56 protein-coding genes (2 of these 56 only partly in view) are annotated in these 56110 nt (G+C 69.0%); 31 read left to right on the top strand and 25 right to left on the bottom strand.

The window, feature by feature from the left end:
* Positions 1-914, bottom strand: partial view of a hypothetical protein gene (locus ABZ552_RS15035; RefSeq protein WP_281873664.1) — the 5' portion only. The gene continues 250 nt to the left of window position 1, outside the view; only the first 914 of its 1164 coding nucleotides appear in the window; its start codon is at positions 912-914; its stop codon lies off the left edge, out of view.
* Between the two features lie 84 nt (positions 915-998).
* Between ABZ552_RS15035 and ABZ552_RS15030 the strand changes: the two genes are divergently transcribed.
* The 4 genes from ABZ552_RS15030 (at position 999) to ABZ552_RS15015 (ending at position 5459) form a co-directional block, all read left to right on the top strand.
* The gene (locus ABZ552_RS15030; RefSeq protein ID WP_281873665.1) at positions 999-1898 is read left to right on the top strand and encodes a helix-turn-helix domain-containing protein; all 900 of its coding nucleotides are present in this window, start codon (positions 999-1001) and stop codon (positions 1896-1898) included.
* A gap of 9 nt (positions 1899-1907) precedes the next feature.
* Positions 1908-2840, top strand: coding sequence for a sulfate adenylyltransferase subunit CysD (gene cysD, locus ABZ552_RS15025; RefSeq protein WP_281873667.1), 933 nt, complete (start codon positions 1908-1910; stop codon positions 2838-2840).
* Positions 2840-4675 carry an adenylyl-sulfate kinase gene (gene cysC / locus ABZ552_RS15020; protein ID WP_357437619.1) on the top strand — a complete coding sequence of 612 codons (1836 nt, stop codon included), beginning with the start codon at positions 2840-2842 and terminating at the stop codon, positions 4673-4675. The genes cysD and cysC overlap by 1 nt, the downstream gene beginning before the upstream one ends.
* Positions 4676-4961: 286 nt before the next feature.
* Positions 4962-5459 (top strand): helix-turn-helix domain-containing protein, encoded by a 498-nt coding sequence (locus tag ABZ552_RS15015; RefSeq protein ID WP_281873671.1) that lies wholly within the window; start codon positions 4962-4964, stop codon positions 5457-5459.
* Between the two features lie 17 nt (positions 5460-5476).
* On the opposite strand, the gene ABZ552_RS15010 is transcribed toward ABZ552_RS15015, so the two are convergent.
* The 6 genes from ABZ552_RS15010 to ABZ552_RS14985 all read right to left on the bottom strand — a co-directional run bounded on the left by ABZ552_RS15010 (position 5477) and on the right by ABZ552_RS14985 (position 9852).
* A complete protein-coding gene (locus ABZ552_RS15010; protein ID WP_357437616.1) occupies positions 5477-6466 on the bottom strand; it encodes an NAD(P)/FAD-dependent oxidoreductase in 990 nt (329 codons plus the stop codon).
* Between the two features lie 4 nt (positions 6467-6470).
* Entirely contained in the window at positions 6471-7607 is a 1137-nt protein-coding gene (locus tag ABZ552_RS15005) for a hypothetical protein (RefSeq protein ID WP_281873675.1), read from the bottom strand.
* Positions 7604-8158: a hypothetical protein gene (locus tag ABZ552_RS15000; protein WP_281918799.1), complete on the bottom strand. Its 555-nt coding sequence runs from the start codon at positions 8156-8158 to the stop codon at positions 7604-7606. Before ABZ552_RS15000 ends, ABZ552_RS15005 begins: the two co-directional genes overlap by 4 nt.
* A 495-nt stretch (positions 8159-8653) precedes the next feature.
* Positions 8654-8944, bottom strand: a complete 291-nt coding sequence (locus tag ABZ552_RS14995; protein ID WP_357437611.1) for a hypothetical protein — start codon at positions 8942-8944, stop codon at positions 8654-8656.
* A 198-nt stretch (positions 8945-9142) separates the two neighbouring features.
* Positions 9143-9511, bottom strand: coding sequence for a hypothetical protein (locus tag ABZ552_RS14990; protein WP_357437608.1), 369 nt, complete (start codon positions 9509-9511; stop codon positions 9143-9145).
* A complete protein-coding gene (locus ABZ552_RS14985; RefSeq protein ID WP_281873683.1) occupies positions 9511-9852 on the bottom strand; it encodes a hypothetical protein in 342 nt (113 codons plus the stop codon). The genes ABZ552_RS14990 and ABZ552_RS14985 overlap by 1 nt, the downstream gene beginning before the upstream one ends.
* A gap of 199 nt (positions 9853-10051) precedes the next feature.
* Between ABZ552_RS14985 and ABZ552_RS14980 the strand changes: the two genes are divergently transcribed.
* Entirely contained in the window at positions 10052-11263 is a 1212-nt protein-coding gene (locus ABZ552_RS14980) for a helix-turn-helix transcriptional regulator (RefSeq protein ID WP_357437605.1), read from the top strand.
* A 128-nt stretch (positions 11264-11391) separates the two neighbouring features.
* Here the strand turns inward: ABZ552_RS14980 and ABZ552_RS14975 are convergent, their stop codons facing one another.
* Positions 11392-12360 carry a hypothetical protein gene (locus ABZ552_RS14975; protein ID WP_357437602.1) on the bottom strand — a complete coding sequence of 323 codons (969 nt, stop codon included), beginning with the start codon at positions 12358-12360 and terminating at the stop codon, positions 11392-11394.
* Positions 12361-12448: 88 nt separating this feature from the next.
* A complete protein-coding gene (locus ABZ552_RS14970; protein ID WP_357437599.1) occupies positions 12449-13606 on the bottom strand; it encodes an epoxide hydrolase family protein in 1158 nt (385 codons plus the stop codon).
* A 231-nt stretch (positions 13607-13837) separates the two neighbouring features.
* On the opposite strand from ABZ552_RS14970, the gene ABZ552_RS14965 reads away from it, so the two are divergent.
* From ABZ552_RS14965 to ABZ552_RS14920, 10 genes are all read left to right on the top strand, one after another.
* Positions 13838-16813: an AAA family ATPase gene (locus ABZ552_RS14965; protein ID WP_357437596.1), complete on the top strand. Its 2976-nt coding sequence runs from the start codon at positions 13838-13840 to the stop codon at positions 16811-16813.
* 172 nt (positions 16814-16985) lie between these two features.
* On the top strand, positions 16986-18779 hold the full coding sequence (locus tag ABZ552_RS14960) for an acyl-CoA dehydrogenase (protein ID WP_281873688.1): 1794 nt from the start codon (positions 16986-16988) through the stop codon (positions 18777-18779).
* A 46-nt stretch (positions 18780-18825) separates the two neighbouring features.
* On the top strand, positions 18826-19437 hold the full coding sequence (locus ABZ552_RS14955; RefSeq protein ID WP_281873689.1) for a QsdR family transcriptional regulator: 612 nt from the start codon (positions 18826-18828) through the stop codon (positions 19435-19437).
* Between the two features lie 396 nt (positions 19438-19833).
* Entirely contained in the window at positions 19834-20619 is a 786-nt protein-coding gene (locus ABZ552_RS14950; RefSeq protein ID WP_281873690.1) for a GntR family transcriptional regulator, read from the top strand.
* A complete protein-coding gene (locus ABZ552_RS14945) occupies positions 20620-20847 on the top strand; it encodes a ferredoxin family protein (RefSeq protein ID WP_039797742.1) in 228 nt (75 codons plus the stop codon).
* 12 nt (positions 20848-20859) lie between these two features.
* On the top strand, positions 20860-22287 hold the full coding sequence (locus ABZ552_RS14940; RefSeq protein ID WP_281918806.1) for an ABC transporter substrate-binding protein: 1428 nt from the start codon (positions 20860-20862) through the stop codon (positions 22285-22287).
* Positions 22284-23141 carry an ABC transporter permease gene (locus ABZ552_RS14935; RefSeq protein ID WP_281873692.1) on the top strand — a complete coding sequence of 286 codons (858 nt, stop codon included), beginning with the start codon at positions 22284-22286 and terminating at the stop codon, positions 23139-23141. Before ABZ552_RS14940 ends, ABZ552_RS14935 begins: the two co-directional genes overlap by 4 nt.
* Positions 23138-23878 carry an ABC transporter ATP-binding protein gene (locus ABZ552_RS14930; RefSeq protein ID WP_357437590.1) on the top strand — a complete coding sequence of 247 codons (741 nt, stop codon included), beginning with the start codon at positions 23138-23140 and terminating at the stop codon, positions 23876-23878. The genes ABZ552_RS14935 and ABZ552_RS14930 overlap by 4 nt, the downstream gene beginning before the upstream one ends.
* Positions 23875-26583, top strand: a complete 2709-nt coding sequence (locus ABZ552_RS14925; RefSeq protein ID WP_357437587.1) for a fumarate reductase/succinate dehydrogenase flavoprotein subunit — start codon at positions 23875-23877, stop codon at positions 26581-26583. Before ABZ552_RS14930 ends, ABZ552_RS14925 begins: the two co-directional genes overlap by 4 nt.
* 151 nt (positions 26584-26734) lie before the next feature.
* Complete coding sequence (locus ABZ552_RS14920; RefSeq protein WP_281881024.1) at positions 26735-27868, top strand: MarP family serine protease; 1134 nt, start codon at positions 26735-26737, stop codon at positions 27866-27868.
* 6 nt (positions 27869-27874) lie between these two features.
* On the opposite strand, the gene ABZ552_RS14915 is transcribed toward ABZ552_RS14920, so the two are convergent.
* Genes ABZ552_RS14915 through ABZ552_RS14905 form a run of 3 tightly spaced genes read right to left on the bottom strand, consistent with a single transcriptional unit; the run spans position 27875 to position 30784 of the window.
* Positions 27875-28459, bottom strand: coding sequence for an NAD(P)H-binding protein (locus ABZ552_RS14915; protein ID WP_281873695.1), 585 nt, complete (start codon positions 28457-28459; stop codon positions 27875-27877).
* A 46-nt stretch (positions 28460-28505) separates the two neighbouring features.
* On the bottom strand, positions 28506-29033 hold the full coding sequence (locus tag ABZ552_RS14910; protein WP_357437584.1) for a GNAT family N-acetyltransferase: 528 nt from the start codon (positions 29031-29033) through the stop codon (positions 28506-28508).
* A gap of 53 nt (positions 29034-29086) precedes the next feature.
* Complete coding sequence (locus ABZ552_RS14905) at positions 29087-30784, bottom strand: GMC family oxidoreductase (RefSeq protein ID WP_357437581.1); 1698 nt, start codon at positions 30782-30784, stop codon at positions 29087-29089.
* A 183-nt stretch (positions 30785-30967) separates the two neighbouring features.
* On the opposite strand from ABZ552_RS14905, the gene ABZ552_RS14900 reads away from it, so the two are divergent.
* The 7 genes from ABZ552_RS14900 to ABZ552_RS14870 all read left to right on the top strand — a co-directional run bounded on the left by ABZ552_RS14900 (position 30968) and on the right by ABZ552_RS14870 (position 36841).
* Entirely contained in the window at positions 30968-31597 is a 630-nt protein-coding gene (locus tag ABZ552_RS14900) for a glyoxalase (protein ID WP_357437578.1), read from the top strand.
* A gap of 187 nt (positions 31598-31784) precedes the next feature.
* Positions 31785-32423: an SgcJ/EcaC family oxidoreductase gene (locus ABZ552_RS14895; protein WP_281873699.1), complete on the top strand. Its 639-nt coding sequence runs from the start codon at positions 31785-31787 to the stop codon at positions 32421-32423.
* On the top strand, positions 32420-33154 hold the full coding sequence (locus tag ABZ552_RS14890; RefSeq protein WP_357437575.1) for an SDR family NAD(P)-dependent oxidoreductase: 735 nt from the start codon (positions 32420-32422) through the stop codon (positions 33152-33154). Before ABZ552_RS14895 ends, ABZ552_RS14890 begins: the two co-directional genes overlap by 4 nt.
* A complete protein-coding gene (locus ABZ552_RS14885) occupies positions 33151-33591 on the top strand; it encodes an SgcJ/EcaC family oxidoreductase (protein WP_281873701.1) in 441 nt (146 codons plus the stop codon). Before ABZ552_RS14890 ends, ABZ552_RS14885 begins: the two co-directional genes overlap by 4 nt.
* A 487-nt stretch (positions 33592-34078) precedes the next feature.
* Positions 34079-35068 carry an alpha/beta hydrolase family protein gene (locus tag ABZ552_RS14880; protein ID WP_357437571.1) on the top strand — a complete coding sequence of 330 codons (990 nt, stop codon included), beginning with the start codon at positions 34079-34081 and terminating at the stop codon, positions 35066-35068.
* Between the two features lie 206 nt (positions 35069-35274).
* Entirely contained in the window at positions 35275-36030 is a 756-nt protein-coding gene (locus ABZ552_RS14875; RefSeq protein ID WP_281873704.1) for a ZIP family zinc transporter, read from the top strand.
* Positions 36031-36130: 100 nt separating this feature from the next.
* Positions 36131-36841 (top strand): SDR family NAD(P)-dependent oxidoreductase, encoded by a 711-nt coding sequence (locus tag ABZ552_RS14870; protein WP_281918814.1) that lies wholly within the window; start codon positions 36131-36133, stop codon positions 36839-36841.
* A 46-nt stretch (positions 36842-36887) separates the two neighbouring features.
* Here ABZ552_RS14870 and ABZ552_RS14865 read toward each other — a convergent pair whose 3' ends face one another.
* Positions 36888-37799 (bottom strand): AMP-binding protein, encoded by a 912-nt coding sequence (locus tag ABZ552_RS14865; RefSeq protein ID WP_357437567.1) that lies wholly within the window; start codon positions 37797-37799, stop codon positions 36888-36890.
* Between the two features lie 169 nt (positions 37800-37968).
* Here ABZ552_RS14865 and ABZ552_RS14860 point away from each other — a divergent pair, with 169 nt between their 5' ends.
* The 3 genes from ABZ552_RS14860 to lipB all read left to right on the top strand — a co-directional run bounded on the left by ABZ552_RS14860 (position 37969) and on the right by lipB (position 40753).
* The gene (locus ABZ552_RS14860) at positions 37969-39255 is read left to right on the top strand and encodes a helix-turn-helix domain-containing protein (RefSeq protein WP_357437565.1); all 1287 of its coding nucleotides are present in this window, start codon (positions 37969-37971) and stop codon (positions 39253-39255) included.
* 296 nt (positions 39256-39551) lie between these two features.
* Complete coding sequence (locus ABZ552_RS14855; RefSeq protein WP_281918816.1) at positions 39552-40040, top strand: hypothetical protein; 489 nt, start codon at positions 39552-39554, stop codon at positions 40038-40040.
* A gap of 77 nt (positions 40041-40117) precedes the next feature.
* A complete protein-coding gene (lipB, locus tag ABZ552_RS14850; protein WP_281873708.1) occupies positions 40118-40753 on the top strand; it encodes a lipoyl(octanoyl) transferase LipB in 636 nt (211 codons plus the stop codon).
* A 51-nt stretch (positions 40754-40804) separates the two neighbouring features.
* On the opposite strand, the gene ABZ552_RS14845 is transcribed toward lipB, so the two are convergent.
* On the bottom strand, positions 40805-41419 hold the full coding sequence (locus ABZ552_RS14845; RefSeq protein ID WP_281873709.1) for a TetR/AcrR family transcriptional regulator: 615 nt from the start codon (positions 41417-41419) through the stop codon (positions 40805-40807).
* Between the two features lie 5 nt (positions 41420-41424).
* Positions 41425-42267 (bottom strand): class I SAM-dependent methyltransferase, encoded by an 843-nt coding sequence (locus tag ABZ552_RS14840; protein WP_281873710.1) that lies wholly within the window; start codon positions 42265-42267, stop codon positions 41425-41427.
* Between the two features lie 473 nt (positions 42268-42740).
* Between ABZ552_RS14840 and ABZ552_RS14835 the strand changes: the two genes are divergently transcribed.
* From ABZ552_RS14835 to ABZ552_RS14825, 3 genes are all read left to right on the top strand, one after another.
* Positions 42741-42935: a hypothetical protein gene (locus ABZ552_RS14835; protein ID WP_281873711.1), complete on the top strand. Its 195-nt coding sequence runs from the start codon at positions 42741-42743 to the stop codon at positions 42933-42935.
* 223 nt (positions 42936-43158) lie between these two features.
* Positions 43159-44124: a DUF5996 family protein gene (locus ABZ552_RS14830; protein WP_357437558.1), complete on the top strand. Its 966-nt coding sequence runs from the start codon at positions 43159-43161 to the stop codon at positions 44122-44124.
* Between the two features lie 322 nt (positions 44125-44446).
* Positions 44447-44689, top strand: a complete 243-nt coding sequence (locus ABZ552_RS14825; RefSeq protein WP_281918820.1) for a hypothetical protein — start codon at positions 44447-44449, stop codon at positions 44687-44689.
* Between the two features lie 76 nt (positions 44690-44765).
* Here the strand turns inward: ABZ552_RS14825 and ABZ552_RS14820 are convergent, their stop codons facing one another.
* Both ABZ552_RS14820 and ABZ552_RS14815 read right to left on the bottom strand, forming a co-directional pair.
* Positions 44766-45317, bottom strand: coding sequence for a dihydrofolate reductase family protein (locus ABZ552_RS14820; RefSeq protein WP_281873713.1), 552 nt, complete (start codon positions 45315-45317; stop codon positions 44766-44768).
* Positions 45318-45856: 539 nt separating this feature from the next.
* Positions 45857-46135, bottom strand: a complete 279-nt coding sequence (locus ABZ552_RS14815; RefSeq protein WP_043736702.1) for a hypothetical protein — start codon at positions 46133-46135, stop codon at positions 45857-45859.
* A 362-nt stretch (positions 46136-46497) separates the two neighbouring features.
* Between ABZ552_RS14815 and ABZ552_RS14810 the strand changes: the two genes are divergently transcribed.
* Positions 46498-46653, top strand: coding sequence for a hypothetical protein (locus ABZ552_RS14810; protein ID WP_281873714.1), 156 nt, complete (start codon positions 46498-46500; stop codon positions 46651-46653).
* A gap of 63 nt (positions 46654-46716) precedes the next feature.
* Here the strand turns inward: ABZ552_RS14810 and ABZ552_RS14805 are convergent, their stop codons facing one another.
* From ABZ552_RS14805 to ABZ552_RS14770, 8 genes are read right to left on the bottom strand one after another with little or no spacing between them, the layout of a single operon-like run.
* Positions 46717-47658, bottom strand: coding sequence for an ABC transporter substrate-binding protein (locus ABZ552_RS14805; protein ID WP_357437554.1), 942 nt, complete (start codon positions 47656-47658; stop codon positions 46717-46719).
* Positions 47659-47690: 32 nt separating this feature from the next.
* Positions 47691-48398: a class II aldolase/adducin family protein gene (locus tag ABZ552_RS14800; protein ID WP_159839983.1), complete on the bottom strand. Its 708-nt coding sequence runs from the start codon at positions 48396-48398 to the stop codon at positions 47691-47693.
* Positions 48399-48411: 13 nt separating this feature from the next.
* On the bottom strand, positions 48412-49581 hold the full coding sequence (locus ABZ552_RS14795) for an LLM class flavin-dependent oxidoreductase (RefSeq protein WP_281873717.1): 1170 nt from the start codon (positions 49579-49581) through the stop codon (positions 48412-48414).
* Positions 49578-50678 (bottom strand): LLM class flavin-dependent oxidoreductase, encoded by a 1101-nt coding sequence (locus tag ABZ552_RS14790; protein WP_357437550.1) that lies wholly within the window; start codon positions 50676-50678, stop codon positions 49578-49580. Before ABZ552_RS14790 ends, ABZ552_RS14795 begins: the two co-directional genes overlap by 4 nt.
* Positions 50675-51700 carry an ABC transporter substrate-binding protein gene (locus ABZ552_RS14785; protein WP_357437547.1) on the bottom strand — a complete coding sequence of 342 codons (1026 nt, stop codon included), beginning with the start codon at positions 51698-51700 and terminating at the stop codon, positions 50675-50677. The genes ABZ552_RS14790 and ABZ552_RS14785 overlap by 4 nt, the downstream gene beginning before the upstream one ends.
* Positions 51697-52476 carry an ATP-binding cassette domain-containing protein gene (locus ABZ552_RS14780; protein WP_281873720.1) on the bottom strand — a complete coding sequence of 260 codons (780 nt, stop codon included), beginning with the start codon at positions 52474-52476 and terminating at the stop codon, positions 51697-51699. The genes ABZ552_RS14785 and ABZ552_RS14780 overlap by 4 nt, the downstream gene beginning before the upstream one ends.
* Positions 52473-53306 (bottom strand): ABC transporter permease, encoded by an 834-nt coding sequence (locus ABZ552_RS14775; RefSeq protein WP_281918825.1) that lies wholly within the window; start codon positions 53304-53306, stop codon positions 52473-52475. Before ABZ552_RS14775 ends, ABZ552_RS14780 begins: the two co-directional genes overlap by 4 nt.
* Position 53307: 1 nt before the next feature.
* A complete protein-coding gene (locus ABZ552_RS14770) occupies positions 53308-54342 on the bottom strand; it encodes an NrtA/SsuA/CpmA family ABC transporter substrate-binding protein (RefSeq protein WP_281873722.1) in 1035 nt (344 codons plus the stop codon).
* 243 nt (positions 54343-54585) lie between these two features.
* On the opposite strand from ABZ552_RS14770, the gene ABZ552_RS14765 reads away from it, so the two are divergent.
* Both ABZ552_RS14765 and ABZ552_RS14760 read left to right on the top strand, forming a co-directional pair.
* Positions 54586-55335 carry an IclR family transcriptional regulator gene (locus ABZ552_RS14765; protein ID WP_281873723.1) on the top strand — a complete coding sequence of 250 codons (750 nt, stop codon included), beginning with the start codon at positions 54586-54588 and terminating at the stop codon, positions 55333-55335.
* 149 nt (positions 55336-55484) lie between these two features.
* Positions 55485-56110: the 5' portion of an SAM-dependent methyltransferase gene (locus ABZ552_RS14760; protein ID WP_281873724.1), read on the top strand. 202 nt of this gene lie beyond the right edge of the window; 626 of the gene's 828 nt are visible here — the first part of the coding sequence; it begins with the start codon at positions 55485-55487; its stop codon lies off the right edge, out of view.

Raw genomic sequence — 56110 nt, 5'->3', positions numbered from 1 at the left:
ACCACCAGCCGGATCATCCCGTCCGGGTCCACGTGCGCCTGGTCGGCCGTGAGGCTGGTCTGGTGGTTGATGTAGTCCAGCGACAGGTACCACATGCTGCCGAGCTGGAAGCCCTGGTAAGGCGCGTCCGACTTGGGCACCGTGATGATCATGGCCTGGTCGTCGTCCAGGTCGTAGTGACCCACCGAGGAGAACTGGGTGCTGAGCCCGCCCGGTGTCTGCCTCGGCTCGGTCAGCGTGTTCACCGGCAGATTGAGATAGAACCACTCCGGGAAGGCGAGGAAGGTCTGCAACCGCGACACCAGCATCTTGCCCGCCACGCCGTACCGCTTGGCCAGCAGGTCCTTGGTCGGCGGCGGCGGCGCGTCGCCGATCCGGTCCACGCGCTGGATGCGGATCGTGCCCGCCTTCTCGGTCGCCCAATCGCTGTGCACTTCGCGCACCACGAGCATCGCCGCGTCGCCGCCGAGGTGGACGTAGCCGGGGCCCGCCTCGCCCGGTCCGAAGCGGATCTCATAGGTGCCGTCCGGCCGGATATCGAGCTCGCGGTCGTCGAAGGCGGTGAGGCTGTCGGGCACGTCCACCGGCGAGTAATTGCCGTTGAGCACCTGGAAGCTCAGGTCGCGGGTGGTGCCGCGGGTGCCGGTCACCACGTATTCCGCGTCCGGCCGCAGATAGGAGTGGTAGTAGAGGGTGTCGGGGTTGTCCAGGCCCATCTTGGTGTACGGCCCGGTGGACATGACGAAGAACGGGAAGTCCCGCTCATAGGCCCAGGCCATCTGCAACGACGCGCGGATGCTGCCCGCCAGATAGTCGTAGCCCTCGACGAGGTCCTGTTCGGTGCGGATGTGCGCGGCTCCGGTGATGATCTGCTCGGCGGCGGCGATGGCGTCCGCGAACGGCTGTGTCAGCAAGAGGCTCTCTCCGGTGTTCCAAATATGTACCACTCTGGTACATTTCGATAGGACAAAGATTAGAACGTGTTCTAGGAGTGGTCAATGGTCGGCCGTCGGTCCGCGCCCACCGCACGCGTGGTGCAGGTCCTGGATTTCTTCGTCGAACAGCGCGGGAAACGCTTCGGGCTCTCCGAGCTCGCCCGCGAACTCGACCTGGCCAAACCCACCTGCCTGGGCATCCTCACCGAGCTGACCGCGGGCGGTTACCTGATGCGCGACGCCCAGACCCGCACCTACGGACTCGGACCGGCGCTGATCGCGGCGGGCCGGGTGGCACAGGACAGCTTCGCCATCTCCGCGCTCGCCCGCGTCGAGCTGGAGAAACTCTCCGCGCGCTACCACACGACCTGCACCGCGTCGGCGGTGGTCGGCGAGCAGATCATGGTGCTGGAGAGCACCGGGCCCGGCCTGGTGAAGGTGGGGGCGGCCTACCACTTCGCACCTCCGGTCGGCTTGATGTACGTGCTCTGGGACACCGACGCGGCTTTCGACGCCTGGCTGGCCAAGCCGCCGGCGGTGCCGCTGCGACAGGACGAGGCGCGCCTGCGCCAGGTCGTCGCCGAATGCCGCGAGCGCGGATTCCTGGTGGAGAGCATGACCACGGCCGGGCGGCGGCTGTACTCACTGCTGGCCGGTGTCGCCGACCGCGATTTACCTCCCGAGCTGCGCGAACTGGTCGCCGAACTGGTGACAAGCCTGGGCGAGCGGGTGTACCTCGGCGCGGATCTGCGGCCCCGCAAAGAGCACGCCGTGAGCCTGCTCGCCGCACCGACCTACGACGGCGACGGCAGGCAGAACATGGTGCTCACGATGTACGTCGGCCGCTCCATCACCGGGGCCGAGATCGCCCGCCGCGGGGGCGCGCTGGTGGCCGCCGCCGATGCCGTGACGGCGAACTCGGGCGGACGCAGACCATTGACCGACGACCGAAACGTGTTCTAGTTTTGCGGTGTGAGCCAGTACGCGAAGTCGACGGCGAGCACCTACGAGCTGCCCCATCTGGACGCGCTCGAGGCCGAGTCGGCGCACATATTCCGTGAAGTGGCAGCGACATTCGAGCGCCCGGTGTTGCTGTTCTCCGGCGGCAAGGATTCGGTGGTGATGCTGCACTTGGCGGCCAAGGCCTTCTGGCCCGCGCCGCTACCGTTCCCCGTGCTGCACATCGACACCGGGCACAATTTCGACGAGGTGATCGCCTACCGCGACGAGACGGTGGCGCGCCTGGGGTTGCGCCTGGTGGTCGGGCGGGTGCAGGACGACATCGATGCCGGACGCGCGGTCGAGGAGACCGGGCCGCGCGCCTCCCGCAACCGGTTGCAGACCACGACGCTGCTGCGCTCGATCCAAGAGGGATCCTTCGACGCGGTCTTCGGCGGTGCCCGCCGCGACGAGGAGAAGGCCCGCGCCAAGGAGCGAGTGTTCAGCTTCCGCGACGAGTACGGCCAGTGGGATCCGCGCAGACAGCGCCCCGAGCTGTGGAACCTGTACAACGGCAGGCACCGGGCCGGCGAGCACATCCGGGTGTTCCCGCTGTCGAACTGGACCGAGCTGGACATCTGGAGCTACATCGCCGCCGAAGACATCGAACTGCCGCCGCTGTATTACGCACACCGCAGGCCGGTGGTGCAGCGCGATGGAATGCTGCTGGCACACACGCGTTTTCTCCAGCTGCTCGACGGCGAGGAGCCGTACGAGGCCACGGTGCGTTTCCGCACGGTGGGCGACGCGACCTGCACCGGCTGCGTGGAGTCCACCGCGGCCACGCCCGCGGAGGTGGTCGCCGAGGTCGCCGCGGCGCGGGTCACCGAGCGCGGCGCCACCCGAGCCGACGACCGCATCTCCGAGGCGGGGATGGAAGACCGCAAACGCGAAGGCTACTTCTGATGACGACCACACTGTTACGCCTGGCCACCGCGGGCAGCGTCGACGACGGCAAATCCACGCTGATCGGCAGGCTGCTGTTCGACTCCAAGACGCTGTTCACCGATCAGCTCGCCGCGGTGGAGCGGACCAGCCGCGACCGCGGCGACGACTATCCCAACTTGGCACTGCTCACCGACGGCCTGCGCGCCGAACGCGAACAGGGCATCACCATCGACGTGGCGCATCGCTATTTCGCCACGCCCAAAAGGAAATTCATCATCGCCGACACCCCGGGGCACGTGCAATACACCCGGAACATGGTGACCGGCGCGTCCACCGCCGACCTGGCGCTGATCCTGGTGGACGCCCGCAAAGGGGTGGTGGAGCAGACCCGCAGGCACGCGTTCCTGGCCAGTTTGCTCGGCATCCCACACCTGGTGTTGTGCGTGAACAAGATGGACCTGGCGGACTGGTCGCAGGACCGGTTCGAAGAGATCCGCGAGGAATTCGCGCGTTTCGCCTCCAAACTGGACGTCTCCGATCTGACCTTCGTGCCCGTGTCGGCGCTGCACGGTGACAACATCGTGCACCGGGGCGCGAGCATGCCGTGGTACGAGGGCACTCCCCTGCTGCACCATCTCGAGGAGGTGCACATCGCCTCGGACCGCAACCTGATCGACTCACGCTTCCCGGTGCAGTACGTCACGCGCAGCCACGCGCAGGATTTCCGCGGGTACGCGGGCACGGTGGCGGGCGGCGTCTTCAAGCCGGGTGACGAAGTGGCGGTGCTGCCGTCCGGCTTCACCACCACGGTCGAGGCGATCTGGGGTCCTGGCGGCGCGCCCGTCGCGGAAGCTTTCCCACCGCAGGCGGTCACCATCCAGCTCGCCGACGAACTGGACATCTCCCGCGGCGATCTGATCTGCCGCCCGAACAACCGCCCGACCGCGGGGCGCGATCTCGACGCGATGGTGTGCTGGTTCGCCGAGGACACCCAGCTCACGCCCGGCGCGACCTACACCATCCGGCACACCACCCGCGCGGCCACCGCAGAGGTGCGCTCCCTGGACTACCGGCTGGACGTCAACACGCTGCACCGCGACGAGCACGCGGAGTCGTTGTCGCTCAACGAGATCGGCCGCGTCCAGATGCGCACCCGCCAACCCTTGCTGTTCGACCCGTACCGCCGCAACCGCGCCACCGGCAGCTTCATCCTCGTCGACGACACGACGAACAACACCGTCGCCGCGGGCATGATCACCGGCCCCAGCCTGCCGTCCTCCCGGGTGGTCTGGCACTCCACCGCCGTCGAGCGCGACGAGCGCGCCACCCGCGGCCTCACGGTCTGGCTGACGGGGTTGTCCGGCTCCGGGAAATCCACCGTCGCTGTCGAATTGGAGCGCAGGTTGGTCGCCGCGGGCCGTCCGGCTTTCCTGCTCGACGGGGACAACCTGCGCCACGGCCTCAACTCGGATCTCGGGTTCAGCGCGGCCGACCGCGAAGAGAACGTCCGCCGCGTCGGCGAAGTGGCGAAATTGTTCGCCGAAGCCGGTGTGGTGGCGGTCGTTTCGCTGATCAGCCCCTACCGCGCCGACCGCGATCGCGTTCGCGCCGCCCACGAGGCGGCGGGCATCCCCTTCCTGGAGGTTTTCGTGGACACGCCACTGGCGGTCTGCGAGGCCCGCGACCCCAAGGGCATGTACGCCAAAGCCCGCGCGGGCGAGATCCGCGGTTTCACCGGCATCGACGACCCGTACGAAGCGCCGACCGAAGCCGAGATCGTGCTACGGCCCGACCACGGGGATCCGGCGTCGATGGCAGCGACGATCATCGCGCGGTTGAGCCGAATGGACTGAGCCCCGCACCTCGAAGGGCAGACGGCGCTCGTCCGTCTGCCCTTCGACTTCCCCGAATCGGTCGCGCCCGTTCGAGCCCGGCTTCGTGGATCGGCTATCCCCTCCACAGTCGATACACCGAAGCCGGTTCGTGGCGACATCGCCGTAGTCGGTTCGGATACGAGCGTAGAGCGATAGGATCTGATTGTAAAGCGCTAGATACCTAGCCCATGCGCTCTGATCCTGTACCGCCGGATACCATGTTTCCACGGTGTGGGGCTGAATCGGGAGGTTGGTGGCACAGGTCGTGTCTGGGGACGGAGAGGACGTCACCGAGGAGCCGACGGAGGACGCCGGTCCCATCGCGCGGCACCTCAATCGGGTGATCGCCGCTGCCCAGCAGCGGGATGCACGGGGCTACTCCAATAAGGACATCGCCGAACGCTCGACCGCGCTCGGCTATCCACTCAGCCCGGCTCAGGTCTCGCATATCCGGCTCGGACGCGTCCGCAATCCCAGTTTCCGCACCATCGAGGGCATTTCCGTGGCGCTGGGCGTGGACGTGCGCGAGTTCCTCGACGGCGCCGCCGCACAGCAAGCCGACATCGACTCACGGCTGGCCGCGCAGCTTTCCGAGGCGGGCGTCGAGGCGATCGGCTTCCGCCTGTCCGAACTCAGCACACTGAACGAACTGGGCAGGTCGACCTTCGGGGCCATAGTCGGCAACATCCTGCGCGATCTCCAGCAGCACGAACTCTATCGCCGACCGGCCGCTACGGGGGAAGACGAGGGGACCTCCGGCTGAGCGATCGGCTGTCGCCATCAGAGCCGCAGATCCGCCGCCGAGATCCGCGGCGCAGCGCCAGGCCGGAAGGTCGCTTGCGCTATCGGGCGGCGCACTTCGGTATACGAATCCAGCGCAGCGGCAATGGAGTTCGCACTGCGCAGGGTCTTCGCCAAGACGATCGCGTCCTCGATGGCAGAAGTCGCCCCTCGTCCCGCCGCCGGTGAAACAGCGTGCGCAGCGTCGCCGATCAGCACGGTGTCCGCGTTGTGCCAGCTTCCCTCGGGTTCGAGTTCGTACAGTGCGATCGGCGCGCTCACTTCGGAGCGCTCCAGCACTTCCACGACCGGCGTGACCCGCAGCGCCTCGAGGAACACGTCGGGATCGATCGTCGTGGCCGCGGACGCGACGTTTCGTCTGCTGAACCAGAACGATCCGTCGCGATCGTCCCCCACGTACCCCACCACTCCTTCCGGATGCGACCAGAAGTGCAGCACGTTCGTCGGCAGCCCACGCACCGGAGCCGGGAAGTGCCCGTACCGGATCACCTGGCCGGTGTAGGTGGGCTCGCGGCAATCACCGAGCATGCGCCGGGTAGCCGAACGAGCGCCGTCCGCGCCGACCAGCAGATCACCCGTGCGCTCACCGGGCTCGGCCCGAGTTCCGTACGCGCAAGGAATATCCGCTCGGTCCAGGCCTTCGCGCAACACGGCCAAGAGATCCCTGCGCCACACATGGGTACTGGACCAGCGATGACCGGGCTCGGTACGGGCGAAGGAACTCGTCCGTCCGGTGACCGTGTCGACGGTGCTGACGCTGACCACCGGGAATCCGGCCGCCCTGACCTGCTCCCCCAGTCCGATCTGGTCCAGCGCGGTCGACGCCGCGGGGCCGAGCGTGACCCATCCGCCCACATCGGCCGTGCGCGTCGCGCTCTCGTAGACCTGCACCGTCGCACCGACTTTCGCCATCGCGAGCGCGGCGCATGCCCCTCCGATACCGCAACCCACGACTTCGGCTCGAAACATCAGCTCACACCTTCGCGGCGGGGCGGAACCATCGACGACGCACCCGAATCATGTCTTCCCCCAGGCTGGCCGCCAAGGCCACGAGCAGTTTACGGTCGGCGTCGAACGTATCAGCTTTGTCCACGGCCGCGCGGTGCGGCTCGCCGTACAGCACCGGCCGCTCGCGATTGGCCGTGGCGACGCGCTGGAGTTCGCGCGCGTACCCCGAAAGGGTCGCGGTGGATGTCGGGTCGACTTGGGGACTGAGCAGCATCAGGGCATCGCGAATGTCGACCATCATCGCTTGACGCCGTTCGAGGACGGCCGCCAGTGGTTGCCGGAGACGGAAACCGGGGTTCGGCCGTTCCGGAAGGAACCGGGTGATCACACCGACCGCGAAACGCCACAGCCGCCAGAGCAGCAGAACGTCACGCAGCGCCCCGAGGCCGACGACCACGGCTCGGATCCGCATCACCAAGCCATACCACGACACACCCAGAAGGAAGATGAACTGCCCCAGATAGACCTCCCATCGACCGAGCACGACGAGCGCTCGCGGTGGCTTCGCCGATGCGGCGTAATACCCGAGCTGAATCGTGAACGCCACGGTCGCGGCGAGCATCAACACCGCGCCTATCACTGCCAGCATGATCCCGTGCGCGGGCGTCCCCGACAGCAGGCGCAGGTATGCGACACAGTAGAAAACGATCAACACCCCGATCGGCACGGTGATCACTTTCTCCCCGAGCGAGAAACCGATCACGGCAGGGTCGGTGAACCCATAGGGCTTCGCGTCCGGGCCTGCGGCGACAGCACACACCGCCAGCACGGCGATGGAGGCGAGCAGCGGAACGGCGATGGCGATCAGGATCTTCTTCGTCTGCGCGGTGTGCCGCGCGGCCAGTACGAAGAACGCCACGATGCAGACCTTGCCGCCCACCAGCAGCACGGTGCCGATGAACTCGTATTCCATCGCGGTCAGCAACCACGGGTCCGAGCGATCCTGGACGTACTCTCCGAAGGAGTATCCCGACGCGAGGAAGAAGAACGCCCCGACCACCGCGAGCAGAGCGACGTCCTTGTTGCGGCGGTACTGATTCGCCTTCCAGATCATGGCCACGGTGAATGCCGCGATGAGCCACCCGTGCGGTATGTAGATCACAGCCAGCCCATTCTCTCCTGCAGCGGCAGGGACAGATCTTCGGTCCGCTGCAGCGGACGCAGGGCGCGTTGCCGATCGAGTACCCGGCCCACCTGGTACGCCCACCGCGCGAGCAGGTTCGCCGTGTACTCCGCTTCCCATTCCCGCTCCGGGGACATCGCCGAATGTCTATGCACGCTTCCGGTCTCGTAGTGCCCGGCGATGATGTGCCCGAACTCGTGCCCGATGCCGTGGTCCTGATGCCAGGCGGGTGTCGCCTTCTGGTACGCGATGACGTACGTGTCGGGCGGCGCGGAGAGTTTCAGCGTCATCGCGAAGAAGCAATCGACCGGCAGCAGCCTTTCTTGCAGAAGCACCGTCGCGCCGGTGAATTCGCAGTAGCGCTCGATCAGCTGGCGCATGGTCAGCAGTTCACGCACCTGCATGCGCTGGAGCAGCAGCCGGGTGCGATGTTCGATCTCGCGCACCATCGCGGGGTTCGGGACGAAGCGCGATCCCGCGTCCTGTCCGTTTCCGGCCATCGCCGCCGTATCGGCAGTCGCGCGTCTCACGCGCCCGCGCCACACGGGAATCATCAGACGTCACACTCCGCAGCCCCCACCGCCCGACCTTCGGCAACCGGTGCGTCGAACGGTACGAATACGATGCCGAGCGCCGCGCCTGATCGACCGATGTCGTCCCAGAGCCCCCGTGCCCGGCGGTTCGGCGTTCAAAGTACCACCACCGCGACCGGACAGCATCAAACCCGAATCGTCTGTGGCAACGTCGCATTGGCGGTGGATCGGTCGTCATCGCACGGCTCGGCGCGAGACTGTTTCGCTCGGCCGGACGGGACTAGCCCGTGTTCTCCCCGCACGGCGGGCCAAGAGCGGCGCGGACCGTGTCACGTAACCAGCGCTGAGCCGGGTCGGCGTCGAGACGGGCGTGCCAGTGCAGGCGCACGTCGACGTCCGGCAGGGCGACGGGCAAGGGAAACCAGCGAATACCCAGGGTGGGGCCGTACTGCTCGGCCAGGCGCTGCGGGACGAGTCCGGCGTAACGGCCGGTCAGTGGACGATGTCCGCGCTCGCGACGACGTATCGGGTGCGGTCGGTGTTGTGGGCCTCCGTCCCGAGGTCGATCACCGTCGCGTCACCGAGTTGTTCGATGAGGGTCACACCGATCTCCACCGGCGCCGGATAGGCCGAATCCGGACCGAGGTCGTCAGGTGCGCCGAAGATCGGCAGCTTGTCGATCAAGCTGTGCGTCACGCCGTCGATGTCGGTGAATTCCACCTCGATGATGCCCGGCTGGTAGTCCGACACCCATCGGACGGCTTTCCCCCAAATAGTCGCCATTACGTCAATATGCCAGCCGACTCGACGCTCTGCCCAACGCGCAGCCACCGGTCGCGCTGGCACCACCGGCAGCCCACCAGCGGAGACCGGTGGTTCTACCGCTGACACTCCGCCATGCCGAGGAAGTCACCGGCCCGTCGCGACGATGGGCCGGTGTTCCGGCGATTCCAAACGCTCGTGACGATTGCGACCGACAGGTCAATGGCGGCCTGGTCGGCGCGGGTACGTGGAAGGACGCATCCGGCCGGTGATCCGGAGTGTCTCTTTCGCCGCGCATTTCCACGAGCATTCGTTCACATCGCACTCCAAATGCACCTGCATGAGCGCGTGCGCATCACCGAGAGCGAATTCCGGGCCGTCCGTCGGCTCTACCGCAGGCCAACCCAGCGGCGGCCAGCCCAGCAGGCACAGTTGCTCATGACCGACACGTTCGGCGATGTGATAGACGCTCGGGCCGCGCAGCGGTTTTCGCCACCATCTGCTCGCGGCGAAGAAGACCGTCAGCAGTACCGCGACCGCTGCCGCCCCCACCATCAGGGCCGCGCTGAACTCGGACCAGCCGGACATCAAACGCCCACCCCGCTCTCCGATGACCCGAACGGCGGCCAGCGGTGCCCGCGCTCCCACATCTGCTCGGGCGCGACGACGATGAGCGCCACCTCCTCGGTGAGCCCACGCCGGGCGGTCCAGATGTGCTCCCGAGTCGGAGCGATGACGGCCGAAGCGCCCACCCGGCGGATCGCCTGTACGAGCAGCAGTGTCGGCATCAGCGCATCGCGATCCACGACCAACACTTCCGGCTCGGGATACCCTTTTCGCGCGGCTAGCGCCCGAATCGCGCGCTCCTCACCTGCGTGATCGTTGCCGGACTGATCCAGCCTGATGTAACCGAGCGCGATTTCCGCCATGTCCGCCCCTTATCCGTCGATGTGGTGTGGCACCCGGCGCCGGGGATCCCTGGATCCTGGGAACGCAATCGGTGCCGGGATGAGAGATGTACTCACCCGGTGCCGAGGCCGGAACAGACTGTGACCGACGGACAAGACAGCGAATCGGCAAAACATTTGTCACCCTGGGGATAACGAAGTCTGTGGAATGGAACCCGTGATGACGATGACCCAGGAATCCGGTGTCGGCGACAAAGTACGTGTCGCAAGGAAGCTAGCGGGATGGAGCCAGGAGAAACTCGCGCGGGAAGCGAACTTCTCGGCGAGCTTGGTCCGCAAGGTCGAACGCGGCCGGGCGCCCGCGTCTCCGGCTTTCGTCGCGGCCTGCGCCCGCGCGCTGCGGGTGAACCTCGCCGACCTCCTCGAGCAGCCCTACCCGCGCCAGACTCGCGACGAACAGCAAGTGCACGCCGGAGTACCCGAGATCCGCCGTGAACTGGCCGCGTACAAGATCGAGCCGGACGGCACGATGAACTCCCGACCCGAAGCCGAACTCGCCGCCGACGTCGCAAAGGCGTCCGCAATGCGTCACTCGGTCAGCCTCGGTGATCTCGGCACGCTTCTGCCCGGCCTGCTCGCGGACCTGCGCGTCGCCTGGCACTCCGCGACCGGAGCGGAGCGCGAGCGCCTCTTCGGGCTGCTCGCCGAAGCGTTCGCCGCGACCGGGCAACTCGTGTACAAACTCGGCTATATCGATCTTTCCTCGCTGTGTGTCGAGCGGTACGAATGGGCAGCCGCACGATCCGGTGATCAACTGGCCGTGCTCGCGGGCGATTATCAGCGCGCGGGCGAGCTGATCTGCACGGCCGAGTGGTCGACCGCCCTCCGCTTCCTGGAAGCCAGCCGGTCCACCATCGAATCCGAGATCGGCGGCAACGATCCGGCCGTCCTCAGTATGTGGGGCAATTTGCACTTGAAATCCGGTCTCGCCGCAGCTCGTGCGGGTCGGCGCGACGTAGCCGACCAACACCTCGCCGAAGCGCGGGAGACTGCCCGCCGCCTCGGTGGCGACCGAGACGATTACCGGCTTTGCTTCGGCGTCACGAATGTCGACATCTGGTCGGTCGGGCTGGCCGTAGAGATGATGGATGGCACCGAGGCGGTGAAACGTGCCGAGCACGTGCGTCTTCCGGTCACGACGCCCCGGGAGCGCGCAGGCCACCATTACATCGACCTGGCCCGCGGATTCCTGCTCCACGGCGACCGCACACAAGCCCTTACCTCGCTACGGAAGGCCAAGGAGATCGCACCGACGCAAACCCGCTACCACCCCATGGTGCACGAGACCATCCGCGTCCTCGCCCGCGACGACGCACGAAGCAACGAGAGCGTGCGAGGCTTCGCCGCTTGGTGCGGGATCAATCGGGGTTGAGGAGTTCGACCGTACGGCGATACGTTCACTTTTTGCTCAGCTGGCCTTCCCAGCGGCCCTGCGCTGCTCGAGGACCTGCACAGCGGGTGCTCCTACAGCTGACGTTCAACCCGATGGCAGGGATCGGGTCACATCGCGGCCAGCCGCTGGTCGAGTCGGCGTAACTCCATGCGCCACAGGACGAATCCGGTGAGCAGCAGTAGAACACCGAGGACGACGCAGATGTGGGCCAGCGGTTCCGTGTAGCGGCCTCCGGCGGCGGTGATGCCTACTCCCGTCGCTGCTGTCCCGGCGAGGATCGGCGCGAATCCCGACGGCACTCCGGCACGGCGTGCGACCACGCATCTGAGGAAGATTGCGATACCCGCGACGATGCCGACCGTTGCGATCGCCGTCGAGCTGGGCGCGAACACCGAGCAGATGCCGACGACGATCAGCCCGACGCCGGGCGTCACCATTGTGTCGGTGAGCAATTTCCCGTACGCCCGGGATCGATTGCCGATCGCGCGGACTCGGCTCTCGATCTCCTGCGATTCCGCGTGTGCATCCGCTACGAGTTCGCGGACCTCGGCGTGCAGGTCCAGGAACCTTTTACCGAGCGCCTCCACTTCGGCCATGATCTCCGCGGAGTCGGCGACGTCTTGGTCTCCGCGCTGGGGGAACCAGGGCACGAACTCGGCGGGGGCTTGGCGAAGCCTCCGGCCGAGTTCCGCTGTCACCGTGATCGGCTGACTGTGCAGGACGACGAAGATGCTGTCGCCGCCCGAGACCACTTCGATGTCGTATCCACCGTTGCTTCCCTCGACGAGCGCGATACGTTCGGCCACCCGCTGCGTTTTCCCCACGGTGAAGCCTTCGGCGGTGAGGACTTCCGGGACGGCGTCCAAGAAGGCCGGTGGCGTGGCGGCTTGGCCCGCGATGAGAACAACCCTCGCCCGTACGCGGTCGCCGTTTCGCTCGGTGTACCAATGGCGCCAGACCTTCGACGGATTCGGCAGGTTACCGGTAAGACGTGGCCACATCGCGGACAGCACTGCGGCGACAGCCTGGGCGGCGATTCCGGGAGTGACTCCAGGATGGTCGTAAGAGTCGTTCATGGCCCTCGAAAATCGTTGTGTCCGGCCAGTTTAGCCGAATCCACAGAGTAGGGCAGACGGCGTCGACCGTCCGCCCTACGGTGGCGAATCAGACAAGCGACCGGAAGAACTCGCGGACGTCGCCGATCATCAGCTCGGGCACCTCCAGTGCCGGGAAATGGCCGCCGGAGTAGAACTCCGACCAGTGGGTGACGTTGTGGGTGCGTTCGGCGAAGCGGCGGATGGCATAGTCGCCGTCCTTGAAGACCGCGACACCGGTCGGCACGGTGCCCTTGGGTTTCGGGGCGAACATGGCCGCGTCGTGGAAGCGCTCGTAGTACAGGTTGGCGACGCTGCGGGCGGTATCGGTGAACCAGTAGATGCTCACGGTGGTGAGCAGGCGGTCGAGGTCGACGGCCTGTTCGGGCAGGTCATGGGAGCGGTCGGTCCACTCCCGGTACTTCTCGACGATCCAGCCGAGCTGGCCGGCCGGAGAGTCGGCGAGCAACTGGGCGATGGTGTTCGGGCGCGAGCCCTGCAGATTCATGTAGGCCGAGCCGTCGTCCTGGAATTTCTTCATCGCGGCGAGCCGCGCCTTCTCCGCGTCGGTGAGGGCGGCCATGTCGGCTGGGTCGCCGGTCGGGAAGGTGACCAGCGCGTTCACGTGCACCCCGAGCACGTGATCGGTGTCTATCCGCGCCAGGGCCGGGGCGATGAACGCACCGTGGTCGCCGCCCTGCACGCCGTAGCGGTCGTAACCGAGGCGGGCCATGAGTTCGGCCAGCGCCGCCGCGATCCGGCCGTCGTTCCAGCCCGTCTCGGTGATCGGCCCGGAGAAACCGTGGCCGGGCAGCGACGGGATGACCAGGTGGAAGGCGGGTGCGTCCGAGGCGCCGTGCGCGGCGGGGTCGGTGAGCGGTCCGATCACGTCGCGAAAGTCGGCCACCGAGCTGGGCCAGCCGTGCAGCAGCAGCAACGGGGTGGCGTTCTGCCGGGCCGAACGCACGTGCAGGAAGTGCACGTTCTGGCCGGTGATGGTGGTGGTGAACTGCGGGTAGGCGTTCAACTCCGCCTCGGCCACGCGCCAGTCGAACTTCTCGACCCAGTACCCGGCCAGCTCCTTCAGGTAGGCGGTCGGCACGCCGCGTTCCCAGCCGGCACCGGGCACATCGTCGATCCACCGAGTGCGGGCCAAGCGCAAGCGAAGGTCATCCAGGTCGGCTTGCGGAACGTCGATACGGAAGGGGCGAATCTCTGTGTTCGTCATGCCATTGATACTTCGGGTAAAGAGGCGCCCCCCGAATCACTCGAATTCGTTATTCACCGATTCACGCATCCCCCGACAAATAACAAACACCACCGACTCCACCCCACCTCCTGAAGTCCGCGAGTGGCACACCACTGCGGCATCGGCCGAGAAGACCTCACGCTGGTGTGCCACTCGCGAACTTCGGGGCGGTGGTTGGCGCCGAGCGCGCGGTGCGGGCATGATCGCGCCGTGGTCAGCCTTCCGGTACGCGGCGCCTTCGTGGGGCGGGCCGCCGAACTCGCGGCGTTGCAGGATGCTCACCGGGATCCGGCGGTGCATACCGTGCTGGTCGGTGGTGAAGCGGGCATCGGCAAGTCGCGATTGGTGGCGGAGTTCGGGACGCGGCTCGATGCTCGCACGGCGGTGGTGTCGGGACGGTGCCCGGAATTCGGTGCGAAGGGAGTTCCGTTCGCTCCGTTCATCGCGGTCATGCGCGCACTGCTGCGCGACAAGGGCGTGGAGGCGTTCGCGGCGCTGCTTCCGGCGCGACCGGCGCTGGCGCGCTGGCTTCCCGAACTGGCGGCGCGGTCGGGCGCGGCGGACGCCGACACCGACAGGATCCGGTTGTTCGGCGAGATCTTGACCGTGCTGGAACAGTTCGCCATGACCGAGCCGCTGGTGGTGGTGCTGGAAGATCTTCACTGGTCCGACGACGCCGGCCTGGACTTGCTCGCCTTCCTGGTGGCCAACATCGCCGAAGGGGATCTGTTCTTGGTCGGCACTTACCGGCCCGCCGATTCCGGGCCGCTGCGCAAGCTGGTCACCGGCCTGCGCAGGGACCCGAGCGTCCGCCTGCTCTCGACGGCGCCGCTGACCAAGCACGAGGTCGGCAGGCAGCTGGCCGCGCTGCGCGGCAGAGAACCGGAACCGGGGACGATCGCGCGCGTCTTCGAACGCAGCAGAGGAATCCCGCTGTTCGTGGAGGCGCTCGGCCCCGCACCCGAGGACACGCCCGCCGAGCTGTCCGAGCTGTTGCTCGGTCCTCTGTCGGACCTGCCCGCTCAGGCAGCATCGGTGCTGCGGCTCGCGTCGGCGGCCGGGTCACCGGTCCGGCACACCGTGCTGGCGGCGGCTTCCGACCTCGCCGAGGACGCGCTGACCACAGCGTTGCGGCTGCTGGTCGACCAGCAGCTGCTGGTGCCCGACGACACCGGTTACGCGTTCCGGCACGTCCTCATCCGCGACGCCGTCTACGCCGACTTGCTGCCGGCCGAGCGAAAACGATTGCACAGAAGCATTTCTCGTGCACTGATCGCGCTCCGCGAACGCGATGCGGGCCAATGCCCCTCCGGCGAGCTGGCCTCTCACGCGTATGCCGCCGGAGAATTCACCTCGGCAATCGAGGCCGCCTGGGAAGCGGCGGCGGAAGCGAGAAGTGTCGGGGCACACCGTGTCGAGGTGCGCCATCTGGACCGAGTGCTCGAATCGTGGGATCAGGTGGCGGAAGCGGCGAGCCGAGTGGACGCCGAGCGGATCGAGGTCGTGGAAGCGGTCGTGGCGGCATGCTATCGGGGCGGCGTCGTCGAGCGCGGGATCGCGGCGGCCGACGAGGCGCTGGCCGCCATCGATGCGGGGACCGAGCCGGAGCGTGTCGCCCGGCTGCGCTACTACCGCGCCGGACTGCGCAATCAGAGCAGTGGCGGCGGCGAAGACGACCTGCGCGCGGCATTGGCATGTCTTCCGTCGAACCGTCCGACTCTGTTACGCGGCGAGGTGCTCGCCGAACTCGCCGCGGCACGGGCGTTCAGCGGCGCGGCGGCCGCGGCCGAGCACGACGCGCGTGCCGCCGTCGAGGTAGCCGAACAGTTGCGTGATGTCCCCACCGCCCACGACACCTCATCGGTCACGGCTACGGCACTCCGCCCGCCGGGCGTGATCGAGGAGGCGGCCGGTGCGGATGTCGCGACCGCAGTGAGCCACTGGCGGCGTTCGAGCGTCCTTCTCGAGGACCGGAGCGCCGCGTCACTGGCCGCGCGTGCCCACGCCTATCTCGGGCTGGCCACCGCGGACCGTCCGGACGTCGCCATGGCCCATTTCGAGCAGGCGCATGCCGCCGCGAAGGCCGCGGGAAATCCGGGCACCTTGGTGACCGTGGTGCTGTGGGAAACAGCGCTGCTGGTGTCTGCGGGCGCCGACGAGGCGGCCATCGCGGCGATCCAACAGGGGTTGCGTGCCGCGCACGAGAGCTACCGATTCGCCGAGGCCGCGCCGATTCTGCTGGTCAAATGGGCGCAGGCGCTCACCGCCCTGGGCCGCTGGAACGAAGCGCTCGATCTGATCGACGAATCGCTCACCGAGCAGTTGCCCCCGTTGAGCACCGCCGCGCTGCTGCTGTGTCACGCGCGGATCATGCTGGCGCGTGGCGACGACGAGGCCGCGACGACGAGCGCTGCGAACGCCCAGCCCTTGCTCGGAGATCGGCGCTGGGCCAGGCAATATCAGATCCAGCTGCACACCGTGCAGACCGAGATCGCGCTCGCAACGGGCAATCCGCAGCGCGCCGCCGAGATCGGCGCAGCGACGCTCACCGCGGACGATCTGGCCGCGCACCATCACGAGGCATGGGCGCTGGCCGATGCTGTCGCCCGAACTCGCTGCGCCCCATTGGTTCTCCACTCCGTAACGGAAAGGCTGCCGGTGACCACCGCGGTCGACGCCGCATACCGGAATTCCTGCCACGCCGTGCGCAGTGGCCGTCCCGCCGACTGGACCGCGGTAGCTTCTTCCTGGCGAACCCTGCGCCGGCCATTCGAGCTGGCCCGCAGCCTGCTCGAATCCGGCACAGCGGAATTGGCCGCGGGTGATCGTGTGGCAGCGCGCAGCGCCCTGCGGTCCGTTCTCCGGCTCGCGGACGAGGTGGCGGCGGCGCCACTCGCCGAGCAGGCCAGGCAGCTGGCCGATCGCGCCGGGATCGAACTCGCCGACTCCGGTAGCCGGCCTGCCACGGCCCGGCCGGCGAACACCTCTGGCCTGACCCCGCGTGAACTCGACGTGCTACGCCTGGTGGCCACGGGCGCGAGCAACCGTCGGATCGCGGCCGAGTTGTTCATCAGCGCCAACACCGCGGGCGTGCACGTCTCGCGGATTCTCACCAAGCTCGATGCGTCCAGCCGCACCGAGGCGGCCGCGATCGCGCGAGAACGCGGATTGCTCGTCTCCGGGTGAGGACGCGCGGCGACTGCCTGCCTCCGCGCATGAACCGACGCCGCAGAGCGGCGAACGCGGCCGGGCAGCGGGCGGCGAGACTGCCGAAGCCGAGGCGGGGACTACCGGCCCCCTGTCTCACCGCCGCATCGTAAGATACAGTAAGTCGAACATGTCTCGAAAGGACTGGTTGATGCGGTCGACCCTGCTGTCCCGGCGCGATCTCGATTTCCTGCTCTACGAGTGGTTGGACGTCGAGGGACTGACCAAGCGCGCGCGGTACGCCGAGCACTCGCGGGAGACCTTCGACGCCGTGCTCGAGCTCAGCGAGCAGCTCGCCACCAAGTACTTCGCGCCGCACAACAAGCTCAACGACGCCAACGAGCCCACCTTCGACGGCGAACGCGTGACCATCATCCCGGAGGTGGGCCAGGCGCTGGCCGCCTTCGCCAAGGCCGGACTGCCCTCGGCGGCAATGGATTACGAACTGGGCGGCGCACAGCTGCCCGCGACCGTCGCGCAGGCGAGCTACGCCTGGTTCCAGGCGGCCAACCCCGGCACCGCGGGCTACCCGTTCCTCACCGTCGCCAACGCGAATCTGCTCATCGCGCATGGACCCGAGCACGTCGAGAAGTTCGTCGAGCCCATGCTCGAGGGCCGCTTCTTCGGCACCATGTGCCTGTCGGAGCCGCAGGCCGGGTCGTCGCTGGCCGACATCGTCACCCGCGCCGAACCGCAGGACGACGGTACGTACCGCCTCTTCGGCACCAAGATGTGGATCTCGGGCGGCGATCACGAACTCGGCGAGAACATCGTCCACCTGGTGCTGGCCAAGATCCCCGGCGGGCCCGCGGGCACCAAGGGCATCTCGCTGTTCGTGGTGCCCCGGTTCCTGGTCGGCGACGACGGTTCGATCGGCGAGCGCAACGACGTCGCGCTGGCCGGGCTCAACCACAAGATGGGCTTTCGCGGCACGGTCAACACCGTGCTGAATTTCGGCGAGGGTCGCTGGACGCCGGGCGGCGCGCCCGGCGCGGTCGGCTACCTGGTCGGCGAGCCGCATCGCGGATTGACCTACATGTTCCACATGATGAACGAGGCGCGCATCGGCGTCGGCTTGGTCGCCACGGCGCTCGGCTACACCGGGTATCTCGAGTCGCTGGACTACGCGCGCACGCGCACGCAGGGCCGGGCCAAGCTCCCCGCCGACCCGTCCTCGCCGCAGCGGCCGATCATCGAGCACGCCGACGTCAAGCGCATGCTGCTGGCACAGAAGTCCTATGCCGAAGGCGCTCTGGCGCTGGTGCTCTACTGCGCGCGACTGGTCGACGACCAGCGCACCGCCGAATCCGAGGACGAACGCCGCGCGGTCACCCTGCTGCTGGACATCCTCACCCCGATCGCCAAGAGCTGGCCCTCGCAGTGGTGCCTGGAGGCCAACAGCCTCGCCATCCAGGTGCTCGGCGGCTACGGCTACACCCGCGAATACAACGTCGAACAGCATTACCGGGACAACCGGCTCAACCCGATCCACGAGGGCACGCACGGCATCCAGGGCTTGGACCTGCTGGGACGCAAGGTCACTCAGCAGGGCGGCGCCAGCCTGCTCGCGCTCGGTTCGCGCGTCGACGCGACCATCACGGCCGCACGCGCGTCGGGCGGCGAAGCGGCCGAGCTCGCCGCTGAGCTGGATTCGGCATGGCGGCGGTTGGTCGAGGTGACCGCCGGACTGTTCGCCACCGGTGATGTCGAGGCCGCGCTGGCCAACAGCTCGGTGTATCTGGAAGCGTTCGGGCACACCGTGCTCGCCTGGATCTGGCTCGAACAGTTCCTCGCCGCTGGGGAGCGTTCCGGTGATTTCTACGATGGGAAGCGGCACGCGGCCCGGTTCTTCTATCGTTTCGAATTGCCGAAGACCGCACCGGCGCTGGATCTGCTCGCCAGGCTGGACCGGACTACTCTGCAGATGCGCGACGCCTGGTTCTGAACACGGCCCGTTTCGATACACTCTCTCGAAGATGTATCATTCCGCGGTGATCGATTCCAGCCAGCGGACCACTCGCCCTCCCGGCCGACCGGCCTCCGCGACCAGGGAACAGGTCATCGAGCACGCTCGCCGGGCGTTCCTGGCCGGTGAACGCGTGGACATCCAGGCGATCGCCGGACAACTCGGGCTCAGCCGCGCGTCGGTCTACCGCTGGTTCGGCTCCCGCGACGGGGTGCTCGGTGCGGTCCTGGCCGGGGAGTTCGAGGCGCTGCTCACCCGCGCCGACGCCCGCCGCCGCTCCACCGGAGCGCGGCGCATCCTGGACGTGCTGTACCGGGTCAACCGGTGGATGACCGACAACGAACCGTTCCGGCGCTACTTCGAGAACGAGCCGCTGTCCGGGCTGCGCATCCTCACCGCGGGCGACGGACCGGTGCAACCGCTGGTCGTCGGCACCGTCCGCGAGCTGATCATCCGCGCCACGGAGGAGGACGGCTACACCCCGCCGCTGGAACCGGCGCTGCTGGCCTACGCGCTGGTCCGGCTCGGCGAGGCATTCCTGTACAACGACAGCGTCGCGGGCATCCGCGGGGACGTCGACCGGCTGCACGAGGTCCAGGCGGCGCTGCTGGGCATCCCCGAGGCCATCACGCCGTAGCGCACCGCGACCCCGAGGCGCATCCCGAGACCTTCCGGGTTCCGGATCCGCTGATCCGCGGCGGCACGACGGGCGTCCGGCCGGGCGCGAGCACCCGGCTCGACCGGACGGGCAGCGCAGGACGACGCTCGCTCCGGCGTGCATCACCGTCCCCGGCCGATGAACGGACTATCTACGGTTCGCCTCCGTAGATTTCGGCCCGCACCTGCCCCGACGGCGTAATTCGAATCGGCCTGATCGAAATGCGCTCCGCGTCGCGCGGGTGGCGTAATGCCCGAGCGTTGCCGCATATCGCCAGGTCGGGCCGGGAAGCGCCCGGCGCAATAACATCCCCTGATTTCCGTCGGCGGTCAGCGTGGCGCCGACCCGCCCACGACCCCGTTATCGTCGCTATTCGTGCAGGTCAGCGATGGAAAGGCGGAGACGGTGGCAGCGGAACCCACGCCGGTGCGGCAGTTGCGCGCCGATCAAGCGCGGCGGGTGGCCGACATCTTGCGCCACCAACTGCACGCGGGCGCGTTCGACGGCGCGCTGCCGAGCGAACAGGAGCTCGCCGCCGAGTACGGCTCCTCCCGCAACACCGTCCGCGACGCGTTGGCACTGTTGAAGGACGAGGGTTTGATCGACCGGGCGCCCAAAGTGGGCACCCGGGTGGCCACCCGCAAGTACGACCATGGCCTGGACGCGCTGCTCGGCTTGCAGGAGACGTTCAAGGGCCACGGCACCGTACGCAACGAGGTGCGCGCGGCGATGCACGTCGCCGCGCCGCCCGCCGTCGCCCGCAGGCTCGGCCTGGCGCCGGGCGAGCGCGTGGTCTACCTGGAGCGGCTGCGCTACCTCGCGGATCTGCCGCTGAGCCTCGACCTCACCTACCTCGTGCCCGACATCGGCACCGAGGTGCTCGGCCACGACCTCGAGCACACCGACGTCTTCGTGCTGCTCGAACGCATCAGCGGCCACTCGCTCGGCTCGGCCGACCTCGCCCTGGAGGCGGTGCCCGCCGACCCGCACACCGCCTCCACCCTCGACGTCCCCGGCGGCGCGCCGCTGCTGATGCTGGAACGACTGACCCGGCTCGACGACGGCCGCCCGGTGGATCTGGAGTACATCCGCATGCGCGGCGACCGCATCACCATGCGCGGCAGCCTGACCCGCAGCACCCCCGAATGGAAGGTCCTCTAGATGGCACTCGTGAACCAGCGCGCCGACATCCCCGTCACCATCGATGAGTCGCTGTGCATCCAGGGCTGCACGCTGTGCGTCGAGATCTGCCCCCTCGACTCCCTGGCCATCAACCCCGAGAACGGCAAGGCCTTCATGCACGTGGACGAGTGCTGGTACTGCGGTCCCTGCGCGGCCCGCTGCCCCACCGGCGCCGTCACCGTCAACATGCCCTACCTGCTCCGCTGATCTGGAAGACCGATGAAAGTGAAATTCGCCCCCGTCCTGCTCGCCGCCGCGCTCGCGCTCACCGGGTGCTCGCTGGAGCAGAGCGACGACACGCCGGCGGGCACCGTCAAGGTGGTCGTCGGCTACCAGTCCAAGACCATCAACACCGTCACCGCGGGCACTCTGCTCCGTGCGCAGGGTTACCTCGAGCAGCGGCTGCAGAAGATCACCGAAAGCGGCGGGGCCAAGTACCAGGTCGAGTGGCAGGACTACGACACGGGCGCGCCGATCACCGCGCAGATGGTGGCCGAAAAGATCGACATCGGGTCGATGGGTGACTACCCACTGCTGATCAACGGCTCCCGCACCCAGGTCAACGAGCGCTCGCGCACCGAGCTGGTGTCGGTCACCGGGTACAACCCCAAGGGCGCGCTGAACATGGTCGTGGTGCCGAACGATTCGGCGGCCACCGGCATCGCCGACCTGGCCGGACAGAAGATCTCGGCCAGCGTCGGCTCGGCCGGGCACGGCACGCTGGTGCAGGCGCTGTCGCGGGCCGGGATCGATCCGGCCAAGGGCGTGGAGGTGCTCAACCAGCAGCCGCAGGTCGGCGCGACGGCCTTGGAATCCCGTCAGGTGGGCGCGCTGTCCCAGTTCGTGGCGTGGCCGGGGCTGGTCGTCTTCCAGAACAAGGCCAAGCTGCTCTACGACGGCGCCGAACTCGGCGTGCCGACCTTCCACGGCGTGGTCGCCCGGCGCGCCTACGCCGCCGAGCACCCGGAGGTGCTGCAGGCGTTCCTGGCCGCGCAACTGGACGCCACCCGGTTCCTGCGGGAGAAGCCGTTCGAGGCCGCGAAGATCGTCGCCGACGGGTCCGGACTGCCGCCGGAGGTGGTGTACCTCTACAACGGCCCCGGCGGAACGAGTTTCGACACCACGCTCAAGCCGAGCCTGATCAACGCGCTCAAAGGCGATGTGGCATATCTGAAGTCGATCGGCGACTTCGCGGACCTGGACATCGACCGGTTCGTCGACGACGGGCCGCTGCGCAAGGCGTACGCGGAGACCGGCGGCGGCGACTACGACCGTGACCTGGCGTCCACCGCCAACCCGGCCCGGGTCAGCGGCGCCGACCCCGTTTGCGGCAAAGCCGCGGAGAATCCCGCGCTGGCCGGCGAGCTGTGGGTGGACCGTGCATCCCAGCCGCAACCGGCCGCGGATCCGACCTGCCTGCTGCGCGCCGTCCAGGCCGCGAAGGCGCAGGGCAAGACGATCCGGGCGGCCTATGTCCCGGACACCGAACTGGGCACCCGCTGGTTCGCCGACAAGTCGATCTGGCTGCGCGACGGCGCCGCCTACCTGCCCTTCACCACCCCCGCGGCCGCGCAGCGCTACCGGCAGGCGCATCCGTCCGCCGCGCCGGTCACCTACGACCAGGCCGTCACGGAAGTACGCGGATGACCAGCGAACTCGCCGCACCGGCGGTGCCGGTCACGGCCGAACCCACCGTCACCCGAGCGGCGGCCACACCGACGCCGCGCTCGGCTTGGCGCTCGCGCCTGCTGCGGGTGGCCTCCGTCGCCGTCGCGGTCGGTCTGTGGCAGCTGCTCACGGTCAACAACGTGCGGGCGGGCCTGCGTTTCGACACGCTGCCGACCGTCACCGAGATCGTCGCCGAATTCGGCACGCAGCTGCGCGCCGACCAGTACTACCTGGACATCGCGCAGTCGCTGATCCGGATCGTCACCGGCTTCGGGCTGGCGGCGGTGATCGGCGTCATCGCGGGCATCGGCCTGGGCCGGTCGCGGCTGCTGGCCGACACCTTCGGCCCGCTGGCCGAACTGGTCCGGCCGATCCCGGCCATCGCCCTGGTCCCGGTCGCGATCCTGCTGTTCCCCAGCGACGAATCCGGCATCGTGTTCATCACCTTCACCGCGTCACTGTTCCCGGTGCTGGTGAGCACCAGGCATGCGGTGCGCGCCCTGCCGACGATCTGGGAGGACGCGGTGCGCACGCTCGGCGCGTCCCGGCTGGACGTGCTCGCGCGCGTGGTGTTCCCCGGCATCCTGCCCGGCGTCTTCAGCGGACTGTCCGTCGGTGTCGGCGTGGCGTGGATCTGTCTCATCTCCGCGGAGATGATCTCCGGCCGCCTCGGCGTCGGCTACCGCACCTGGCAGGCCTACACCATCGTGGACTATCCGGCGGTGTTCGTCGGCATGATCACCATCGGCGTCCTCGGTTTCGCGACTTCGGGGCTGGTCGAACTGGCCGGCCGCCGCATCACCCGCTGGCTGCCCAGGGAGGTCGAAGCATGACCACAGTGATCGAAGCACCGGCATCGACCGGAATGGGCCTGAGCCTGACCGGCGTCCGGATCGCCTACGGCGGCGAACCGGTTCTCGACGGCCTCGACCTGTCGATCGCGCCGGGGGAGATCCTCGTCGTGGTCGGCAAATCCGGCTGCGGTAAGTCGACGTTGCTGCGCGCGATCGCCGGACTGCGCGCGCCGGAAGGCGGAGCCGTGCTGGCCGACGGCGACCCCGTCACCGGACCCGCGGCCGACCGCGCCCTGGTGTTCCAGGACGACGCGCTGTTGCCGTGGCGCACCGTACGCCAGAACATCGAACTCGCCCTGCGCCTGCGCGGAACCCCCCGGGCCGAGCGCAGAGCCACCGCGCTGCACTGGGTGGACGAGGTCGGGCTCACCGGGTACGCCGACTACCTGCCGCGCGACCTGTCCGGCGGCATGCGCCAGCGCGTGCAGCTGGCGCGCAGCCTGGCCGCCGCGCCGCGCGCTGTGCTGATGGACGAGCCGTTCGGCGCGCTGGACACCCAGACGAGGGAGACCATGCAGCGCCTGCTGATCCAGACCTGGCGAGCCCACCCCACCACCATCGTCTTCGTCACCCACGACCTCGATGAAGCCCTGCTGCTCGGCGACCGCATCGCCGTACTCGGCGGCGGCACGCTGCGCGCGCTGGTCCCCGTGCCCAGCCCGCGCGAGGCGATCGACCGGTCCGCGACGAAGGCCGAGATCCTGGAGAGACTGTGAACATTCCGCCCCTGTCGGAACGGATTCGGCTGGATTGCGACGTGCTCGTCATCGGCGGCGGCACGGCGGGCACGATGGCCGCGCTCACCGCCGCCGAGCAGGGCGCGAACGTGCTGCTGCTGGAGAAGGCGCACGTGCGGCACTCCGGTGCGCTGGCCATGGGCATGGACGGCGTGAACAACGCCGTGATCCCGGGCAAGGCCGAACCGGAGGACTACGTCGTCGAGATCACCCGGGCCAACGACGGCATCGTCGACCAGCGCACCATCTATCAGACCGCGACGCGCGGCTTCGCCATGGTGCAGCGGCTGGAGCGCTACGGGGTGAAGTTCGAGAAGGACGAGTACGGCGAGTACGCGGTGCGCCGGGTGCATCGCTCCGGCTCGTACGTGCTGCCGATGCCCGAGGGCAAGGACGTCAAGAAGGCGCTGTATCGCGTGCTGCGCCAGCGCAAGATGCGCGAGAAGATCCGCATCGAGAACCGGCTGATGCCGGTGCGCGTGCTCACCGACAACGGGCGCGCGGTCGGCGCCGCCGCCCTGCACACCCGCACCGGCGAATTCGTGGCCGTCGGCGCGAAAGCGGTGATCCTGGCCACCGGACCGTGCGGCAGGCTCGGGCTGCCCTCCAGCGGATACCTCTACGGCACCTACGAGAACCCCACGAACGCGGGCGACGGCTACTCGATGGCCTACCACGCGGGCGCCGAACTCAGCGGCATCGAATGCTTCCAGATCAACCCGCTGATCAAGGATTACAACGGCCCGGCCTGCGCGTACGTGGCCAATCCGTTCGGCGGCTACCAGGTCAACGCCGAAGGCGAACGCTTCGTCGACTCCGACTACTGGTCGGGCCAGATGATGGCCGAGGTCAAACGCGAGATCGAATCCGCGCGCGGCCCGATCTATCTCAAGGTGTCGCACCTGCCCGACGAGACGCTCAGCACACTCGAAGGCATCCTGCACACGACCGAGCGCCCGACCCGCGGCACCTTCCACGCCAACCGCGGCCACGACTACCGCACCCACGACATCGAGATGCACATCTCCGAGATCGGCCTGTGCGGTGGGCATTCCGCCTCCGGCGTGTGGGTCGACGAGCACGCGCGCACCACGGTGCCCGGCCTGTACGCGGCGGGCGATCTGGCGTGCGTGCCGCACAACTACATGATCGGCGCGTTCGTCTTCGGTGATCTGGCCGGCACGCACGCCGCGTCCACCCTGGCCGAGGTCACCGCGCCGGACGAGCTGCCCGAGGACCAGCTGGCCGCGGCCCACGAGCTGATCTACCGGCCGCTGCGTCAGCCGGACGGGCCGCCGCAACCGCAGGTCGAATACAAACTGCGGCGTTTCGTGAACGACTATGTCGCGCCGCCCAAGACGGCGACCAAGCTGGCTATCGCGGTGGAGACCTTCGACCGGATGCGCGCGGAGGTCGACGGCATCGGCGCGCGCACCCCGCACGAGCTGATGCGCGCGGTGGAGGTGTCGTTCATCCGCGACTGCGCCGAGATGGCCGCGCGCAGTTCACTGACCAGGACCGAATCCCGTTGGGGCCTCTACCACGAGCGCGCCGACCTACCCGAACGCGACGATGTCGAATGGCGATACCATCTCAACCTGCGCAAGAACCCCGACGGAACCATGGCGTTCCTGAAGCGGCCGGTGGCGCCGTACCTGGTTCCCGTGCCCGGGCTCGACGACCTGCCCTCGGCCGATGCCGAGGCGGTGCCGGTGCACCAGCCGCACCAGCCCGTCGGACGTGCGCCGCACACCGGCGTGGGCGCTGAGCACGACCGGACCGAAGCCGGTACCGCGCAGCCCGCCACTCCCCCGTCACCGCGCATCGTCGCACTGCTCGCGCTCGACGAGCCCACGGTGGCGCAATTGTCGGCCTACCTGACGGATCCGGACGCGGGCGTACGGGCCGCGGCGATCTCGGTGCTGACCGAGCACACACCGGAGGGCTTCGCCACCGCCCTGGGCGGGGCGTTGGACGACGAGGCGGCTTCGGTCCGCCGCGCCGCCGCGGCCAGCCTGCGCGAACTCGTCGAGGTGCTGCCCTCGGCCGCGGGACTCGCCGACCGGCTCGGTTCGCCGGATCCCGTCGTGCGGTCCACCGTGATCGATCTGTTGCGCGCGCTGCGGGCGGGCGAGGCCGCGCAGTATCGCGCCGCGCTCGCGGATGGGGATCATCGCGTCCGCATCGAGGCGGTTCGCGCGCTCGTCTCGCTGAACGATCGCGACGGTGTCGCCACTCTGGCCACCGACGAGAACCGGGAGGTGCGGATCGCGGTCGCTCAGGGCCTGGCCGCCATCGGCGACGGCGGAACCGAGGTGATCCGCCGCCTCGGCGACGACCAGGACCCGCTGGTCCGCGCCGCGGCGCTGACCGCGTTCGCCCAGCTCGGCGCCGAGCCCGCGGACGTCGCCGCGCTGGACGCCGCCCTGCGCCACTCGGCCTGGCAGATCCGGCAGGGCGCGGCGCGCGGACTCGCGGGCGCCGACCCGGACCTCGCGGTGCCGATTCTGGCTGCGGCGCTGCACGACCCGCATCTGGACGTCCGCAAGGCGGCGGTGCTGTCGCTGTCGGCATGGCCGGACCTGCCCGCCGCGCACGACGCGCTGCGCGCCGCGATCGACGACACCGATGCCGACGTGCGCGCGTATGCCCGGCGGGCGCTGGCCACCCAGCCCACGGCGTAGAGCGACATGGTTGCCGCAGCTCGAATCGCTGATTAAATTAGCGGCTCGACCGTTGCCGACGCGCTAACCAGGGTATAGCCGGGTGACGGGGCGGCCGACGACGAGTCCGTCGCCGTTCTCCATCAGCAGCGACGGGAGTGTGGCGTTGACCGTGCCGAACGGGCTGGATCTCGCCGTGCTCGCCGCTCTCGCGGTCGCCGCGGTGCTCGGCTGGCGCCGCGGCGCGATCGTAGGACTGCCCGGGTTCGCGGGTGGTCTGGCGGGGGCGATCCTCGGCGCGGCGCTCTCGGCCGCGACGCTCGGCCAGTTCGCCCCGGGCCCCGTGCGGCTGCTGCTCGCGCTGACGGTGATCGCCGGAATGGTCGCGTTCGGCGCGATCGCCGGGCATCGGGCCGGACGAGCCGCGCGCGCCGCGGTTTCCGGTCCGGTCACGCGACGCGCCGACGCCCTCTGCGGGTGCCTCGTCCACGCCCTCGCGGTCCCGCTGGTGGTGTGGTTGTTCGCCGCACCGCTGGAATCCGCCGCCTTGGTGCGTGATTCGACGACCGTGCGAACCGTCGACGGCGTCGCGCCGTTCTGGCTGTCCGGACTGTCCGAGGTGCTCACCGGGCCGATCGTGGACGCGGGCATCGGCCGCCCGCTCGCGCCGCCCGATCCGGGCATCACCGAGGGTCCGATGCCCGCAGCACTGCGGCCGAGCGTCCTGCGTGTCCAGGATCTCGCGCCGACCTGCGGGGTGCGCCAGTCCGGTTCCGGATTCGTCATCGCGCCGGAGCGCGTGCTGACCAACGCGCACGTCGTCGCCGGATCGAGCAAAGTCTCCGTCGACACCGCGACCGGAGCGCTGGCCGCGACGGTCGTGCAGTTCGATCCGACCATGGACATCGCGGTGCTCGCCGTCCCCGGTCTCGCCGCGCCCGCCCTCACCGTCGCCCCCGAACCCGCCGGTCCCGGCACCGACGCCATCGCGCTCGGCTATCCCAGGGGCGGGTCCTACACCGCGTCCGCCACCCGGGTGCGCAGCCGCGCCGCGCGCCAGGTGCGCGACATCTACCGCACCGGTCTCGGCGAACGCGAGATCTACACCCTGGACGGCGCTATCCAGCACGGCAATTCGGGCGGCCCGCTGGTCGACCGCGACGGCCGTGTGCTGGCCATCGTGTTCGGTGTCGACGAGAACAACAGCAACGTCGGGTTCGCCACGAGCCTGCCCGAGGTCCTCGACCGGCTCGACCACGCCTGGCGTTCGGACCGGCCGGTCGACACCGGCCCCTGCGCCGCCTGACCGCCGTCAGGAGGCGTCGGCGACGATCACCACACCGCTCGAGGCGTCCAACAGCGGAATCGTCCGCTCCGCGGCATCGTCGACGTGCACGCGCGGGTGCGTGGGCAGTTCGGTCTCGTAATAGGTGCCCGGCCCGTAGAACTGGCCGTACTTCACCACCACGCCGTCGACGCCCAGCACGGCCGCTTCGTGCTCCTGGATCACCGCGCCCCGGCCCGCGGGCGGTTCCCACGCGATGCTCTGCGCCAGAAAACGTTTCGCACCGGCCGCCCGCGCGGCGGCGATCAAGTTGCGGGTGCCCTCGGTGCGAATGCGCGCGTTCGCCTCGGCTCGCTCCGGCAGCAGCGCGGCGTCGTCCGGCAGGTCGGTGAGCTGGTGCATCACCATGTCGGCTCCGAACCGCACCACGGCGGCGGTCAGCGCGTCGGCGTCGTAGACATCGCACACCACCGGCTCGGCGCCCGCCGCCCGCACCCGGTCGGCCTTGGCCGCCGAGCGGGTCATCCCCGCGACCTCGTGCCCCGCCTCGACGAGCAGCGGAAGCAAGCGGACTCCGATCACGCCGGTGGCACCGGCCAGGAAGATGCGCATGGTGTCGATTTTCCAGCGCCTGCGGCGCCGGGTGTGCGCGGCCCCCTTATCGCTCGCGTTTGCGCGACTGTGGCGTAGGCGACGAAGTTCGGTCGCAGCGCACCCAGGCGGTGGCCGCGTCGCCGTTCACGGTCCATTCGATGCCGCGTGCGGCCAGGAGGCGCAGGACGGCGGCGTTGTCCGTCGTCGTACTCACGAAGAGTTTCGTGTAGCCCTCGGCGGCCGCCCGATCGATCAATCCGGCGAAAACCGCGGTGCCGATGCCCTCGCCCCGGCGGGAGCGGCCGATCCAGACTCCCGCCTCGGCAGCGTCCGGCGCGTCGGGAAGCGGACACAGTCGTGCCGCTCCGACCACCTCGCCGTCCACTCGGATGCCGTAGGTCGACTCGATCGGCGGACTGGCCAGGGCGCGGTTGCGGTGGAATGCCCGGAAGCGCTCTTGCTGGTCGGTATTCCAGCCGCCCGGCCCGTCGACCGGCATCACCTCGCCCGGCTCCGCATCCGCCACCGCCGCATGGAGCAGATCGGTGAGGCATCGCTCGTCGAGCGGTTCCAGGGTGACATGGGTGGGCACAGCGCCGATCGTGTCACCCGGACCGTCCCCGGCGCGACCGTATTTCCTCCTGCTCAGACCGGAGTGATGGGCAGTCGCAGCGCGCCCGGCGCGGCGACCGGGACCGCCGGGTTCTTCGGTTCGATCGGCGCGAGCCTGCGGTAGGCCGTCCCGAGGGGCGGGCGCGGGTCGTCCTCGCCCTTGTTCGGCCACAACGCCATGGCCCGTTCGGCTTGGGCGGTGATGGTCAGGGAGGGATTCACGCCCAGGTTCGCCGAAATGGTCGAGCCGTCGGTGATGTGCAGGCCGGGGTATCCGTAGACCCGGTGATACGGGTCTACGACGCCGGTCTCGGCCGAGTCGCCGATCGCGCAGCCGCCGATGAAGTGGCCGGTGATCGGGATGTTCGCCAGTTCGGTCCAACCGCCCTGCGGGAGGCCGTCGATCTTCTCGGCGATCCGCCTGGTCACCTCGTGGCCCTCCGGGATCCAGGTGGGCGGGGCGGCGCCGTCGCCGAACCTGGTCGTCATCCGCCTGCCGAAGAAGCCGCGCTTGGTGTAGGTCACGATCGAGTTGTCCACGTTCTGCATGACCAGCACGCCGATGACGCGCTCGGACCAGCGTCGCGGATTGTGCAGGCGCAGCAGGTGACGGCGCTGGGCCACCAGCGCCCGCACGCCCAGGCGCCAGCGGGCCCGGCCTTCCTGACCGTCCACGAGCACGGTGGCCAGCAGACTCATCGCATTGCTGCCCTTGCCGTAGCGCACCGGCTCGATGTGGGTGTGCTCGTTGGGATGGATCGACGAGGTGATCGCGACGCCCTTGGTGAAATCGGTGTCCTTGCGCAGCGAGCGCGCGGCGAGCACAGCCTCGGAGTTGGTGCGGGCCAAGTGTCCCAGCCGCGCGGAGACCTGCGGCAGACTGCCGCTGTCGCGCAACCGGTGCAGCAGCTTCTGCGTGCCGAGCGCGGCCGCCGCGAAGATCACCTGGTCGGCGGTGAAGGTCTGCTCCGCCTTGCGCACCCACCGCCCGGTGCGCACCGTCCGCACTTCGTAGCCGCCCTCGGCCCGTGGGCGCACGTCCGTGACGGTGGTCAGCGGATGGACCGTGGCCCCGGCCTGTTCGGCCAGGTAGAGGTAGTTCTTCACCAAGGTGTTCTTCGCGCCGTGCCGGCAGCCGGTCATGCATTCACCGCAGTGGGTGCAGGTCGAGCGTGCCGGTCCGGCGCCGCCGAAGAACGGGTCGGCGACCTGCCGGCCCGGCCGGGAGTCGTTGTCCGCGAAGAGCACTCCCACCGGCGTGCGGCAGTAGGTGTGGCCGATGCCCATGTCCTCCGCGACTTCGCGCAGAATCCGGTCGGTCGGGGTGGTCGCCGGATTCTCGGTGACTCCGAGCATCCGTTTGGCCTGGTCGTAGTACGGCGCCAGCTCGTCCCGCCAATCGGTGATGTGCGCCCACTGCTTGTCGCGGTAGAACTTCTCCGGCGGCTCGTAGAGCGTGTTGGCGTACACCAGCGAACCGCCCCCGACTCCGGTCCCGCTCATGATGAAGGTGTCGTTGAGCAAGGTCATCCGCTGGATGCCATAGCAGCCGAGTTTCGGCGCCCACAGGTACTCCCGCAGATGCCAGGAGTTCTTCGCGTACTCGTGGTCGGCGAAGCGCCGGCCCGCCTCGAGCACGCCGACCCGGTATCCCTTCTCGGTCGCGCGCAGCGCGGCGACGCTGCCGCCGAAGCCGGAACCGATGACGAGCACGTCGTAGTGGCTGTCCATGCGCTCGAGCGTATGGCGGCAAACACGCAGGCCGGACGAGAGATACGGACGCGATATCGATATTTCCGGCCATCTTCCCGCCCGCTTCCCCGAGCAACCGCCGGAAACCCCGCGGTTACTCGTGAGCACACCGGTCAGGAATCGAGAAGCGCTGCTCATCGCCCCGGACTTAGCGTCACTGGCATGAACCTCACCACTGATCGAACCGCTATCGAATCCGTCGTCCTCGAGGCGCCCGACCCCGCCGCCGCGGAGGCTTTCTACGCCGCCGCGTTCGACCTCGGCGACCGAGTGCGCGTCCGCGCGACCGAGACGCCGACCACCGGATTCCGTGGCTACATCCTGTCGCTGGTGGTGTCTCAGCCGAGCACCGTCGACAGCATCGTCGGCAGCGCACTCGACGCGGGCGCGACGACGCTGAAGCCCGCCAAGAAGAGCTTCTGGGGCTACGGCGGGGTCGTCCAGGCACCGGACGGGGCGATCTGGAAGGTCGCGACATCATCGAAGAAGGACACCGGCCCGGCCACCCGGGAGGTCGACGATTTCGTGGTGCTCCTCGGGGTCGACAGCGTCAAGGCGACCAAGCGGTTCTACGTCGATCGCGGCCTGACCGTGGCGAAGAGCTTCGGCAGCAAATACGTCGAGTTCGCCGCCCCGCCTGCGTCGGTCAAGCTGGCGCTCTACGGGCGCCGTGCCGCCGCCAAGGATGCCGGCGTCGCTCCGGAAGGCACCGGGGCGCATCGGATCGCCTTCAACGGCACCCTCGGGTCCTTCTCCGATCCGGACGGGTTCGCCTGGGAGACCGCGGTCTGAGCCGATCCGGCGACCGGTCGGTCCGCCCCGGACAACGCCGTTCCGAGCCGGCCACCGCACCGGCCGGCTCGGCGTCGCGGGGAGGCGGTTGACAAGGAGCCACACCCTCCATATTCTCTTCTCTAACGAAGAGACATCTTCTGAGCAGATAAGTCTTTCGAGAAGATAAATAGGGAAAGGGTTCCCCATGACATCGGCCATCGCCGACACCGAACCGACCATGCCGCGCCAGAAGCGACGCCGCACCGCCGTGCGAGCGCTCGGGGTCGCCACACTGACGCTGGGCGTGGTCGCCGGCGGCGGATATCTGTGGCTGGATCGGACCTCCGGCGTCCGCGACGCAGGCGTCGCCGAGTGCACGCAGCTCACCCCCGACGGCGGCAATGCCGACGACCTGCGCGCAGTGTGCGGAACCATCGCCGCGATGACCGCGGCGTGGGACCGCAACGACGCCGACGCGTTCGGCGCGACCTTCACCGAGAACGCCACCTACACCACTTTTCTCGGCACCCACTACGCGGGCCGCCGGGATCTCACCGAGGCGCACCGCGCCTTGTTCGCGGGATTTCTGAAGGGCACCGAACTCGCCGACTCCTTCCTCGGCGTGCGCTTCTTCGGCGACGACGTCGCCATCGTCACCAGCCGGGGCGACCGCTACGAGGACGACCGCCCGGCGGAGCTGTCCAAGACACAGACCTACACGCTGGTCCGGGAAGCCGACGATCAGTGGCGGATAGCGAGTTTCCACAACACCAAGCGGCAGCCGGTCATGGAGCGCGTCTCGTTTCTGTTCGACCCGGCGACGAAGCCGGAAGCCGAACGGTGAAGGCACTGGTGACCGGCGCCAGCGCGGGAATCGGGCGCGCCATGGCGACAACTCTCGCCGCACACGGCTATTCGGTGACCGCCGTGGCGCGCGGCGCCGAAGGGCTCGAGACCTTGCTCGCCGAACTCGGCGACGGCCACGACTATCTCACCGCCGACCTGGGCACCGAAGAAGGGCTGCGGGCGGTCGCGGAGCGGCTCCGCCGGGGCGGATACACGCTGCTGATCAACAATGCCGGAACCGCCGAGCACGGCGATTTCGCCGCGCTCCCGATCGAATCATCGCTGGCCACTGTGGATCTCAACTGCCGGGCGGTGCTCGTCTTGGCTCGCGCCTTCCTCGGCGCGGCCACGCCCGGGTGCGTGCTGGTGAACGTGTCCTCGACGCTCGGTCACATACCGAAACCCGGCCTCGCCGTCTACAGCGCGACGAAGGCTTTCGTCACGGCATTGTCCGAAACCCTCTGGCACGAACAGCGCTCACGCGGCGTCCGGGTACTGGCCCTGTGTCCCGGCGTCACCGCCACCGCCGCGCAGACCGCCACCGACGTGCCGCCCTGGCTGATCGAGACGCCCGAGCAGGTAGCCGAACGCGCGCGGAAAGCGCTGTCCGGCGACACCGGCCCCGTCGTACTCACCAGCCCGCTCAACCGGGCATTCATCGCCGCCGCGCGACTGCTCCCGCGCCGGGCCGCCCTGGCCCTGCTGGCCGACCGAAGGAGATCGCAATGACCACCACCGACACCGCCGCCATCCGCGCCCTCCTCGAGCGCAGCCGGGAGGCCTGGAACGCCGGCGACGGCGCCGCCTACGGCGCCTGCTTCACCGCGGATGCCACCGACGTCACCTATGTCGGCACCGTCTACCGAGGCGGCGCGGAGATCGGCCGCGCGCACCAGGCCTTGTTCGACAGCTTCCTGAAAGGCACGCGGTTGACCCTCGATATTCTCGACATCCGCTACTACGGCATGGATACCGCGGTCGTCGTGACGCGCGGAGAATCATCGAAGCGAGCGCCGAAGAAACTGGGCAAACTCGCGACTTACACCGTGGTTCGCGACACCGACGGGCAGTGGCGCATCGCGGCCGTGCAGAAGACCCAGCGCAAACCGGTCATGGAAGCGGTGTCGTTCCGGTCCCAGCCCGCCACCCGTCCCGCCGCGCACTGATGGCCGCCATCGCGGTGCTCGGCGCCACCGGACGCACCGGGCGCATGGTGGTCGACCGGGCCCTGGCCCGAGGGCATCGCGTCACCGCAATCCGTAGTCGCCGTCTCGTCCTGATCCGACCGGGCGTCCGAGTCCGGACGATGCCCGTTCGCCGGATGACAGGAGCCGGTCGGCGACACGCCGTAGTGCCGGTCGGTCCCGGAGGCGGGTCGCGGACAGTTGTTCGGGCTACTATCTGGCAAGGTCGCTCACCAACGTTTCCGGCCGGCATCCCGGGACGGCAGCATCGATCACCCGGTACCAGGAGCCACCGGCACATCGGGCCCGGGCTTCCCATGCCTGACTGCGACGACGCCGGGGCCCTGCCGTGGCGCAGCTAGGATGTGCTTTCCGATCCCGGGTGCGGCGGGCCCGAGTGTGGAGAGTGCGAATTGCTCTCGAGGACAAGCGAATCGGAATTTCCCGGTGACCGAACACGGTAGGAGGTATGCGGGTGGGCGCGCCAGCGCGATCCGGAAAGCAGCGAATCATCGAGAAGGCGGGCGCTGCCGTGGCGACGATTGTGCTCATGTCGTCGATCGGCGCGACCGTGGCCACCGCCGCGCCGATCCACGCACCGATCTCGCGCGCCAGGGCAGGCGGGTACACGGATCTCTTCGTGCCCTCCAGCATGGGACCGATCAAAGTGCAGGTGCAGTGGGCGGCGCGCGGCGGGAGCGCGGCGCTCTACGTGCTCGACGGCCTGCGCGCGCCGGCCGATCACAGTCAGTGGACGACCGATACCGACGCCCTGCGCCAATTCGCGGACGACAACGTCACCCTGGTGTTCCCGGTCGGCGGGCATTCGAGCTTCTACACCGACTGGTACCGGCCGAGCAGTACGAACGGTCAAGAGACGACGTACAAATGGGAGACCTTTCTCACCCGGGAACTGCCTGCCTATCTGCAGCGGTACGGCGTATCGCGCACGAACAACGCCATCGTCGGCCCCTCCATGGGAGGCAATGCCGCCCTGACGCTGGCCGCCCATCACCGCGACCAGTTCAAGTTCGCCGGCTCCTTCTCCGGATTCCTGCACCCGACTTTCCCGCTCTGGAACGAAGCGATGCGCGCCGCCATGTGGGACGAGGGCAAATTCAATGTCGACGACATGTGGGGGCCGGCCGGTGACCCCGCCTGGAGCCGCAACGACGCCACCGAGCAAGCGGAACTGCTGCGCGGACTGCCGATGTACGTCTCCACCGGCAACGGCCTGCCCGGCCCGCTCGACATGCCGTTCGGCCTCGGCAACACGGTGAACGCGATGGGCCTCGAGACGATGACGATCGCATCCGCGCAGATGTTCCGTGATCGGCTCGCGGCACTGGGAATCACCGCCCGCATCGACGTCCTCGACGGAACGCACACCTGGCCCTACTGGCAGCAATCGCTCGCGACGGCGCGTCCGATGATCCTCGACGCGCTCGGCGCACACTGACCTTCCGTCCCAACAGCGTTGCGGCTTCTCGGCGAAACGCGTCCGGGCCCGTCCCGGGCGTGTGGTCCCGGACATCGGCTGCGGCACCCGCACGCCACGACTCGCAAGTGCCTCGTTTCCGCTCCGGCAGGCGCGGGTAGCTCCGACAGGTGGCCGGCCGACGATCCGACCGGCAGACGTGTTCCGAGCAGTGAGGAGACGGTCGGGTGTCAGAGTTGTGGGCTGCGGGCGGGTGGGGATTGCTGGCCGGATCCGCCTTGCTGATCGGGGCTTTGGTGGGGTTCTTCGCCCGGATCCCGGCGAAGATCGTGGCCGCCGTGATGGGCTTCGGCAGCGGAGTGCTGCTCTCGGCGGTGTCGTTCGAGTTGATCGCCGAGGCGCACGAACGTGCCGGATTGCCGCCCACCGCCTTCGGCGCGGTGGGCGGTGCGGTGATCTACACCCTGGCCAACATCGCCCTGGCCCGCCGCGGCGCCCGTCATCGCAAGCGCTCGGGAGACCAGCAGCCCAGCGAATCCGAACAAGCCGGCTCCGGTATGGCCATCGCGCTGGGCGCTCTGCTCGACGGTGTACCGGAATCCATCGTCATCGGGTCGAGCCTGCTGGGCGGCAAAGCCGTCAGCGCCGTCACGGTGGCCGCGGTATTCATCAGCAACATCCCGGAGGGCTTGTCCAGCGCGGCCGGTATGCGCCGCGCGCAGCGCCACCCCCGCTACGTGTTCGGCTTGTGGGGCGGTATCGCGCTGATCAGTGGTGTGGCGGCGATGGCGGGTTACGGACTGCTCGGTGACGCCGCGCCCGCCGTACTGGCCGCCATCACCGCCTTGGCCGCCGGCGCGATCCTGGCCATGATCACCGACACGATGATCCCGGAGGCGTTCGAGAACGCCCATCTGTGGGTGGGGTTGATCACGGTGTCCGGTTTCCTCACCGCGTTCGCCCTGTCCCAGCTCGATCACTAGCGCTGTCCCCCAACGCTTTTCGGCGCGGCTCACACGACGGGAGGGACCGGATCCGCTCCGGTTGACTTCGAGCGCGCTCCAGGTCTTAGCGTCCGTCGTCATGACAGCAACATTGATCACCGGTGCGAACAAGGGTCTCGGCTTCGAATCCGCTCGCCGACTCGTCGCCGCGGGCCACACCGTCTACCTCGGAAGCCGGGACGCCGACCGCGGTCGCCGGGCCGCGGCGGAACTCGGCGCGCGGCCGGTCCAGCTCGACGTCACCGACGACAACTCCGTGGCGGCCGCGGTCGAGGCCATCGAGGCGGACGGCGGGCTGGACGTACTGGTCAACAACGCCGGTATCGCGCCGGAGTGGGGTGTCGCCGACGCTGTGATCGGCGCCGCGGACCTGACCGCCGAGCTGATGCGCCGGACATTCGAGACGAATGTCTTCGGCATGGTGCGGGTCCTGCACGCGTTCCTTCCGCTGCTGCGGCGTTCCGCCGCTCCGGTCGTGGTCAACGTCAGCAGCGGGCTCGCCTCATTGGCCCGGATCGCCGACCCGGGCACCCCGGCGCATGCCTACCCGGGCGTCGCCTATCCGGCGTCGAAAACGGCGGTGAACGTGCTGACCGTGCAGTACGCGAAGGCGTTTCCGGCCATGCGGATCAACGCGGTGGAGCCCGGATTCACCCGGACCGACCTGAACGGGAACAGCGGCAGGCAAACCGTGGAGCAAGGCGCCGAAATCATCGTGCGAATGGCGCAGGTGGGGCCCGACGGCCCCACCGGAGGCTTCTTCGACGCCGAAGGCGTCCTGCCCTGGTGATCACGGGGCACGCTCCGTCCAGCTGCGACGCCGACCGGGGCCGGGACTATCTGCTGCTCGGTTGCTGCTCTGTCGCTGCCGGTGAACGGATCGCGTGCGCTCGCGCGATGACCTCGCGCAGCCCGTACCCGTTGATGACGGGTATCCCGTAACGGTGCTGGAACCTGCTGCGCAGTTCGATGCGGGCAGGGGCCACGCAGCAGAGGGCGAAGCGTACCGACGAGGCGTCCGTCCGCATCCGGCCGGGCAGCTCGGACAGCGCGGCGTACAGACCGGGGACCGCGGAGAAGTAGGTCGGCTGGATTCGCTCGATCCGATCCAGGAACGACCGCGGGCCGAGGTGGCTCGCCATGGTGGCGCGGCCCCCCACGGCCAGCGGCGACAAGGCGCCCAGCAAAATGCCGCTGATCTGCCGCATCGGCAAGGTCGACAGACTGTGGTCGGCATCGGTGAGGGCGAGCACCTTGATCACCAATTGGCACATGGCCCCGAGGTGGCGGTGGTCGAGCATCGCCCGGTCACCGCCGCAGTAGGTGATCAGCGCCAATTCCTCCGCACCGGGCCGCGCCGGATCGACGACTTCGCGTTCCGCCGCGGTGAGCGTGACGACCGGAACCGAAAGGCCGGCCCGCGCGGGGCGGGCGGCGGCGATGATGACTGTCGAACCGGAGTCGGATATCCGTCGGCCCGCTTCCGCGTCGTTCACCATCGGGTCGATCACGGCGGCCGCGGCCCCCAGACGCCAGGTCGCGAACAGCGACACCACGAGTTCGACGGCGCTGGGCAGCATGATCGCGACCACGTCGCCGGTCGTGACGCCCACGGCCTGCAGACCGGAGGCGGTCCGCTGGACGGCGGCCAGGAATTCGCTGTTGTCCAGTTCGGTGCCGTCATCGGCAAGGGCGGGTGCGTGCGGGGCGGCTTCGGCGCGGCGGTCCGGGAGGGTCGAAAGCGTCATTGCGATCTCCTCGGCAACGGCGTTGGGATTCGATGACAACGGTAGAAAGCGTGGCTGGGCTGCACACCGTCGTTCAACGCTCAATTTCTTCACCCGTTTTGTCGCCCGAGGACAATATCGACCTCGCGATCGGCCGCGATCGCGCAGGCCAGGCAACTACGATCGGCTGGTGACGAATTCTCGTCGCGACCACGCTGTCGAGATAGAGCGTTTTGTCGGGAAAATCGCCGCCCGCATGAACGAGCAGGTGACGGATATCAGCGCGAGCATCCATCGCGGCCTCGAGGAGGAAATAGCCGAATTACGCGCGGATGTCCATACCGTCGACCTGCTCGGGGCCAGTGTGCAGGGCAATGTCGATACCGTGCTGCACGCACTGCGCCACGACATTCCCGCCGCGCGCATCCACCTCCCCGCCGCGGCCAGCGAGTACACCAGGCGGCTGGCCCAGCACGGTGTCCCGCTCAACGCCCTGGTGCGGGCCTATCATGTCGGCCAGCGGCTGGCGACCGAACGATTCTTCGCCGAACTGGCGGCCGCCGACCTCGCACCGGCGGATCGTTTCCTCGTGGCCCGGACCATCGCCACCCGGCTGTTCGGGTACCTCGACCGGATGATCCAGCAAGTCGTCGCGGTGTACGAAGGCGAGCGCGAGCAGTGGCTGGAAACGCGCAACAGTGTCCGCGCGCTGGGCGTGCGCGAGATTCTGGAGGGCAAGAGCGCCGTCGATGTCGACGCCACCACCGAGAAGATTCGTTATCCGCTGCGGTGGCACCATCTGGCGCTCATCGTCTGGTATCCGGATTCCGGCACGCACGGCGACGAACTGGGCCGGCTGCAGCGGTTCGTCCGCGGCTCGGCGGAGCCCGCACGAGCCGACGCGACTCCCCTGTTCGTCGCCGACGATCAACTGAGCGGCTGGGCCTGGCTCCCGTACCGCTCGGCGCGGCCCGACGCGATCGCGGGCCTCCGCGGTTTCACGGCCGCGCTGAGCGACGCGCCGCGGGTGGCGATCGGCGCGATGGCCCCCGGCGTCGCGGGATTTCGCCGGTCGCATCGCCTGGCCCGGAGCGCGCGATCGGTCGCGCTGGCGCGAGGAGACGCCGGGGACCGAGTCGTCGCGGCCGACGATCCCGGGCTACCGGTGGCGGCCCTGCTCGGCGGACACGGGACCGAAGTCCGGGAATGGGTCGGCGAGGTGCTCGGCGACCTGGCCTCCGACACCGGTAACGACGCCCGCCTGCGCGAGACACTCCAGGTGTTCCTGCGCACCGGATCGAGTTACAAAGCGGCCGCCGAGGAACTGGACTTGCACGCCAACTCGGTCAAATATCGTGTCGGGCGCGCTATTTCGCGACGCGGCAGGCCCATCGCCGACGATCGGCTCGACGTCGAACTCGCCCTGCTGATCTGCCACTGGTACGGCCCTCCGGATCCGCGGCCGGAAACGGCGTGAGTTCGCCGCGCGCCGGATTCGGCCGTTCCTGGGCTGCGTGCCCATATGTCACAGCCCTGCACATCTCTCTCGGCCTGACCCACCGGACACACCGCGGATCGAGCGCAGCAGGCGCGGTCGTACAACCGGCACAGCAGATCCGCACTGCCGCCGCTCGACGTCGAACGCACCTCCGGTGGCGCCCCTTCGGAACGATCAGGAATCGAGAAGTACTGGTGACCGGACCTCGCTAGCGTCTTCACCACCGACGTCCACCCGGCGATCACCGGGGGGTGCTCATACGTAGAGGAGGACTCATGGATTGGAACAAGCGGATCCGGCAGACCCACCGGTGGCTGGCCGTCATCTTCACGGTGACTTTGCTCGTCACGGTCGCCGCCTTGGCGTTGCAGGGCCCAGTCTGGTTGTCCTACGTGCCACTGCCCCCGCTCGCCCTGCTTCTGTTCTCCGGTCTCGGCCTACTCGTGTTGTGGTACACCGCGAGGCGGCGCGACCGAGCAGCCGCGAACACCGCACCCCGGCAGGGCGTGGCAGCACAGGTCCCCGGACCCGCACCGCGAGTCCGGCGGCTGCACCGTTGGTCGGGCATCGTTTTCCTCTTGACCGTGCTCGCCACATTCGTCGCCTTGGCACCGGAGGATCCGGTCGTCTGGGTGTCATACCTGCCGCTTCTACCGCTCGCCGTGCTGCTGTTCTCCGGCCTGTACATGCTGGCACTGCCGTTCGCCGCCAAGCGCCGCGCCGCGGCGACCGATCCACGGCCGGGATTGCCCACCACGTCCTAGTCCCCGTGCGGGCGGCGCCGAGCCCGGCCATCGCGGGGCGGGTTCGCCGGTACGGCAGAGGGCGATATGGTCGGAGCATGCGATCCCGGCCGCTGACTTTGATCCAGGACGACCTCATCGACTACGACAAGGCCATGGAGCGCATGGGCGAGCTGGTCGACGAACGCCATAGCGGCGCGCGGCCGGATACGCTGTGGCTGCTGAGCCATCCGCCGGTCTACACCGTCGGGCGCAGGACGCCGCTGGAGCACCTGCCCGATCCGGCTCACCACATCCCGGTCGTGGAAACCACTCGTGGGGGCCAGCTCACCTATCACGGCCCCGGCCAGCTGGTCGGCTATCTCATCGTCCGGCTCGACTCCGGCGAAGGGGTTGTCGACTACATCCGGGAGGTCGAGTTCCGCCTGATCGAGGCACTCGGCCGACTGAACGTCCCTGCGGAACGCCGCGACACCCCACCGGGCTCGGAACTGCTCACCGGGGTGTGGACCACCCGCACCGCCCGCAAAATCGTCTCCATCGGGATGCGCCAGAGCCGCGGGATCACCAGTCACGGCTTCGCGCTCAACGTGAACGGCGACCTCGAACCGTGGCACTGGGCCGTCGCCTGCGGGCTTCCCGACGTCGACATGACCTCCGTGGCCCGCGAGACCGGGGCGGCCACCATGGAACAGGTGCGCCCGATCGTGGCCGCCGCGTTCGAGGCCGGCTGATCGTTCGGCACGCCGGGCGATCAGGCACCGCCACCGCCGATCCGGAGCGACTCAGGACGGCGCGCGAATGCCGTCGAGCACAAGCGCGACCACCGAATCCAGCGAGGGCGGGTCCGCGACGGGCCGCGCCGCCAGCAGGGCGGACAAGACCTGGTCGTGGCAGATGCCCGCCAGCACGGCGACCGCGGCGTCGACCCGGGCGTCCGGCGCGAGGCGGCCGAGATCGCGTTCGGCGTGCAGATAGCCGGCCAGCCGATGCCGCCAGTCTCGCCGGGCATCCGATTCGGCGAAGCGGGCGAGTGCCGCGGGTTGGGCGAGCAGTCCGGCAATCACCGGCACGATCGCCCGGTGCAGGGCCAGCCCTCGGTCGAGGTAGACGCGCAAATTCGCTGCTACCGCACCGGTTCCCGCCTGCGGCAGCAGACCGAGTCCGCGTTGCACCTCGTCGACGTGCGCGCGCAGCGCGGCGGCGAGCAGTTCCTCCTTGTCGGCGAAATGGTTGTAGAGAACCCCGGTGGCGACCCCGGCCGCCCGCGCGATGGCACGGACGGTGAGACCGGCCGAACCCTGCTCCACCATCATCCGCTCAGCGGTCGCGATCAGATGAGCGCGTAGATCGCGGTCGTCGTCGCGATCGCTGAGGGCTGCGGCCTTTCTCGGTGCCATTCGGCCTACAGTAGCGGCGCCGACGCCGTGACCAGCCAGGCGGTGCCGCGCAGCCGGACGCCATCGGGTCGGTCGAACGGCCGCAATGCCTCGCGCAACGTACGCCGGGCATCCGCCTCGACCGTGGGGTCCACGAGGCTCAGCTGATGACGGATCGGGCCCCAGCCCAAGAGGAACTCGGCCGCGTCCGCGATGTCGCGGCCCCAGATGCCGTCCGCCTCGACGCGCGCGCAGCCGATGTCGTCGAACCCCGCGGCCGACAGCACCTCGCGAACCCGCCCCGGATCGGAGAACGAGGTGGGGCCGTGGCCGTCCTCCGGCCCGGCGTACGGGAAATGCGTGGCGAGCGCACCGAATACGGTGCCGAGATCCGTTCCGCCCAGTGCGGTCATGGCCACGAACGCGAGGCGGCCCCCGGGTCGCAGCGCGCGGGCGATGTTGGTGAAGGCGGCGATCGGGTCGGCGAAGAACATGATCCCGAACCGGCTCATCACCACGTCGAACGCGGCGGCGGGGAACGGGTGCACCTGCGCGTCGCCTTGCCGGAACGACACATTCGCGATGCCCTCTGCCCGCGCGCGGTCGCGGGCGCGGGCGAGCATCGGACCGGACAGGTCGAGACCGGTCGCCGATCCGGAGCCTGCCCGTGCGGCGGCCAATCGCGTCAATTGGCCGTTCCCGCAACCGATGTCCAGCACCCGATCGCCGTCCCGGATGTCCGCGGCGGCCAGCAGCGGCTCGTTGAACCCACTGTTGACCGCGTCGTATCGGCCGTCGTGCTCGGCCCAGTGCGCGCCTTCGTAACCGTTCCACGCCTGCGCCTGCGCGATGTTGACGATCTCGGTCATCGAACCTCCTCGAACATTATGAACACACGTTCATGAACATGTGTTCATAATGACCCCTGGCGCCGCCGAGGTCAATGCGATGGCCCTATCTCGGGGCGGGCAGCAGGTTCTCGGAAACGAAAACGATCGCCTCGAGCGCGTGCCGCGGGCCCCGAACGCGCGCGCGGCGCCAAGGCGCGCATGCCCGCCTTCACGACGTTCGCGTAGGCGGTGGTCGCGGCCCGATCCGTGCGCCCGCACCGATCCCTCGACCACATCCTCGCTTTCGCGCATCGACATCCGAGCCTTCTGCCGCCCCTCCGTTCGCGACACTATGCGTTACCAGACGTATCCCAAACGCAGGAGCCAGTGGTGCTGGCCCAGCACAGAATCCGCGCGTCGATTCGCGCGGGCCGCACGGCGTGTGAAGAATGCTCGCAATCGCGAAAGTAATTGTCCGCCTGGGGATAACGTGCCATATGGAGCGGACGGGAATGACTGGAGAAATATCGGTGGTATTGCTGTGGGTGGCGATCGTCGGCATCGTCGTGGTTCTGCTCGGCGGTGCGGCCGCGGCCATGGTGTGGGATCCGGATTCCCGCCGCAGAGCCCGGGCAACCCGCAAGGGCGTCGCCCTGCCGTTGACGAGCATGCCGTCAGCGGGCGACAGGTGGCCGCGCAGGCCCTGAGACATCGTCGGCCGACCCCGGGCATGCCTTTCCGCCGGGTCCGGCCAGTTGGGCGGCCCGCAGCGGAGCCAGGCAATGTTGCCGGACAGTTGCCAATTCTGTCGCATGTCGGGCTTCCGAGGGCATGTGCACCAGGTACGGTGCGGGATACGAGCACTGCGCTGGTCATTCGCGAGCACCTGCGCGCGGCACCGAGTACCCCGAACGAGACGGAGGCGCGGCAGTGACAGAAGCCACGACCGGGCCGTGGCCGGCGTTGCGGGTGGACGACTGGACGCCCACGCGAGAGACGCTGCACATGTGGACGCAGATCGTCGGCAAAATCCGGCTCTCGCACGCTCCGCTGGTCAACCATTGGTGGCAGGTCACCTTCTACGTCAGCCCGAGGGGACTGACCACCTCCGCCATCCCGCACCCCACCGGGTGCTTCGACATCGAATTCGACTTCCTCGATCATCGACTGCACATCCGGTCCAGCGACGGCCGGAACCGGCAGGTCGCGCTCGAGCCCAAGCCGGTCGCGGCCTTCTACGCCGAAACCGTCGAGGCGCTCGGCGAACTCGGCGTGCCGGTGCACATCCAGGCCAGGCCCAACGAGGTCGAACCCGCCATCCCGTTCGCCGAGGACTACGAGCATCGCTCCTATGACGCGGCGGCCGCCACGTTGTTCTGGCGGCAACTGCTCGCCGCCGATCGCGTCATGCACGAGTTCCGTTCGCGCTTCATCGGCAAAGTGAGCCCGGTGCACTTCTTCTGGGGAGCGATGGATTTGGCGTGCACCAGATTCTCCGGGCGAGCAGCTCCTCGGCACCCAGGGGGCGCACCCAACTGCGGCGACTGGGTCATGGTCGAGGGCTACTCGCACGAACTGAGCAGTTGCGGCTTCTGGCCTGGCGGCGGAGCGGAAGGCGCCTTCTACGCCTACGCGTATCCGGAGCCCGAGGGATTCGCCGAGTACCCGGTCGGTCCGCCGGACGCCTTCTACAGCCGGGAGAACGGCCAATTCCTCCTGCCCTACGAGGCGGTTCGCACGTCCGCGGCGCCTGAGCGCGCACTGCTCGAGTTCCTCGACACGACGTATGCGGCCGCCGCCGAACTCGGCCACTGGGACCGCGCCGCGTTGGAGGCCGACCCGGACCGCTGGCAGCGCGAACGCGGGTCGCGCGGCCCAGCCGAGACGCGACGGTAACCGGCTCAGCCGGGTGAACGATGCGGCCTCGACGGTCGCGCGTCGCCAATCCAACAGGCCGGTCGCCCTCTTCGCATGCGTGGCACGCGGACCGGATGCGCTCCGCATGGTTTGAGGCGCGCACTCTCCGGTTACCTGAACAACGGCACGTTGCACAGGTCAAGATCGAGCGCGCAGCCATGTATTACTCGATTGACGCAGGTAGAGCGCCTTTGTTCCCATGGGTGGGAAAAATCAGTGCCAACGACTCACTGATCAATGTATCGTTATATGACGGCACGTTAATCGACGGGATGAACTAATGCACAACACGAGGAAGCGCGTGACAGTGCGTCGAGTGGTGGCCTCGGCGCTGATCGGTGGGTCGGTCTTCACGGCGGCGGCGGTCGCTTCGCCCGAACCTTATGTCACCACCACAGCGGACCGGTACTCGCACAACCCCGCCGACAAGCGCGGTTCCGGTGTCGGCGAGCGGTCCAGGAGCAGCAACCACGGCGGATACCGTGGACGCAACGAGCGTCCGTGCCAGTACACCCCGGAGGGTTACTGCACCGGCGGGCGCTGATTCCGGCCCACTCGCCCTCCCCGCGGCGAGCCGGGATCGCTCGGGCGGCCCGAACGGGCCGCCCTTCCGCGTGGCATCAGACCTCGGCGGGACCGTAGTCCAAGTGGACGACGCCGTTGGCGTAGACCTCCTGCTCTTTGAGCGCGAGCTTGGTCGCCTCGACGCCGTCGCCCCACAGCCGCTTGCCCTTGCCGAGCGCTATCGGGTACACGAACAGGTGCAGGTCGTCGACCAAGCCGTCCGCGAGCAGCGCCCGCACCAGCGTGCCGCTGCCACTGACATAGATGACGCCGTCGACCTCGTCCTTCAGCTTGCGGATGACATCCGGGTCGTAAGCGCCCAGACGGGTGCTGTTGGCCCATTCCACCTGCGGCTCCCGCGCACCCACCACGTACTTGATCGTGTCGTTGAAGAACGGCGCGCCCGGGTCGTCCTCGGCGGTGCGGGTCGACCAGGCCGGGGCGAACATCTCGAACGTGGTGCGGCCCAGCAGGATCGCCTTCGACGCCGAGGTGATCGCGCCCAGGGTCTCCCCCATCTTCGGGTCGAACCCGTATTCGAAGGTCCAGGACGGATCCTCGTACACCCCGTCGAGGGCGATGAATTCGTGCACTGCGATGGTGCCCATCGGTTTCCTTTCACGTGCGGCGGTCGCCGGGTGCGGCCGGTCTCGGTGTCGAGAACGACTCTGCTGGCACCGCCATACGATTTGTTTACGGTCGGTCCGTCACCGGCGCACCGACTCGGTTCGCGGTTGCTTTCTACCGCACGAACGGCGATTCGGCCCGTTCCGCGCGCAAGGCGCACGCCCACCACAAGAGCTGGGTGGTCAGCTTCCGTCGCTCGCGAAGCGCTGCCGGGCCTTGGTGATGGTCACGGTACGCCGGATGGGCACGGCGTTCAGTTCGCCGAAAACGTGCGGTATGAGCGGCGGCGTGACCGCCCGTGGCGAGCTCTCTTTCCGGCACTGGAACGGCACGCGCGCACGGCCGCGCGGCTGTTCGCCGAGCGATCCCGCGCGATCCTGCGGCCGAGGCCGTACTGAGCATCGCCGCCACCTGACGCACACGTGGAGCGCCGCTGTCCGGCGGCGCAGTCGGCGCGGACAGAAGAACACCGGCCCGACGGTGAGCGTCGAGCCGGTGCGTCACGAATCCGCGCCGTGGGTCAGCCGATGATCGCGTTCATGATCGTGCCCGCACTCGTCGCCACCGCGCCGCCGGCCATCGCGCTGGCGACCATCTTCGGCGACTGGAGAGTGCCGCCGTTCCATTTCTCCCACGCGAACCTGCCGCCCCCGTAGGTGATCGCCGTGATTCCGGACAACTGGACCAACCAGGTGAAGTAACGGCCCATCTGCATCAGTTTGTCCGCGAGCGGCGGCTCTTCCGCGGTCGGATTTTCGAACTGCGCGATCACGGTGTCGTGCAGCGCGGCGAGAATCATGCTCACGTTCGTGCTCCTTTTCGCATGCCGAGGTGATGCCGGAGACAGATTCGAGCGAAAGAACCGCGCCACCGAATAAGTCCGGCGCGCGACGGGCACTGCGACGCCCACGGCCGCCGATTCGGCGGTCCCGTGTCGTGTCCTGCTTTCCTGCCGGGAAAGTGGAGACAAGATCAATTAGACCGCACGGCGCGAATGTATTCCCCGCGACACACCGCGCCACACATGATCGAACTCACAGCCGGCTGCCCTGCCGGAGGAGGCTGCGACGATTACGATTTCACTAGGTGCGGGACCGACATGTCGGTGCAGTGCGGCGCCGAACCTTCCGCTGAGATCACCGTGACCGCGGGGAGGGCACAATGCACACCGCTTTCTTGATTCCACTGCTCATCACGCTGTTGATCGTCACCGCGACGGCCGTCGTGGCCGGTTACGCCACCGCCGTCGCCGCCTATTGGTGCGAGCTGCGCTCCACCGAAAGACACGGCGGCCGGCCGAATATTTCGCCGCGCTGACGTTTCCTCGAACACCCCGAAGGGCCGGGTATCCCGCGGCACCCCGGCCCGCCGTTCGTCCGATCAGACCGTTACGCCGGATTTCGCGGTGACCGTCTCGCCGATCCACGGCAGCACCGCGTCCCGCACCCGCACCGTCCGCGGCAGCAGTCCGTTGGCGGCCAGCAGATCGGCCGCGTGCTGCTGTTCGTCGAGGAATTCCGCGGTGACGGGTTCGACGCCGAAGGGCCTGCCGCGCAGCGCGGCCTCCCACGCGTCCAGGCTCGCGGTCCCGCCGCGAGCTGTCACGTCGTCGACGAAGTACCTGGCGGCCGCGCGCGGGTTGTCCTTGATCCACGCGTCCGACTGCTGCAAAGCGGTGATGATCGCCGTGAGCGCCGCGGGATCGCCTTCGGCGAAGTCCCGGCGGGTGAACCACAGCGAGGGGTGGCTGAACAGCGACTCGGTGTCCACGAGCGTCCGCAGGTCGGCGGCCGCCTCGATCGCGGCCAGACCCGGATAGGCGCCGACCCAGGCGTCCAGATCGCCGCGCAGCAGCGCCGCGCCGCCGTCGTGCACGTCGGTGTCCACCGGCTCGACGTCCTTCCACGCCAGGCCCGCGCGGTCCAGTGCGAGCAGGGCGAGGGTGGTCTGCCAGGAACCGTGCGCGATGCCGACCCGCTTGCCCTTCAGATCCAGCACCGTCTCGATGCCGGAATCGGCCCTGGTGACCAGGCGGCCGTTCTCCACCCGCGGCCCGGAGATGCCGACGTAGACGATGTCGCGTCCGTTCGCGAGCGCGGTCAGCGGCGGCGTGAAGCCCGTGCCGATGAAGTCGTAACCGCCGTCGAACAGATGATCGGAATGCAGCGACGGAAGTCCCGACCGCGGGTCGACCGGCGCGGGGCGTGGCAGGTCGCGCAGGTCGACCCATTCCACGTCGGGCAGCAGGTTCTCCAGGATGCCGCGGTGGCGCAGGACGAACAGGGAATTGTTGTGCGGGAAGTAGCCGACACGAATGGTCATGATCGCTCCTCGATTCGGATGTGCGGCGCCGGTCAGATCAGGCCGCGGCGGCGGGCCTCGTCGGCGAGGCCGGTGCGGCTCCACTGCACCGCGAGGTTGGACGGATCGAATTCGACCGAGCCGCCGAGCGTTTCGGCGATCGCCTGATACTGCGCGCCCTCCTCGAGCAGCACGACGAACTTCGCCAGCTCCAACAGCCCAGCCCGCCCGATGACGTTCGCACCACCGTTGGCCTCGAAGATCGCGACCAGGTCCGGGTCCTCGACCAGCTGGGACAGGATGAAATCGCCCGCGCCGACGCTGCGGTCGATGTGCGGCGGGACCGCCCGGGACAGGGTGAGCCGCTGCGCGGCCGCGTAGCGGATCGGGAGCGTGCGATGGGTTTGCGCCCACCCGCCCAGCCACGGGGTGTGGATGTGCACCACGGAAGTGATCTCCGGATGCGCGCGGAAAACCTTCGCGTAACCGGTGACGAATCCGGCGGAGCCCGTCCCGGACAGCACCTCGCCGTCGAAGGTGGCGACCACCGGCGCGATGGTGCGGTCGTCGGCCCACGGCCCCGGCTCGTTCAGGGCGACGGCGATCTCCTCGCCGGGCACGCGTTCGACGAAGTTGACGGTGCCGTTGCCGGAGACGGTGCCGGTCTCCCGGAACACTCGGAAGGCTTTCTCGGCGTCGCGGGTCGCGGCGGCCACGAACGCGGTGACGGACTCCGGCAACCGGGTCTCGGTGGTGGTCATGATCTCTCCTGAATCAGCGTGCGGGGGAAAGGGATGCGGCGGGAGTGGAGGCGGTGAGCCGGGATCGGCCCAGCAGCGGGAGCACTTCTTCGCCGACGCGGTACGCCTCCTCCAGATGCGGGTTGCCCGCGAGGATGAACGCGTCGACACCGAGGTCGATCAGCTCGTCGAGCCGCTGCGCGACCTGCTCGTAGCTGCCGACCAGGCCGAATGCCGGGCCGCCGCGGATCAGGCTGAAGCCGCACCAGACGTTGGGCTGGACTTCCAGGTCGCGGTAGCCGGTGATGGTCTCCGGCACCCACCCCTGGATGCGGGCGGCGCCGACCGAGTCGCCCTTGGCGGCCCGCTCGGCGGCGCCGCGGTCGACGAAGGCCCAGCCCTTCTCGATCTCCGCCCAGGCCGCCTCCTCGGTGTGCCGGGCCAGGATGTCGATGCGGACGGCGAACTTCGGTGTGCGGCCGATCGTTCCGGCGTGGGCGCGGACGCCGTCGAACTTGGCGCGCAGGTCGGCGAACGGCTCCAGCCAGGACAGGTAGTAGTCGGCGTGCCTGCCCGCCGCCCGCACCGCGGCGGCCGAGGACCCGGAGAAGTACACCTCGGGAAACGGCTGGCCGGCGATGCCCGGGGCGAGCGCGGCGCCCTCGGTCCGGAAGAACCGGCCGTCGTGGTCGTAGGGGTCGCCGTCCCACACGCCGCGCAGCACGTCGAGGAACTCGCTGGTGCGGGCGTAGCGATCGTCGTGCGCGACCTTGTCGCCCCACCAGAGCTGGGCGGGCCCGCCGCCGCCGCTGATGATGTTGTAGACCAGCCTGCCGCCGGTCGCCCGCTGCAGGCTCGCCGACATCCGCGCCGCCTGTACCGGGTGCAGGAAGCCGGGCTGGAAGGCGACCATGAAACGGTAGGTGGTGGTCTCCCTGGCCAGCGCCGCCGCGACCGCCCACGGGTCGTCGGTCACCGGGAACGACGGCAGCAGACCGCCGAGGAAACCGGCTGATTCGGAGGCCCTCGCCACCGCCGCCATGTGGTCGATGTAGCCGTAGCCGTCGAGGGCGCCGCCACGGATGGCGGGGGCGATATTGCCCGGTCCGTAGCCGTTGGCGTGGCCGCGGTTGTAACGGCGTGGCGTGCGCAGCGACGCGTGGTCGCCCTCCATGCCGATGCGCCAGTAGATGTCGATGGTCATGCGGTTGCCTCCTGCGCGGTCATGGTGCGGCCGACCGGGTCGGCGAGGAACAAGAGGTGCTCGCCCGCGCGGTGCAATTCCTCGATGTGCGGGTGTCCGGACAGCACCACGCTGTCGATGCCCGCCTCGGCATAACGCGAAAGATGCTGCGCCACTTGTGCGTAGCTGCCGACGAGGCCGATGGCTGCGGCGTAGCCGAGGTCGGCGAATCCGGCCCAGCGGCCGTCGCCCAGATCGTGCTCGCGTGCGTCCGGGCCGTCCGGGTGCACCTCGCGCCACTGCCGATCGACGCGGGCCCATGCCTCCTCCTCGGTTTCCCGCGCGATGACCGGCAGTTCCAGCCCGGCGCGTACCGTCCGTCCCACCGCCGTCGCGCGCTCCCGCAAGGCGGCGATCGCGGCGCCGACGCCCGCCGCGGTCTCGGTGAACACGTGGACGTCGCCGTGTGCGGCCGACAGTTCGAGCGCGGCGGCGGAATCGCCGGTCAGGTAGACCGCCGGGAACGGCAGCCCGGACAGGATGCCGCGGAAGCCGCCGTCGATCACGTCGTAGTGCGCGCCTTCGTAGTGGAACCCCGTGCCGGCGAATCCCGCCGAGGGCACCGGGGCCTCGTTCCATACGCCCCGGGCGACGGTGAGGAACTCCGCGGCCCTGGCGTAGCGGTCGTCTCCGATGACGCGATCGCCGCGTGCCCGCGCGTCGGCGGGATCGGTGTCCACAGCCAGTTGCCAGGCCAGGCGTCCGCCCGAGATGCGTTGCAGGGTGGCGGAGATCTTCGCCGCGTAGACGGGGGTGCCGAACGCGGGCTGGAATTCGACGACGACGCGGGAGTGCCGGGTGCCGCGCAGCGCGCCGCCCGCCACGATCCACGATTCCTCACCCTGCGGGTCGTAGGGGGCGAGCACCCCGTCCAGCCCGGCCAGCTCGGCGGCATCGATGATCTGAGCGAGGTCGTCGAACGGACCGAAGTGTCCCGGCCGCAGGTCGGTCGCCGGCGTCAGCGGCGCGGGTCCGCCGAATCCGCCGCGATTGCGTCGTCCAGCAGGGGCATGACGGCCGTCACCACGGGAAGGCAAGCGCCACAGGAACTCCGTCATGCGGGGACCTTTCCCGACTCGACGAGCTCCCTGGCCCGGGCCAGCGGCTCGTGCGTGACCCACGAGGCCAGGTCGAAGTCGGCGGCGAGGAAACCGTGCGTGTAGAGGAATTGCTTCTGCACGCCGAGCAGCTCGATCCGCTCCTCCGACAACGACGGATGCAGATCGCGGTGGAAGTTCTCGCCGTACGCCGCGACCACGCCCTCCGGGCCGGACAATGTCTCCCGCTGAAGCACGTCGCGGACACCGGCCAGGTTGCCCGCGGCCCAGTCGGCGGCGCGCAGGCTCTGCGCGAGGAATTCGACGACCAGCTCGGGGCGCGACTCCAAGAGGTCGGAGTGCACGGTGATCGGTCGCGGCGTGCCGTTGTTGACCCGGAAGCGTTTTGCTTCGGTGGTATCCAGGTCCACCGCGACGCGCAGGCCGTGTTCCCGCGCCACCTCTTGGGCCCGAGCGCCTTTGACATAGATGGCGTCCACCTCGCCGCGCAGCAGTTCCTCGACACCCCAGGTAACGACGCGGCGGTTCACCTGGACCTCCGTGCGCACCTGCGGATCGCGCTCCACACCGATCTCGACCACGCGCACGTCGGCGAGCGTGTGGCCACCGAGCCGCAGGGCGTTCGCGAAACCGTGCAGGGCCATCGCGCGGGGGAAGCTGCGCGCCTGGTCCTGCGCCCACGCCGGCACGCCGACGCGCAGCCCGGCCAGCTCGGCGGGGCCGCCGACGGAGGACTGCGGACCCACCAGGATGGCCTGCGCCTCATCGATCCAGGTCAATCCGATCAACCGGGTCGGCGAGCCCTGGGCGCGCGCCGCCAGGGCCGGGACGTTGCCGCCCTCCCGGATCAGTCCGGACAGATCGTGCAGGAAGTGGTGGCCGGCCAGCTCCGGCCCCGCGTCCTGGAGGACGCCGAACTCCAGCCCGGCTCGCGCCGCGGCGTCGCCGAGCCAGCCGAGGCTGTGCGCGAGCCCGCTCGCGGTGGGCACCGGGCAGCGGGTGTACCAGAGGGTGTCGGTCATGAGGCACTCCTTGGAGCGGGCGTGGTGCGGTCCACGCCGAGCTGGGTGAGGAAAAGGGACTGAAAGCGCAAGGTTTCGGGGTCGGCGCGGTCGCGCGGGCGGGCCACGTCGATGGCGACGTCCACGGCGAAGCGCCCGTGGTCCAGGATCAGCACGCGGTCGGCCAGGCGGATCGCCTCGTCGACGTCGTGGGTCACCATGAGCACCGCCGGACGATGCCGGGCGACCAGGTCGCCGACCAGATCCTGCATCTGCAGGCGGGTCAGTGCGTCCAGCGCCGCGAAAGGCTCGTCCAGCAGCAGTAATTCGGGTTCCCGGACGAGGGCGCGGGCCAGCGCCGCGCGCTGCGCCTCGCCACCGGAGAGCGTGGCGGGCCATTGCCGGGCTTTGCCGTCGAGGTTGACCTCGGCCAGCGCGCGCAACCCGGCTTCGCGGTGCTGCCGGGAACGGCGCTGCCCCACGATGACGTTCGCCAGCACCCGTTTCGAGGGAATCAGCCGCGGTTCCTGGTAGACGGTGGTGCGACGGCCGGGCACGAGGATCCGCCCCGCGTCCGGCGCTTCGAGGCCGGTGAGCAGGCGAAGCAAGGTGGTCTTGCCGGTGCCGCTCGGCCCGAGCAGGACGACGAACTCGCCGCGCCGGATGGTCAGGTCCACGCCGTCGAGCACCGTCTTCGCGCCGAACGACTTGCGCAGGCCCGAGATCGAGACGGCGACCGGTTGCTCCGTCGCCGGCGCGGTGGTCACCTCGGCTCCGGGTTCGGTGACGGCGGTCATCGGATCGCCACCTGCCCGCGCCAGGGCATCGCGAACCGCTCCGCAACCCGCACCAGTCCGTCGAAGACCAATCCGAGCAGCGCGTACAACACGACGCACAGCACCATGTAGTCGGTGCGGTTGTACTCCTGGGCCAGCGTGACCAGGTAGCCCACGCCTTCCCTGGTGCCGACCTGCTCGGCCGCGATGAGACCGGTGATGCTGATCGACAGGCACACCCGCAGCGCCATCAGCACGCCGGGCAGGGCCGAGGGCAGGATGACCTCCAGCACCAGCCGCGGGCCGGTGAGCCCGAAACTGCGCGCGGCCTCGACCATCTTGCGATCGACGTTGCGCACGCCGAGATAGGTGTAGGCGTACATCGGCGCCACCGTCGCGACGGCGATGAGCAGCACCTTGTACAGCTCGTCGATGCCGAACCAGGCGATGAACAGCGGCACCAGCGCCAGGAACGGCACCGCGCGCAAAATCTGCATCGTCGAATCGACCAGTTCCTCACCGAGACTCGACAGCCCCGACAGGAGGCCGAGCGTCAACCCGATGGCCACACCGATGCCGACGCCGAAGGCGGCGCGCGCGAACGACGCGACCGCGAAGTCGAGCAACTGGCCGGTGCCGAGCAGTTCGGTGAACGCCGTCCACACCGCGGGCGGGCCCGCCAGCACGCGTTCGGAGAGCGCTCCGGTCGCCGAGCCCACCCACCAGCCCGCGACGATCAGGGCGGGAAGCAGGAACCGCAGCGGCACCGAAAACCAAGTGGGCCTGCGCTTTCCGGCGCGACTACGGGGCGGGGCGAGTTCCGTGGGCCCCGCCGCGGGGATCACCGCCATCTCAGCTGCCCGCCTGGAGCGAGGCCAGCTGCTCGGGCGTCAGCCGGGACTTCAAGTCGTAGAAGATGTCGGCGGCGGTGATCTTGCGGGTGATGACGCCGTTGTCGAAGAAGGTGTTCACCACGTCGGCCAGGGCGGTGGCGTCCGCCTCGTTCGGCAGGTGCGGCACCGTGGCCTCGCCGCCCACCCGGTAGGCGTCGGCGAGTCGCGCGCCCGACAGTGCGCGCGGGCCGGTCTTCTCGAAGACGTTCTCGAAGTCGGTGGGGTCGGCGCGCTGCTTCGCCGTGAGATCCTGCAGCACGTCGAGGTACTTCGCCGCCACGTCCGGGCGCTTTTCGAGCACCTCGGTGCGGAACACGACGACCGTGTTGTCGTTGGAGCCGATGCTCTTCTCGGTGGCGATCTCGACGCCGCCGTTGGCCTTCGCCTCCTGGTAGGGCACCAGGAACGACGCCCAGCCGTCCACCTTGCCGGTGGCGAACGCCGAGGCGGCGTCCTTCTGCTGGAGCGGCACCCGGGTCACCTTGTCGGCCGGGACGCCCGCCTGCGCCAGCGCTTTCAGCAGGATGTACTCGCCCTTGGCGGCGGGATTCACCGCGACGCGCTTACCGGCCAGGTCGGCCACCGAGTGCACGCCCGATTCCGGGGTGACGATGATGCCGCTCTGATCCTTGCCCGCCGGATCCTGCACCGCGACGATCCGCACACCGACGTCCTTGGACAGCGCGCCTACCACGGGGCTGAACGCCGCGCCGGAGACGTCGAGTTCCTTGGTGTTGAACAACTTCAGGTTGGAGCTGAAGCCGGGGGTGATGGTGACCCACTCGATCTTCGCGCCGAGCGGCGCCAGCGCCGCGTCGAAGGTGCCGTCGCGCTTGCCGACCGCCAGCGGACCGGAGTTCCCCGGGTCGGCGACCTTCAGCACGAAGGAGGCGCCCGCGCCGGTGTCGCCGCCGGTGTCCGAACCACACGCGGCGACGAGTGCGACGAGGGGAACGATCGCTAGCGCGATGCGCATGAGGGCTTGCCGCCACATCGTGAGGACTCCTTGTCCGTTGTCGATCAATGCCCTCGGAGAGTAGGGACGGCGGCGCGGCGTCACGAGGTAATGCTTTCCGTAGATCGGAAAGCTTGACATATCGAGTTCGCCGTACTGTGCGACTTCGATGCGCGATCAACAGCCTCCAGCCTTGAAGGACAAAGTCACTGTCCGCATCATTTTCCGCATATTGGAAAGTCCAAACCTTATGGCCCACACCGCTGTGTTACCGTCACAGTCGTGGAACCCTCCGGCGTGCAGACCGTCACCCGCGCCCTGTCGGTCTTGGACTGCTTCCGCGACGGCCGGGAGCGCGGCGTCTCGGAGGTGGCGCGACAGCAGGGTCTCGCGGTCAGCACCACCCACCGGCTGCTGGCCACGCTCGTGCAGGCGGGGTTTCTGGAGAAGAACGCCGAATCCAGCCGGTACAGCATGGGCGGGGCATTGGCGGAGTGGGGGCAGATCGCCTACCGCCAGCACCGGATCTACCTCGCCGAGCCTTGTCTGGAACAGCTCGCGGGCACCACCGGGGCCAGCTGCTCGGTCGCCACCCGCCACGGCATCCACGCCGTCCTGCTCGGCACCAGCCGGTGGCGGGAGACCGACGGGCACGCACTGCAGGGCGTGCGACTGCCGTTGCACGCCAGCGCGCTCGGCAAGGCCCTGCTCGCCTGGTCCGAGACCACCGATGAGCAGCTGCGCGAACTCCCCTACGACGAGGGCACCGAGCGCTCGGTGTCCGGGCCCGGCGAGCTGCGCACCGAACTGGTGATCACGCGCGAGCGCGGATACGCCTACAACGACGAGGAACTCGATCCCGGTTTCCGCACCATCGGCCTGCCCATCCTGGATCCGGCAGGCCGGTGCCGGTTCGCGCTCGGCCTGCGCGGTCCCACGACGCTGATGATCCCCGAACGCGTGCCGTTCTTCGTCGAACTCGCGAAGGTCACCGCGCAGGAGATCGCGGCCAGGTTCGCCGCTGCGGAGTAGCTGTCCGGAAAAGGGACGATCCGGTCGAAAGGCCCCAGGCGCGAATACGCCACCCTATTCTTGACGCGTAATGCACAGGGCGGGTCCTCATTCGGGGGCGACAGCAGCCCACGCCGGTGACGGCCGGCGTTACCGGGGAAGGGAGTCGCATGCCGAACGGTCAGGCGCGGGCGCGCGCGGGGGTCTCCAGCAAGCTCGACACCAGCCTCGCGCACGAAGCGCGGGTCTACGACTACTGGCTCGGCGGCAAGGACAACTACCCCGCCGATCGCGCGCTCGGCGACACCGTCGCCATGCACATCCCCGCCATCCGCGACATGGCCCGCGCCAATCGCGCGTTCCTCGGCCGGGCGGTGCGGCATCTCGCCCGCGACGCGGGCATCGTCCAGTTCCTCGACATCGGCACCGGCCTCCCCGCCGCGGGCAACACGCACGAAGTGGCCCAGCGGATCGATCCGGCCGCGCGCGTGGTCTACGTCGACAACGACCCGCTCGTGCTCGCCCATGCCCGGGCCCTGATGGCGAGCACCCCGCAGGGCAGAATCGACTTCCTCGACGCCGATCTGCGGGATCCGCACGCCATCCTGGACGCGCCGGCACTGGCCGACACCTTCGACCCGCAACAGCCCATCGCGATCCTGCTGGTCGCGGTCATGATGTTCTTCGACGACAGCGAGGATCCGCGAGGTGTCATCGGCCGGCTGCTGGACGCGGCGCCGTCCGGCAGTTATCTGGTGCTCACCCATTTCACGGAAGATTTCGACGCCCGGGCCAC

This window comes from Nocardia sp. NPDC019219, assembly GCF_040632645.1.
In the GTDB taxonomy this organism is placed as follows: Bacteria; Actinomycetota; Actinomycetes; order Mycobacteriales; family Mycobacteriaceae; genus Nocardia; species Nocardia sputorum.
Note: the sequence above shows the minus strand (reverse complement) of the source record. Positions and strands in the feature narration are given on the sequence as shown.

Excerpts from the sequence above, each read along its gene's own strand:
- ABZ552_RS15030 (WP_281873665.1), top strand. The coding sequence starts at position 999 with ATGGTCGGCCGTCGGTCCGCGCCCACCGCACGCGTGGTGCAGGTCCTG.
- cysC (WP_357437619.1), top strand. The coding sequence starts at position 2,840 with ATGACGACCACACTGTTACGCCTGGCCACCGCGGGCAGCGTCGACGAC.
- ABZ552_RS15010 (WP_357437616.1), bottom strand. The coding sequence starts at position 6,466 with ATGTTTCGAGCCGAAGTCGTGGGTTGCGGTATCGGAGGGGCATGCGCC.
- ABZ552_RS14995 (WP_357437611.1), bottom strand. The coding sequence starts at position 8,944 with ATGGCGACTATTTGGGGGAAAGCCGTCCGATGGGTGTCGGACTACCAG.
- ABZ552_RS14990 (WP_357437608.1), bottom strand. The coding sequence starts at position 9,511 with ATGTCCGGCTGGTCCGAGTTCAGCGCGGCCCTGATGGTGGGGGCGGCA.
- ABZ552_RS14985 (WP_281873683.1), bottom strand. The coding sequence starts at position 9,852 with ATGGCGGAAATCGCGCTCGGTTACATCAGGCTGGATCAGTCCGGCAAC.
- ABZ552_RS14980 (WP_357437605.1), top strand. The coding sequence starts at position 10,052 with ATGACGATGACCCAGGAATCCGGTGTCGGCGACAAAGTACGTGTCGCA.
- ABZ552_RS14975 (WP_357437602.1), bottom strand. The coding sequence starts at position 12,360 with ATGAACGACTCTTACGACCATCCTGGAGTCACTCCCGGAATCGCCGCC.
- ABZ552_RS14970 (WP_357437599.1), bottom strand. The coding sequence starts at position 13,606 with ATGACGAACACAGAGATTCGCCCCTTCCGTATCGACGTTCCGCAAGCC.
- ABZ552_RS14960 (WP_281873688.1), top strand. The coding sequence starts at position 16,986 with ATGCGGTCGACCCTGCTGTCCCGGCGCGATCTCGATTTCCTGCTCTAC.
- ABZ552_RS14945 (WP_039797742.1), top strand. The coding sequence starts at position 20,620 with ATGGCACTCGTGAACCAGCGCGCCGACATCCCCGTCACCATCGATGAG.
- ABZ552_RS14940 (WP_281918806.1), top strand. The coding sequence starts at position 20,860 with ATGAAAGTGAAATTCGCCCCCGTCCTGCTCGCCGCCGCGCTCGCGCTC.
- ABZ552_RS14935 (WP_281873692.1), top strand. The coding sequence starts at position 22,284 with ATGACCAGCGAACTCGCCGCACCGGCGGTGCCGGTCACGGCCGAACCC.
- ABZ552_RS14930 (WP_357437590.1), top strand. The coding sequence starts at position 23,138 with ATGACCACAGTGATCGAAGCACCGGCATCGACCGGAATGGGCCTGAGC.
- ABZ552_RS14915 (WP_281873695.1), bottom strand. The coding sequence starts at position 28,459 with ATGCGCATCTTCCTGGCCGGTGCCACCGGCGTGATCGGAGTCCGCTTG.
- ABZ552_RS14905 (WP_357437581.1), bottom strand. The coding sequence starts at position 30,784 with ATGGACAGCCACTACGACGTGCTCGTCATCGGTTCCGGCTTCGGCGGC.
- ABZ552_RS14900 (WP_357437578.1), top strand. The coding sequence starts at position 30,968 with ATGAACCTCACCACTGATCGAACCGCTATCGAATCCGTCGTCCTCGAG.
- ABZ552_RS14895 (WP_281873699.1), top strand. The coding sequence starts at position 31,785 with ATGACATCGGCCATCGCCGACACCGAACCGACCATGCCGCGCCAGAAG.
- ABZ552_RS14885 (WP_281873701.1), top strand. The coding sequence starts at position 33,151 with ATGACCACCACCGACACCGCCGCCATCCGCGCCCTCCTCGAGCGCAGC.
- ABZ552_RS14880 (WP_357437571.1), top strand. The coding sequence starts at position 34,079 with ATGCGGGTGGGCGCGCCAGCGCGATCCGGAAAGCAGCGAATCATCGAG.
- ABZ552_RS14870 (WP_281918814.1), top strand. The coding sequence starts at position 36,131 with ATGACAGCAACATTGATCACCGGTGCGAACAAGGGTCTCGGCTTCGAA.
- ABZ552_RS14865 (WP_357437567.1), bottom strand. The coding sequence starts at position 37,799 with ATGACGCTTTCGACCCTCCCGGACCGCCGCGCCGAAGCCGCCCCGCAC.
- ABZ552_RS14855 (WP_281918816.1), top strand. The coding sequence starts at position 39,552 with ATGGATTGGAACAAGCGGATCCGGCAGACCCACCGGTGGCTGGCCGTC.
- lipB (WP_281873708.1), top strand. The coding sequence starts at position 40,118 with ATGCGATCCCGGCCGCTGACTTTGATCCAGGACGACCTCATCGACTAC.
- ABZ552_RS14845 (WP_281873709.1), bottom strand. The coding sequence starts at position 41,419 with ATGGCACCGAGAAAGGCCGCAGCCCTCAGCGATCGCGACGACGACCGC.
- ABZ552_RS14840 (WP_281873710.1), bottom strand. The coding sequence starts at position 42,267 with ATGACCGAGATCGTCAACATCGCGCAGGCGCAGGCGTGGAACGGTTAC.
- ABZ552_RS14835 (WP_281873711.1), top strand. The coding sequence starts at position 42,741 with ATGACTGGAGAAATATCGGTGGTATTGCTGTGGGTGGCGATCGTCGGC.
- ABZ552_RS14820 (WP_281873713.1), bottom strand. The coding sequence starts at position 45,317 with ATGGGCACCATCGCAGTGCACGAATTCATCGCCCTCGACGGGGTGTAC.
- ABZ552_RS14815 (WP_043736702.1), bottom strand. The coding sequence starts at position 46,135 with ATGATTCTCGCCGCGCTGCACGACACCGTGATCGCGCAGTTCGAAAAT.
- ABZ552_RS14810 (WP_281873714.1), top strand. The coding sequence starts at position 46,498 with ATGCACACCGCTTTCTTGATTCCACTGCTCATCACGCTGTTGATCGTC.
- ABZ552_RS14805 (WP_357437554.1), bottom strand. The coding sequence starts at position 47,658 with ATGACCATTCGTGTCGGCTACTTCCCGCACAACAATTCCCTGTTCGTC.
- ABZ552_RS14800 (WP_159839983.1), bottom strand. The coding sequence starts at position 48,398 with ATGACCACCACCGAGACCCGGTTGCCGGAGTCCGTCACCGCGTTCGTG.
- ABZ552_RS14795 (WP_281873717.1), bottom strand. The coding sequence starts at position 49,581 with ATGACCATCGACATCTACTGGCGCATCGGCATGGAGGGCGACCACGCG.
- ABZ552_RS14790 (WP_357437550.1), bottom strand. The coding sequence starts at position 50,678 with ATGACGGAGTTCCTGTGGCGCTTGCCTTCCCGTGGTGACGGCCGTCAT.
- ABZ552_RS14785 (WP_357437547.1), bottom strand. The coding sequence starts at position 51,700 with ATGACCGACACCCTCTGGTACACCCGCTGCCCGGTGCCCACCGCGAGC.
- ABZ552_RS14780 (WP_281873720.1), bottom strand. The coding sequence starts at position 52,476 with ATGACCGCCGTCACCGAACCCGGAGCCGAGGTGACCACCGCGCCGGCG.
- ABZ552_RS14775 (WP_281918825.1), bottom strand. The coding sequence starts at position 53,306 with ATGGCGGTGATCCCCGCGGCGGGGCCCACGGAACTCGCCCCGCCCCGT.
- ABZ552_RS14770 (WP_281873722.1), bottom strand. The coding sequence starts at position 54,342 with ATGTGGCGGCAAGCCCTCATGCGCATCGCGCTAGCGATCGTTCCCCTC.